Genomic DNA, 55,215 nt, shown 5'->3' on the forward strand with positions numbered 1-55,215 from the left:
TCGGGCGGTACTCGCCGGGGAAGCCGGCCGCGCGCTCCGCGAAGTACTCGACGATCAGCTCGTGGGCATCCGGATCGGCGGGGGAGGCGGCGCGGAATTCCATCACGATCCGAGCCTATGCGTCACGGCGCGGCCCCGGACGCGGCGGTATGCGGGCCAATAGGATGGAGCGCATGACGACACGGATCGCCCTCGTCGGCGGCACCGGCAAGCTCGGGAGCATCATCCACGAGGTCATCGGCGAGCTCGACGGCTTCGAGGTCGTCTCGGTGCTCGGCTCGGGCAGCGACCTGGCCGAGCTCGACGGTGCGGACCTCGTGGTCGACGCGTCCACTCCGGCGGTCAGCATCGACGTCGTCCGCGCCGCGATCGAGCGCGGCCTGAACGTGCTGGTCGGCACGAGCGGCTGGTCGGCCGAGCGCATCGCGCTCGTGCGCCCCCTCGTGGACGCCGCCGGCACGGGCGCGGTGTTCATCCCGAACTTCTCGCTGGGCTCCGTGATCGGCAGCGCGATCGCCGCGGCCTCGGCGCGGTTCTTCCCGTTCGCCGAGATCGTCGAGGCGCACCGCGACACCAAGGTCGATTCGCCGAGCGGGACGGCCGTGCGCACGGCCGAGCTGATCACGGCTGCCCGCCGCGCCCCCGTCGAGGCCCCGCACGCCGACCAGCGCGCCCGCGGCCAGCAGGTCGCCAGCGTGCCCGTGCACTCGCTCCGCCGCCCCGGCGTGATCGCGCGGCAGGAGACGATCCTGTCCGGCCCGGGCGAGGCCCTGTCGATCGTGCACGACACGACGGATCCCGCCGCCGCGTACGCGCCGGGCATCCGGATCGCGCTCGAGCACGCGGTCGACGTGCGCGGCGTCGTGATCGGCCTCGAGAGCTTCATCGACATCGGCTTCGGCGCGCCCCGCACGCTCGACGGCAAGCCCGTCGACGCCGGCACGGCGCCCGGTCAGGTCGCGCAGGCGACCAGCGCGTGAGCGTCCGCATCGGCGTGGCCGTGATGGCCGCGCTTCTGGCGCTCTACATCGTGCTCATCGGATGGCGAGCCGTGCAGCTCGTGCAGACCGGGGAGCCCGTGGGCATCGCGATGGGCGTCGCGCTCATCGCCCTGCCGCTGATCGCGATCTGGGCCCTGGGGCGCGAGCTCTGGTTCGGCGTGCGCGCTGAGCAGCTGGCCCGTCGCCTGGAGGCCGAGGGCGGACTTCCCGACGACGTGGTCGCCACGACCCCGAGCGGCCGCATCTCGCGCGCGGACGGCGACGCGCTGTTCCCGCGCTACCGCGCCGAGGTCGAGGCGGCGCCCGACGACTGGCGCGCGTGGTTCCGCCTCAGCCTGGCCTACGATGCCGCGGGCGACCGTCGCCGGGCGCGCGGCGCCGCGCGCGAGGCCATCCGGCGCGAGGCGGCGACGCGCTGAGCCGCTAGCCCGGGATCGCCGCGGCGATCGCGTCCTCGACGGTCGGATGCCGGAACGCGAACCCGGATGTCCGCAGCGCGTCGGGGACGACGTGCGCGTCGGCCAGGAGCAGACCCTCGGCGGCATCCGCCCCGAGCGCCGCGCGCAGGGCGAGCGCGGGAGCGGGCACGACGAACGGCCGGTTCATCCGGACCGCCAGCGCGAAGCCCAGGTCGTTCGCCGTCGCGCGTGTCGGGCCGGCGAGATTCACCGGCCCGGTGAGCCCGGCGTCGATCACGTGCCGGATGGCCGCGATCTCGTCGTCGAGCGAGATCCACGGCCAGGCCTGCGTGCCGGGGCCGATCGGGCCGGACACGCCCGCGCGCGTGAGCGCGATCAGCGGCTTCAGCACGCCCTCGGCGTGCACCACGGGGGCGGTGCGCAGCAGCGCGACCCGGTCGCCGGCGATGCGCGCGGCGTTCTCCCACTCGACGCAGAGGGCGGCGAGGAACGTGTCGCCGGCGGGCGCCTCCTCCGTGAGCACCCGTCCCGGCGCGGAGCCGTAGTACCCGACGCCGCTGGCCGACACGAGCAGCGGGCGCTCACGGGCGGGCAGCGCCTCGATCGCCCGGGCGAGCGCGCGCGTCGGCGTGAGCCGCGACCACACCAGTTCGCTGCGGTAGCGGCGCGTCCACGGCAGCCGGCCGATGCTCGCGCCGTTGAGCCCCACGACCGCGTCGGCGCCGGCGAGGACCGCGGGGTCGAGCGGATGGCCGTCCAGCCAGCGCACCTCGTCCGGGCCCGCGGGATCCCGGCGCACGAGCCGCGTGACTCGCGCACCGTCGTGCTCCAGAGACGAGACGAGGGCGCGCCCGATCAGACCGGACGCGCCCCCGACGACGACGTGCATCAGGCCAGCGTCTGCATTTCGACTCGTCGCTGCGCTCCTCGCTCAACGACCGGAAGCGGCTTGCTACGCAAGCGTCGCCTCCAGGGTGATGTCGACGCCCGCGAGCGCCTGCGAGACCGGGCAGCCCGACTTGGCGCCCTCCGCGATCTCCTGGAACTTGGCGGCGTCGAGGCCGGGGACGACCGCGTTGACGTTGAGGTGGCTGCCGGTGATGCCGGTGCCCGGCTTGAACGTGACCGAGGCGGTCGTGTCCAGCTTCTCGGGCGGGGTGCCGTTCTGCGCCAGAGCGTGCGACAGCGCCATGCTGAAGCAGGAGGCGTGCGCGGCGGCGATGAGCTCCTCGGGCGTGGTGGTCGAGTCCGAGCCCTCGGAACGCGCCTTCCAGTTCACGGGGAACGATCCGATCCCGGATCCGAACGAGACGGTTCCGGATCCCTCCATCAGGCTTCCGGTCCAGGCGGTGGTGGCTTCGCTCGTGACGGTCATGACGTCCTCCGAATCGGTGCGGTTGCGGTCGCGGCCAGCCTATCGACGCCCCGCGCCGACGTCACGGGTCATGCGGCCCGGGAGCGTCCGATCAGGCCCGCCCGCTGCAGGAGCAGGTAGATCTGGCAGCCGAGGCAGAAGCCGAACGCCGCGTTCAGGAACGCGGCGATCAGCGCCGCCGCGGCCGCGATCACGAGCGCCCACGGCACGCCGGCCGCGTGCAGGATGAGTCCTGCGCCCGTGACGAACAGGCCGACGCCCTGCGCGAACCGCGGCGGGCGGGGGTCCTCGAGCTCGGCGGGCGGCGCCAGGCGCGGCCGCACGAGGTGGCGGAACACGACGCCCCACGGCGCGGTGCGGGGCGAGACCACGGCCCACAGGAACAGGGCGGCGATGACGACCAGCAGGATGAACGCGGGGTCGGCGAGGTGCCGCCACGGCGCGAGACCGGGGTGGAACGTCGCGTCGGCGAGCGGCTGGTACGCGAACCAGCCGAAGCTGACGGGTTCGCCGAGCCGCGGCGACGTGCCCACCAGCGCGAGGTACGTCGCGACCGCGAGGAGCACGGTCGTGATGGCGGCCGCGAAGCGCGGTCCGCGCGGGTCGATTCCGGCGGGTGACTCAGACACGGGCGTCCTCCTCGAGGCGGTCGAGCTCGGCGATCACGTCGTCGCGGCGCGGCGCGCCGCCGATGCGGCCGCGGACCGCGCCGCGTCCGTCGACGATCAGGGTGGTGGGGGTCTGCAGCACGCCGTAGTGGCGGGCGACGTGCGGGCGCTGCGTGAGGTCGACGTCCACGTGCGTCACGCCGGGGCGCTCGTCCGCGACGGCGCCCAGCAGCCGGCGCGCGGCCGGGCAGCGCGTGCAGTACTCGGTGCTGAACTGCAGCAGCGTCGCGGTCTCGCCGAACGCGACGTCGGCCGGATCCAGCCCCAGGGAGTGCGCGGACACGTGCGCGATGTCGTGCGCGCGGTGCCGCACGCGTCCCTCGCGGCGGCGGAGCAGCACGCCGATCGCCGTCGCGACTGCCAGCACGGCCGCGAGCACGGCGAAGGCGGTGATCGGGTCCACGCGGGAAGGCTAACGCGGACCGGCACGGGCGCGTCCCGCCGGCGACGCACGCGGTAACAGGACGGGGCCGGATCGCCCTCCGGCGATCCGGCCCCTTGGGCAGGGTGCGTCAGCCCGCGACGGTCGTGGCGGCGATGTCGGGGTTGTCGCTGAACAGGCCGTCGATGCCGGCGTCGAGGAACGCCCGGATCTCGCCGGCCAGGTCACCGGCCGCGTTCGGGTCGCTGCTCGAGCGGAAGTCCGCCGCGAGGAAGCGGTTCTCGACGCGGAACGTCCACGCGTGGACGTCGAGGCCCGCCGCGTGGGCGTCGTCGACGACCGGGCTCGGCGCCGACAGCGTGCCGTCGGCGTTGCGCGGGATGATCACGTTCTTCTCCGCGCCGATCCCGTCGGCGTACGTCGCGATCTCGGCCAGACCCTCGGGCGTCACGAGGTCGGCGTAGGTGCGCGGGTCGCCCGCGGCGGCCAGGTCGTACGGCGCGCCCGAGCTGCTGATGAGCTGCGCGAGCGTGACGTCGGTCTGCTCGTTCAGGTCCCGCAGGTTGCCGGTCTCGAAGCTCTGCAGGATGACCGGGGCCTCGGCGTCATCCAGCTCGTTGCGCTGCAGCTGGGCCACGAGCGGCTCCTCGAGCGACAGGCCGATCGAGTCGAAGTACGTCGGGTGCTTCGTCTCGGGGTAGACGCCGACCGGGCGGCCGTCGCAGGTCAGCGAGTGGCGCGCCAGGTCCATGACCTCGTCCAGGGTCGGGATGAGGTACAGGCCGTCGAACGCGGCGCTCTGCGGGCGCACGTCGGGCAGGCGCTCCTCGGCGCGGAGCGTGCGCAGCTCGGCGAGCGTGAAGTCCTCCGTGAACCAGCCCGTCACCGCGACGCCGTCGATCGTCTTCGTGGTGCGTCGGTCGGCGAACTCGGGTCGGCTGGCGACATCCGTCGTCCCGCCGATCTCGTTCTCGTGGCGGGCGACGAGCACGCCGTCCTTCGTCGCGACGACGTCCGGCTCGATGAATTCGGCGCACTGCGTGATGGCCGTCTCGTACGCCGCGAGCGTGTGCTCGGGGCGGTAGCCGCTGGCGCCGCGGTGGGCCACGACGGTCACGGCGTCGGCCTTCGAGACGGTGCGCTCGAGGTCGACGATCGCGAACTCCGTGTCATCCGGCGTGCCCGTGTTGCGCGCGTCGTTGCCGGGATAGTTGTTGTCGTTGCCGATCAGCAGCGTTCCGTCCCGGAGCTGCAGCACGGTCTCGAACGACTGCACGGGCAGCGAGTAGGTGTCGCCGAGGCCGTAGCCCTCGCCCGCGTCGATGCCGTGCGGGTTGTCGATCCGGAGCGCGTCGAGCACGAGGGTCTTGCGGAGGTTGCCCTCGGCGTCCGTGCGCTTCAGGTCGACGCGGTAGACGCGCTTGATGACCGACTGCGCGCCCTCGAAGTCGTCGCGCTCGATGAGCAGCAGCTCGCCGTTCGGGGTCGCGAAGGCGTCGCCGATCACGTCCGTGGCCTGGTCGGCCTGGTACGACCACGTGCGGCCGGTGTACGCGCCGGTGCGGGTGTCGAACTGGTGGATCACGCGGCGGCGCTGGTCCTCGTCGGCGAGGTAGGCGCCCTCGAGCACGGGGTAGAGGTAGCGGCCGTCCTGCGAGCCGGCCATGGCTTCGAAGCCGCGGCTCGCGGCGACCGTGGGCTGCTCGCCCGGCGCGAGATAGGGGCTCTGCGGCGACGCGGCGCCCTCGAGCGGGAACGGCTTCTCGAGCAGCGTGCCGTCGGCGTCGAAGTGCAGCAGGAACGGGCCGAACTCCTCGCCGACCCAGAACGTGCCGTCCTTGGCCCGCACGACCGACTCGATGTCGAAGTCGGCGCCGGTCAGCAGGCGCTCGTCGGTGTCCTCGTTCACGATCGGGAAGTCGAGCACGTCGTTGCGGTCGTTGTACTCGATGAACGACTCGATCTCGATCTCGCCCGCGCCGCCCTCGGCCGTCTGCCAGGCCGGGCGCACCAGGTAGTTGCGCAGCAGGAAGTCGGCCGAGTTGCCCTTCGAGCCGAATCCGTTGTCGGGCTGCGCCCAGAACGTCCCGTCGCCGTTGTCCACCATGGCCGAGAAGCCCGGGATGACCTGGCCGTCGAACGGGCCGCTGCGCCCGTTGTTCGGCGTCACCGCGGCACCCGAGTCGGGGCCCGGGGCGAGGAAGTCGGCCGACAGGGTCGCGCGGGCGACCAGCGTCGGGACGGTCGTCGCAGCGGCGTGCGCCGGCGGGGTGCCGCCCGATGCGGCGGGCGCGGTCTGCGCGACGGCGGGCGCCGGCACGAGGGCCGCGATGAGGGCGGTGGCTGTCAGTGCGGTGAGCGCGGCGGGCGTTGCGAGCCGGCGACGCGAGGGGAGGGATGTCACGTCGCCCAGCGTGGTCACGCCGGGCGACGCGCCGTCGACCGGCGGGTGAACGAGGGGAGAACTCCACGCCCGCGCGCGCCGTCGCGGATCGCCGTGCGGCTGATCCGGATGTCCCTCGCCCGGGCTACCCTGATCACGTGAGCCAGGCGATCCCGACCCCCTATGAGGACCTGCTGCGCGACGTGCTCGAGCACGGCACGCACAAGGACGACCGGACGGGCACGGGGACGACCAGCGTGTTCGGCCGCCAGCTGCGCTACGACCTCTCGCAGAGCTTCCCCCTGATCACCACGAAGCGCGTGCACTTCAAGTCGGTCGCGCTGGAGCTGCTGTGGTTCCTGCGCGGCGACTCCAACGTGCGGTGGCTGCAGGAGCGCGGCGTCACGATCTGGGACGAATGGGCCGACGCCGAGGGTGAACTCGGGCCCGTGTACGGCGTGCAGTGGCGGTCCTGGCCGACGCCGAGCGGCGAGCAGATCGACCAGATCCAGCAGGCGGTCGACCAGATCCGGACGAACCCCGACTCGCGGCGCATCCTGGTGTCGGCGTGGAACCCGGCGGACATCCCCGACATGGCGCTCGCGCCGTGCCATGCGATGTTCCAGTTCTACGTCGCCGACGGGAAGCTGTCGTGCCAGCTCTACCAGCGCAGCGCCGACATGTTCCTCGGCGTGCCGTTCAACATCGCGTCGTACGCGCTCCTGACGCTCATGATGGCGCAGCAGACCGGTCTCGAGCCCGGCGAGTTCGTGTGGACCGGCGGCGACTGCCACATCTACGACAACCACCGCGAGCAGGTCGCCGAGCAGCTCTCGCGCGAGCCCTACCCGTACCCGACGCTCGAGATCACGCGGAAGCCCGCCTCGATCTTCGAGTACGAGTTCGAGGACTTCGCGCTGCACGACTACCAGCACCACCCGCCGATCCGCGGCGCGGTCGCGGTCTGATGCCCATCCGGGCGATCTGGGCTCAGGCGTCCACGGGCGCGATCGGCGCCCAGGGCGGCATGCCGTGGGATCTGCCGGAGGACCTGGCGTTCTTCAAGCGCGCCACGAGCGGATGCCCCGTGCTGATGGGCCGCCGCACCTGGCAGTCGTTCCCCGAGCGCTTCCGCCCGCTGCCGGACCGCCCCAACATCGTCATCACGCGCGACGAGGGCTTCGAGGCCCCCGGCGCCCAGGTCGTCCACTCGCTCGACGACGCCCTGGAGGAGGCCGCGAAGCTCGACGACGAGGTGTGGGTCATCGGGGGAGCGGAGATCTACCGCCAGGCCATGCCGCTGCTCGACGAGCTCTGGGTCACGCGCATCGATCTCGACGTCGACGGCGACGCCTACGCGCCCGAGATCGACGACTCGTGGCACCTCGTCCGCTCCGACCCGGCAGACGGCGGCTGGCACACCAGCCGCACCGGCACCCGCTATCGCTTCGAGGTCCTCCGCCGCTCCTGACCCGGCGTGCGGTCGTCGGGGCCGCCGCGCAGTCGTCGGATGAGTGGTGCGGCTGATGCGGATGAGGTCGCTGACGTCACTCAAGCATCACTGCTCCGACGACCGAGCAGCGCATCCGACGAGTGGGCTGGGGCGACCGGATCGCCATGGCTCGCTCACAACCACCCGACTCGTGCGGACCCTCCCCAAACGGACGCCGGAGCCGCCTGCGGCCACGGGCGAGGCGCCATCGTCGGGGCATGTTCATCGACGAGATCGCGGCCAGGATGGCGCGGACGGACGGAGTCGCCAGAGCCGCGGACCTGCTGGCGGCGGGTGCCCGTCGCTCGGACCTGCGGCGGTGCTGTGCGGCAGGTCAGCTCCACCGCCTCCGCGAAGGCGTGTACGCACTGCCGACCGCCCTCGAGGATGTCCGCACGGCCGCCGTGCACGGCGGGGCGCTCGCCTGCGTCTCCGCCCTTCGTCGGCACGGCGTCTGGGTCCTCGACGCCGATGGCGTGCACGTGTGGCTCGGCGGCAAGGGGCGGCGGCACGCCCACCCGCAGTGCGCGTGCGTCGGGCATTGGGACGCCGGCGCGGCGCGGCCCGGGGTGGTCTCCGTCGCGCGCGCCCTCGTGCAGCTCGCCGGATGCCAGGGCGCCGAGGCATTCTTCGTCGCCTACGAGTCCGCTTGGCGCCTGGGCAAGCTGACCGGGCGGGCTCGTGCCTGGATCCGCGATCATCTGGACGCGGGGATGCGGTACCTCGTGGACATCGCTCGGCCGGATGCCGACAGCGGTCTCGAATCGCTCGTGCGGCTGCGGCTCGGTCGGCTCGGAATCTCCTTGCGGGCGCAGGTGCCGATCGAAGGCGTCGGAACCGTCGACTTCATCCTGGACGGACGGATCATCCTGGAGGTCGACGGCCGCGAGAACCACGATGGCGAGTCGAAGCGGCACAGGGATCTCGGTCGCGACGCCCGCGCACTGGCGCTCGGGTACATCCCGCTCCGATTCGACTACGCGCAGGTGCTGTACGAGTGGTCGATCGTCGAGGCGGCGATCCTGGGCGCACGCGAGACGCTCGGTCGTCGGAGCCTCCGCCCAGTCGTCGGAGCGACGCGACGCGTGTGACTCCTGGCGCCTGGTCCGTCACGAGCGCCCCACAACTCCGACGACTGCGCGCGCGATCCGACGACTGCGCGCACCGCGCGCACCCGCGCGGCAACGCGCGCGCGTGAGTCACCCAGCCCGCGCGCGATAGCCTTGAGCCATGACGCACTCGGGCAACCCCTTCGGACAGGTGCTCGTCGCGCTCGTCACTCCGATGACGGCCGACGGCGAGGTCGACTGGCCCGCCGTCGAGAAGCACATCGACGACGTGATCGTGTCGGGCGCCGACGGGATCGTCGTCACCGGCACGACGGGCGAGACCTCGACGCTCACGGACCCCGAGAAGATCCGCCTCGTGGAGGTCGGCAAGGACGTCGCCGCGGGCCGCGCCAAGATCATCACGGGCGGCGGCTCGAACGAGACCGCGCACGCGATCGAGCTCTACCAGAAGAGCGAGAAGGCCGGCGCCGACGGCATCATGATCGTCACGCCGTACTACAACAAGCCCACCCAGGCGGGCATCCTGACGCACTTCCGGCTGGTCGCGGATGCGACGGATCTGCCGGTCATCCTGTACGACATCCCGGGCCGCACCGGCGTGCCGATCAAGTACGAGACCATGCTGCGCCTCGCGAAGCACCCGAACATCCTCGCGGTGAAGGACGCCAAGGGCGACTTCAGCGAGGTCAGCCGCGTGCTCAACCAGACCGACCTGATGTACTTCTCGGGCGACGACGCCAACGTGCTGCCGCACCTCGCGATCGGCGCCACGGGCCTGATCGGCGTGACGGCCAACATCGCCGCCGCGCCGTACCGCGTGATCGTCGACGCGGTGAACCGCGGCGACCTGGCCGCGGCCACCGAGCAGCACAAGAAGCTCGAGCCGCTCGTCCGCGCCGTCATGACGCACGTCCCGGGCACGGTCTCGACGAAGTACATCCTGCACGGCCTCGGCCGCATCTCCAGCCCGCGCGTGCGCCTGCCGCTCGTGGGTCCGGAGGAGTGGGAGGCCGCCATCATCGAGGACGAGCTCGCCCTCGTGAAGGACGTCGACGGCGTCGACTTCTCCAACTTCCGCCCCGACCGCAACGCGGCCGCCGGCGGCGCCCTGCCCAAGGTGCCGGGCACCACGCGCTGACGCGCCCACGGATCTCCCGCGGCCGAGAAGGCCGCACAGCACAACACAACAACGAATCCGGATGCCCCGCGGGCGTCCGGAAGGGCCCGCGCGAGCGGCGCCCGCGAAAGGCGGACCCATGTCCACTCCGGTCTACGATCCCCCCGCTGTCGCGCCCGGCACGCTGCGCGTGACCCCGCTCGGCGGCCTCGGCGAGGTCGGCCGCAACATGACCACGTACGAGTTCGACGGCAAGATCCTGATCATCGACTGCGGCGTGCTGTTCCCCGAGGAGCATCAGCCCGGCGTCGACCTGATCCTGCCCGACTTCGAGCCCATCAAGGGGCGCCTCGACGACATCGTCGGCGTGGTCCTCACGCACGGCCACGAGGACCACATCGGCGCCGTCCCGTACCTGCTCAAGCTGCGTCAGGACATCCCGCTGATCGGCTCGGCCCTCACGCTCGCGCTCGTCGAGGCCAAGCTCAAGGAGCACCGGATCAAGCCGCTCCTGACGGTGGTCAAGGAGGACGAGAGCTGGGACATCGGCCCGTTCGACCTGGAGTTCGTGGCGGTCAACCACTCGATCCCCGACGCGCTCGCGGTCGCGGTCCGCACGCCGGCCGGCCTCGTGCTCCACACGGGCGACTTCAAGATGGATCAGCTGCCGCTGGACGGCCGGATCACCGACCTGCGCGCGTTCGCACGGCTCGGCGAGGAGGGCGTGGACCTGTTCCTGCCCGATTCGACCAACGCCGACGTGCCCGGCTTCACGCCCACCGAGCGCGCGATCGGCCCGGTCATCGACCAGGTGATCTCCAAGACCCCCGGCCGGGTGATCGTGGCGAGCTTCTCGAGCCACGTGCACCGCGTGCAGCAGGTGCTGGACGCCGCAGCCGCCAACGGCCGCCGCGTCGCCCTGCTGGGGCGCAGCATGGTGCGCAACATGACGATCGCCGCCGAGCTCGGCTACCTCAAGGTGCCGGACGGCGTGCTGGTCGACTACAAGAAGGCCAAGGACATCCCGGACGACCAGATCGTCTACATGTCGACCGGGTCGCAGGGCGAGCCGATGGCCGTGCTGAGCCGCATGGCCAACCTCGACCACGCGATCGAGCCGGGCGAGGGCGACACCGTGATCCTCGCCTCGAGCCAGATCCCGGGGAACGAGACGTCGATCTACCGCGTGATCGACGGGCTCACCAAGCTCGGCGCGAACGTCGTCCACAAGTCCAACGCGAAGGTCCACGTCTCGGGTCACGCGGCGGCGGGCGAGCTGCTCTACTGCTACAACATCCTCAAGCCCAAGAACGTGCTCCCGGTGCACGGCGAGTACCGGCACCTGATGGCGAACGCCAAGCTCGCGCAGGACACGGGCATCCCGGAGGAGCGCACCATCATCGGCGAGAACGGCACGGTGGTCGACCTGAAGGACGGCGTCGCGCGCGTCGCCGGGCAGCTCGACCTCGGCTTCGTCTACGTCGACGGATCGACCGTGGGGGAGATCACGGACGCGGACCTCAAGGACCGCCGCACGCTCGGCGAGGAGGGCTTCGTCTCGGTCATCGTCGTGGTCGACGCCGCGACCGGCCGGATCATCACGGGCCCCGAGATCCACGCGCGGGGCATCGCCGAGGACGACGCGGTGTTCGAGGCCGTCAAGCCGAAGATCGCCAAGGCGCTCGAGGAGGCAGCGGCGTCGGGCGTGCGCGACAACCACGCCCTGTCGCAGACCGTGCGCCGCACGATCGGCCGCTGGGTGAACCAGTCGCTGCGCCGCCGGCCGATGATCGTCCCCCTCGTCATCGAGGCCTGAGCCGCGCAGGATGACCGCTCGGTCGCTCGCGGAGGTCGCCCCCGGCGTGTTCGTCGCCGAGTCGGAGATCTGGGCGTCGAACACCGTGGTGGTGGTCGACCGCTCCGGATCGGCCCTGATCGTCGACCCCGGGATCACGACGGCCGAGCTCGACGGGCTCGTCGCGGCGGTCCGCGCGCGCGGCTGGCGGGTCGCGGCGGGCGCGGCGACGCACCCGCACTGGGACCACGTGCTGTGGCACCCGGACCTGGGCGAGGTGCCCCGGTTCGCGACCGCGCGCGCCGTCGCGGTGATGGCGGGCGACCGCGGGCGCTCGTGGGCCGAGGCCGCCCAGGCCGCGCCCGGGCTCGAGGAGGAGCTGTTCGGCGTGCTCGCGGCGCTGCCGGACGAGGCGGACGAGCTTCCGCCGCCTGCGCCGTCGGGGATCGCGGTGCTGCGGCACGACGCCCACGTCCCCGGCCACCTCGCCCTCGCGGTGGGGGAGGCCCTGCTGGTCGGCGACATGCTCTCGCAGCGCGAGGTCCCGCTGCTCGACGTCGGCCATGCCGGCGAGGACCGCGAGCCGCCGTCCGATCCGGTCGGCGACTACCGCGCGGCGCTCGACCTGCTCGAATCCGCGGCCGCGCGGCGCGGCACGCGGGTGATCGTCCCCGGCCACGGGCCGGTCACGCGGGGCTCCGAGGCGATCGCCGTGCTGTTCGCCCGGGATCGCGCCTATCTCGACGCGCTCGAGCGCGAGGCGGCGGGCGGCGAGCCCACCACCGACGCGCGGCTGGCGGACGAGTGGGTCGCGCAGCAGCACGCCGCCCACGTGGCGCGCCTGCGGGCACTGGCCGGCTGACCCGCCGAGCCGCGCGGATCCGGGGGATCCGCGGCGTCGCTCCCGCGGGATGTCGGCCCCCGCGCGTACCGTGGAGGCATGCCACGCACGCCCGCCGCGTCCAAGACCTCCGGCACCAGGAGCCGGGCGGCCTCGAAGAACGAGGCCGCGAACGGCTCGCGCGCGCGCAAGAAGCGGGATCCGGCCCCCAAGCCCTACTTCGAGGCCTCCGACCGGCCTCCGGTCGCCGTGCGCGCCTGGAACGGCCTCGGCCACGCGGTCGGCGGCCTGTTCCGCGCGTTCGGCCTCGAGGCGCTCGAGAAGGACCAGCGCCGCGACGGATTCCCGCTGCTGCTCGTGCTCCTCGCCGTGGCCGGTGCCGTCACCGAGTGGTTCTTCATCGGCCACGAGGTCGCGGCGAACATCAGCGCCTACACCTTCGGCGGGCTGATCGGCCGCACGGCGTTCGTCTTCCCGGTCGCGCTGCTGCTGCTGGCCGGCTGGCTGTTCCGCCATCCGTCGTCCGTGCACGACAACGGCCGGATCGGCATCGGCTTCGCGCTCCTCACGCTCACGGTCGCCGGCTTCTGCCACGTCGCGGGCGAGCGCCCGCAGCCCTCGCTCGGGATGCCCGCCCTCAGCCAGGCGGGCGGCCTGTTCGGGTGGATGGTCGGGGAGCCGCTGGCTCTGCTGCTCACCGACATCGGCGCGTACGTCGCGCTGTCGCTGCTCGCCGCGCTCAGCGTCCTGATCATCACCAAGACGCCGCCGAACCGCATCGGCCAGCGCCTGGGCGACCTGTACGCGTGGATGTTCGGCGCCGAGCGTCCCGAGCCCGGCGACAAGGTCGACCCGGCGGCCACCGCCGCGACCGAGGTGCTGCCGCAGGATGAGTCCGAGGCCTCGCTGCCGTGGTGGCGCCGCAACAAGTCCGGTCGCGAGGAGGACCCGGATGTCGTCGACTCGCCCCAGGATCTGACGGAGCTGCTGACGGAGCAGCGCGACGGCGGCTACGACAAGGCGATCGTCGTTGCGGACCCCGAACCCGAGCCGGAGCCCGACTCGGCCACCGCCGTGCTCAGCTCGCTCAGCGGCCTGACCGGCGGTCTCGCCGAGCGCGGCTCGACCGGGCTCGTGGGCGACGGCGACGACTCCGACACGGGCGAGCTGCCGGGCCTGATCGGCTTCGGAACGGACGGCCCGGGCGCGCGCGGCCCGCAGCCGCCGGCCGCGCCGTACGTGCTGCCCTCGCCCGCGTCGCTGTCGGCGGGCCCGCCGTCCGTGGCGCGCAGCGAGGCCAACGACCGCGTCGTCGAGCAGCTCACGCGCGTGCTCGCCGAGTTCAAGGTCGAGGCGAAGGTCACGGGCTTCTCGCGCGGCCCGACCGTCACGCAGTACGAGATCGAGCTCGCGCCCGGCGTGCGCGTCGAGCGGATCACGCAGCTTCAGAGCAACATCTCGTACGCTGTCGCGTCGAACGACGTGCGCATCCTCGCGCCGATCCCCGGCAAGAGCGCGATCGGCATCGAGATCCCCAACACGGACCGCGAGACGGTCGCACTGGGCGACGTGCTGCGCTCGGCCGCCGCGCAGAAGTCGAGCCACCCGCTCACGGTCGGTGTGGGCAAGGACGTGGGCGGCGGCTTCGTCGTCGCGAACCTCGCCAAGATGCCGCACCTGCTCGTGGCCGGCTCGACCGGCTCCGGGAAGTCGAGCTTCATCAACTCGATGATCACCAGCATCCTCATGCGGGCGAAGCCCAGCGAGGTGCGCATGGTGCTCGTCGACCCCAAGCGCGTGGAGCTCACGAACTACGCGGGCGTTCCGCACCTCATCACGCCCATCATCACGAACCCCAAGAAGGCGGCCGAGGCGCTGCAGTGGGTCGTGAAGGAGATGGACATGCGGTACGACGACCTCGCGTCGTTCGGCTTCCGCCACGTCGACGACTTCAACGCGGCCCTCGCCCGCGGCGAGGTGGAGGTGCCGGCGGGCAGCGAGCGCGTGCTCAAGCCGTACCCCTACTTGCTGGTCGTGGTCGACGAGCTCGCCGACCTGATGATGGTGGCGCCGCGCGACGTCGAGGACTCGATCGTCCGCATCACCCAGCTCGCGCGCGCGGCCGGCATCCACCTCGTGCTCGCCACGCAGCGCCCGTCGGTGAACGTCGTGACGGGCCTGATCAAGGCCAATGTGCCGTCGCGCCTGGCGTTCGCCGTGACGAGCGTGACCGACAGCCGCGTCATCCTCGACGAGGGCGGCGCCGACAAGCTGATCGGCCAGGGTGACGCGCTGTTCTCGCCCATGGGCTCCTCGAAGGCGATCCGCGTGCAGGGCGCGTGGGTCACCGAGGAGGAGATCGACCGCGTCGTCAAGCACGTCACGGGCCAGGCCAGGCCCGAGTACCGCGCGGATGTCGCGGAGGCCATCGAGTCCAAGAAGAAGGAGATCGACGAGGACATCGGCGACGACCTCGAGGTGCTCCTCGCCGCGGCCGAGCTGGTCGTCACGAGCCAGTTCGGGTCGACCTCGATGCTGCAGCGCAAGCTGCGCGTGGGCTTCGCGAAGGCGGGGCGCCTCATGGACCTGCTCGAATCCCGCGAGATCGTCGGGCCCTCCGAGGGCTCCAAGGCGCGTGACGTGCTGGTGACGCCGGAGCAGCTCCCCGAGGTGCTGGCGCGCATCAAGGGCGAGGAGCCGCCCGCGCGGACCGCACCGGCCGCCGCCGGGGCCCCGGATGACGCGGGTGCCGCCGACGACGGCTACGGCGACGACCGCTACGGCGAGGATCCGATCGAGGCGCAGTTCCAGGGATATCCGGTGGAGGACGACGAGGGCGACGAGGACGCCTGGCAGCTGACCGGGCGAGACTGATCCCATGGCGATTCCCCGGCAGCTGCCCAACGCGATCACGATCGCGCGCATCCCGCTCGCGATCCTCTTCGTGATCCTGCTCGTGATGGGCGGGCGGCTCGGCGCCGACGACCTCGCGCTGCGCTGGATCGCCGCCGTGCTCTTCGTGGTCGGCATCTCGACGGACTGGGTGGACGGCTACCTCGCGCGCCGCCACGACATCGTGACGGATCTGGGCAAGCTCCTCGACCCGATCGCGGACAAGCTCCTCACCGGCGCCGGCTTCATCGGGCTCGCGATCCTCGGCGAGGTGCCCTGGTGGATGGTGATCGTGATGCTGATCCGCGAGTGGGGGATCACGATCCACCGCCTGGTCATCGCGAACGAGCACGTGGTCGCGGCCGCGTGGATGGGCAAGGTCAAGACGCTCGTGCAGGCCGTCGCGCTCTCGTGGGCGCTGCTCCCGATCTGGCTGCTGATCGGCGTCGAGCCGTTCACGATCGTCACGCTGGTGCTGATGTGGCTCGCTGTCATCCTGACGATCGCGAGCGGGATCGACTACGTGGTCGCGCAGGTGCGGGGAGCGCGGGCGGCGCGATGACCGTCGAGGCCGGCCTGCTCTCGCTGCTGCGCGAACGCGGCTGGTCGCTCGGGGTGGCCGAGTCGCTGACGGGCGGGCTCGTGGTGGCGTCGCTCGTGTCGGTCCCCGGCGCCTCGCTGACGCTGCGCGGGGGAGTGGTCGCGTACGACAGCGCGATCAAGACCTCGCTGCTCGGCGTCGACGCCGGTCTTCTCCGCGCGCACGGCGCGGTGGATCCCGAGGTCGCGCGGCAGATGGCGGACGGCGTGCGGCACGCGCTCGCGGTGGGCGGCCGCGACGCCGACATGGGGATCTCGACGACCGGGATCGCGGGGCCGGACTCGCCCGACGGGCAGCCCGTGGGCACGGTCCACATCGGCGTCTCGCTCCCGTCGGGCACGTTCGTGACGTCACACGTCTTCGAGGGCGATCGCGCCGCCATCCGGGAGGCCGCGCGAGTGCGGGCGCTCGAGGACGCCTTCGATGCACTCTCGTGATGCTTTCGTGTGTTTCGATGACGTGAATCTTGGGGATTTCCCATCCCGCATCCAGTGCCCGGGATTAGATTGGCGGCGACGGTGTTGTACTGTTATGCACCCGTCGGGAGAGCAGTGAGGAGGGGGCCGCGATGATTCTGGTTCGTCAAGAGATCGGCGACGTGCTGCGAGACATGCGTCAGCAGAAGGGCCAGACCCTCCGTCAGGTCGCCAGCAGGGCGAGCGTCGCGCTCGGCTACCTCAGTGAGGTGGAGCGCGGGCAGAAGGAGGCGTCGAGCGAGATCCTCGCGTCGGTGGCTGAGGCCCTCGACGTTCCGATCTCGTCGATCATGCGCGAGGTGGGCGACCGCATCGCCGTGCTCGAGGGCGTGCAGCCGTTCCCGGATGTCGTTCCGGACGACCTCGTCGCCGAGGTCGGCACCGAGCTGTCGCTGCGCTGAGCGCTCGATGAGGCGCAGCGAGTTCCTGCGCGCGGTCGACGAGGAGTTCGGCGCGCGCGGCGCGTCGCTGCTCAGCGATCTCGTGCTGCCCGGCATCGGCCGGACGGCCGAGCAGGCCCTGGAGGACGGCGTGCCGCCGCGCGAGATCTGGCTCGCGCTGTGCGCCGAGACCGACGTGCCCGCCAGCCGCCGCTACGGCGCGGGCCGGCTCGAGCCGCGTCGCTGAGAGCGTTCGAAGAGCGGATGCGCCCCTTCGGCGTGTCCTCGAAGATCCGTTCGAGATCGGCGTAGTGTCGTCCCCAGGTGGCACATGCCGCTCATCTGCTCCCCGGGACGGGGGCGCCGGACTCGATGTCGGTGGCCCTGCCTAGCGTGGCAGGTGGCACTTGAGCCACGCGCCTTGTCGCAGACCCCGCCCGCCCGCCCGGGCGGGGCGCGACAGCCTACAGGCGACGGACACACGAGCACGAAGGAGCAGGTCATGGCATCAGCAGCCGATCGCGAGAAGGCCCTCGACGCGGCCCTCGCCCAGATCGACAAGCAGTTCGGGAAGGGCTCGGTCATGCGGCTGGGCAGCGACGAGCGCGCGCCCGTCGAGGTGATCCCCACCGGATCGATCGCCCTCGACGTCGCCCTCGGCGTGGGCGGCCTGCCCCGCGGCCGCATCATCGAGATCTACGGCCCGGAGTCGTCGGGTAAGACGACCCTCACGCTCCACGCGATCGCCAACGTGCAGCGCGCGGGCGGCATCGCCGCGTTCGTCGACGCGGAGCACGCGCTCGACCCCGAGTACGCCAAGAAGCTCGGCGTCGACATCGACCAGCTGCTCGTGTCCCAGCCCGACACCGGTGAGCAGGCGCTCGAGATCGCCGACATGCTGATCCGCTCCGGCGCCATCGACCTCGTCGTGATCGACTCGGTCGCGGCCCTCGTGCCGCGCGCCGAGATCGAGGGCGAGATGGGTGACTCGCACGTGGGTCTGCAGGCGCGACTCATGTCGCAGGCGCTGCGAAAGCTCACGGGTGGCCTGAACCAGACCAAGACCACCGCGATCTTCATCAACCAGCTGCGCGAGAAGATCGGCGTGTTCTTCGGCTCTCCCGAGACCACCGCGGGCGGCAAGGCGCTCAAGTTCTACGCCTCCGTGCGTCTCGACATCCGCCGCATCGAGACCCTGAAGGACGGCGCCGAAGCGGTCGGAAACCGCACGCGCGTCAAGGTCGTCAAGAACAAGATGGCCCCGCCGTTCAAGCAGGCCGAGTTCGACATCCTGTACGGCACGGGCATCTCGCGCGAGGGCAGCCTGATCGACTTCGGCGTCGAGCACGGGATCGTCAAGAAGTCCGGGTCCTGGTACACGTACGACGGCGACCAGCTCGGCCAGGGCAAGGAGAACGCCCGCAACTTCCTGATCGAGAACGTCGACGTGGCCCTCGAGATCGAGAACCGGATCAAGGAGAAGCTCGGCGTCGGCCAGCCCAAGACCGCCGCGGTCGACGCGCCCGCGCCCGAGGTGGCGGCCCGCCGCACGGCGTGATGTCCGGTACAGGAGGCCACGTGGGCGAGGAGGAGCGCCTCGCCCCCGTCATCCCCCTCTTCGGGGGAGGCGCGGCGGCGGCAGATCCGGCGGCTCCGGCCGGGGGCGGCGAGGCCGCCGCGGACGATCCGACGGGCGAGGGATGGCACACGACGTGGCGCGACCTCGGCTCGCGGCCCGGCGACCGAAGGCCTGCGCCCGTGAAGCCGCTCGAGGTCAAGAAATCGGGCGGCGTGCGCTTCGTGGAGCTCCCGGAGGACGAGGAACCCGCCGAGCCGGATGCCGGCGCGCTGCGCGAGCAGGCCGAGGACCGGCTGATCAAGGCGCTGCGGCGCCGGTCGCTGTCGATCTCGGAGGCTCGCGCGAAGCTCCGCGAGAGCGAGCTCGACGCCGAAGCGATCGACGAGATCGTCGACCGGCTCGTCCGGCTCGGTGCGCTCGACGACGCGGCCCTCGCGGATCAGCTGGTGTACGCAGGGGTGGAGCGCAAGAACCAGGGGCGCCGCGCGATCGCCCAGAGCCTCGCCGCGCGGGGCATCGATCGCGCCGTGATCGACCAGGCGCTGGCCGAGCTGCCCGACGACGACTTCGAGCGCGCCCTCGAGTACGCGCGCGGCAAGGCCCCCCAGCTGCTGCGCTACGACGACGACACGGCGCTGCGGCGCCTGGCCGGGCAGCTCGCCCGCCGCGGTTACGGCGGCCTGGCGATGTCGGCGGCGCGCGCCGCGCTGGATGAGGCCAGGCGTCCGCGCTCGTCGGTGCGGTTCGACTGAGCACCGCCGCGGGCCCGTGCGCTCCCGGGCCCCACCGGGGCAGCGAAACGTAGAATGAGCAGGCCATGACTACCCCTTCCAGCGCCCCCACTCTGATCGAGCCCTCGCCCGCCGCCGTCACCGCCGACGGCCGGCCGCGCTCGTACGAGGTGCGCACCTTCGGCTGCCAGATGAACGTGCACGACTCGGAGCGGCTCGCCGGCTCGCTCGAGAGCGCGGGCTACGTGCGGGCGGCCGACGGCGAGGACGCCGACGTCGTGATCATCAACACGTGCGCGGTGCGCGACAACGCGGCCGGCAAGCTCTACGGCACCCTCGGCCACCTCAAGTCCCGCAAAGACAAGCACGGCGGCATGCAGATCGCCGTCGGCGGCTGCCTCGCGCAGATGGACAAGGAGACCGTGCAGCGCAAGGCGCCGTGGGTCGACGTCGTGTTCGGCACCCACAACATGGGGTCGCTGCCCAGCCTGCTCGAGCGGGCCCGCCACAACGGCGAGGCCGAGCTGGAGATCCTCGAGTCGCTCGAGACCTTCCCCTCGACGCTCCCCACCAAGCGCGACTCGGTCTACAGCGGCTGGGTCTCGATCTCCGTCGGCTGCAACAACACCTGCACGTTCTGCATCGTGCCGAGCCTCCGGGGCAGGGAGAAGGACCGCCGGCCCGGCGACATCCTGAACGAGATCCGCCTGCTCGTCGAGGACGGCGCGATCGAGGTCACGCTGCTCGGCCAGAACGTCAACTCGTACGGCGTCGAGTTCGGTGACCGCCAGGCGTTCGGCAAGCTGCTGCGCGCCGCGGGTGAGATCGAGGGCCTCGAGCGCATCCGCTTCACGAGCCCGCACCCCGCCGCGTTCACGGACGACGTGATCGAAGCGATGGCCGAGACCCCGGCCGTCATGCCGCAGCTCCACATGCCGCTGCAGTCGGGCAGCGACACGATCCTGCGCGCCATGCGGAGGTCGTACCGCAGCGCCAAGTTCCTCGGCATCCTCGACCGCGTGCGCGAGCGCATCCCGCACGCCGCGATCACGACCGACATCATCGTGGGCTTCCCCGGCGAGACCGACGAGGACTTCGAGGACACGCTCCGGGTGGTCGAGCAGGCGCGCTTCGCCAGCGCGTTCACGTTCCAGTACTCGATCCGCGAGGGCACGCCCGCCGCGACCATGCCCGACCAGGTGCCGAAGCACGTCGTGCAGGAGCGCTACGACCGGCTGATCGCGCTGCAGCAGCGCATCACGCTCGAGGAGAACCAGAAGCAGCTCGGGCGCTCGCTCGAGGTGCTGGTGTCGACGGGTGAGGGCAAGAAGGACGCCGAGACGCACCGGCTCACGGGCCGTGCCGAGGACAACCGCCTCGTGCACTTCGAGGTCCCCGCCGGCTCGCCGCTGCCGCGGCCGGGCGACGTCGTCACGGTCGAGGTCACCCACGCGGCCCCGTCGCACCTGCTCGCGGACTCGAAGGACGGCGCCCCGCTGCGCATCCGCCGCACCCGAGCGGGTGACGCCTGGGATCGCTCGCAGGCCGAGTCGTGCGGCGTCCCCGCGCCCGGCTCGACCACGGCGGCCGGCGCCGTGAAGCTCGGCCTGCCCACCCTCCGCGTGGGCGTGTGACCCCGAGGCTCTTCGCCATCGTCGGGGCCACGGGCACCGGCAAGAGCGACCTGTCGCTGGATCTCGCCGAGGCCCTGGCCGCCCGCGGCCCGGGGGCCGAGGTGGTCAACGCCGACGCGATGCAGCTCTATCGCGGCATGGACATCGGGACGGCGAAGGTGCCGGCTTCCGAGCGGCGGGGCATCCCGCATCATCTGTTCGACGTGCTCGACGTGACCGAGGACGCCGCGGTCGCCCGCTACCAGGACGACGCGCGGGCCGCGATCGACGACATCCTCGCGCGCGGCCGTCACGCGATCCTCGTGGGCGGATCGGGGCTGTACGTGTCGAGCGTGCTGTTCGACTTCCGCTTCCCGCCGCGCGACGAGGCGCTGCGTGCGGCGCTCGAGGCCGAGCTCGAGCGCGACGGCGCCGGTGCGCTGTACGCGAGGCTTCGGGCGCAGGACCCGGCGACCGCGGCGCGGGTGGACCCCCGCAACGGGCGGCGGGTCGTCCGGGCGCTCGAGATCCTCGCACTGGGGGAAGCCACCCATGGGGCCGCGCTGCCGGAGGAGCCCGTGCCCTGGCGACCCGCGAGCGTGGTGGGCCTGCGGATGGAGCGGGCCGCGCTGATCGAGCGCCTCGACCGCCGGGTCGAGCGGATGTGGGCGGACGGGATGCTGGACGAGACCGCGCGGCTGCGTGAGCAGGGCCTCGAGCGGGGGCGGACCGCGTCCCGGGCGATCGGCTACGCGCAGGCGCTGGCGCAGCTGCGGGGCGAGCTCACCGAGGCCGAGGCGATCGCCGAGACCCAGGCGCTCACGCGGCGGTACGCGCGGCGTCAGGTGTCGTGGTTCAAGCGCTACGCGCCGGCCGCCGGCCTGGACGTCGCATGGTTCGATGCCGGCACGGCCAGCGCCGAGGCGCTCGCAGCCCGGGCCTGATCCGGCGCGGATGTCCGACGTCCGTGCCAGGGTCGGCGCATGGAGATCCTGCTGCGCGACGTGGTCGAGGACGATCTCGAGACCTTCCTGGCGTACGAGCACGATCCCGAGGCGGTCGCCCGCTCGCGCTTCGTCCCCCGGGAGCGCGACGCGTTCCTGAGGCACTGGCGCACGCGCGTGCTCGCCGGGCCAGACTCGTTCGTCCAGACCATCGTGGTCGACGGCGCCGTGGCCGGCAGCATCGTGGCGTGGGACGCGGACGACGGCCGCCGCTTCACCGGGTACTGGCTCGGTCGCGGCTTCTGGGGGAGGGGCGTCGGCTCCGCCGCCATGCGCGCGTTCCTCGAGCGCGAGCGGGGCCGCCCGCTGTACGCCGATCCGCACGAGGGCAACACGGCATCGTGCCGCCTCCTCGAGCGCTGCGGGTTCGTGCGCGAGGGCACCGACGGCGAGTACGCGGTGTACGTGCTGCACTGAGCCGGCGCGCGCCTGGCAGACTCGATCGGTGACCGTCCTCATCAGGCCCTGCGCACCCGACGACGACGCCCAGGTCGTCGCGCTCTGGAGCGAGGCGGGTCTCACCCGCCCGTGGAACGACCCGCACAAGGACCTCGCGCGCGCCCGCGCCGTCTGGCCGGATCTGCTTCTGGTCGCGGCCGACGGCGACCGGGTCGTGGGATCGGTCATGGCCGGGTACGACGGGCACCGCGGGTGGCTGTACTACCTCGCAACCGCGGCGGACCGACGGGGTGAGGGGATCGGCCGGCGGCTGATCGCAGAAGCGGAGACACGGCTCGAAGCCCTCGGCTGCCCCAAGGCGATGCTGATGGTGCGCGCCGACAACGAAGCCGTGCTCGCGTACTACGACGCCATCGGCTACCAGGCCGAGACGGTGCGGGTCGCGGGTCACCGGCTGATCCCGGACGACTGAGCCGCTCGGTCGTCGGATCGGCCGCTCGGTTGCCGGATCGGAGGGGCTGGTGCCCACTCGAGCGCGCGCATCAGCCACTCCCGCATCAGGGATCCGACGACTGAGCATCGGACTCGACGGCCGAGCCGCGGAGGGAGCCGCGCCGCCGGCCATCGCCCGCGAATAGACTGGTGCGATGACCGAGATCGCCTTCACCAAGGGCCACGGCACGGGCAACGACTTCGTGATCGTCGCCGACCCCGAGGGCGAGCTGGACCTCACGGACGAGCAGGTCGCCGCGCTGTGCGACCGCCGCTTCGGGATCGGCGGCGACGGCCTGCTGCGCGTCGTGCGCTCGTCGCGCATCCCCGAGGGCGCCGCGGCGCTCGCGGAGGAGCCCGAGGCCGAGTGGTTCATGGACTACCGCAACGCGGACGGCTCCAAGGCCGAGATGTGCGGCAACGGCGTGCGCGTGTTCGCGCACTACCTGCTCGAGGCCGGCCTGGCCGAGCTCCCCGCCGGCTCGACCCTGCCCGTCGGCACCCGCGCCGGCGTCCGCGACGTGATGCGCAGCGAGACCGGCTACCAGGTCGACCTCGGCCGCTGGCGCGCCGAGCCGGGCGACCCTCTCGTCCGCGCGAAGGGCCTGGGCGTCGCGCGTCCCGGCCTCGGCATCGACGTCGGCAACCCGCACGTGGTGGTCGCCCTCGCGTCCGACGAGGAGCTCGAGGGCCTGGACCTCACCGATCGCCCCGCGATCGAGCCGGAGCCGCCGCACGGGGCGAACGTCGAGTTCGTCGTGCCGCGGGAGCCGCTCGTGAAGGACGGCGTCGGCTGGGTGCGCATGCGCGTCTTCGAGCGCGGCGTGGGCGAGACGCTCAGCTGCGGCACGGGCGTCGCCGCCACGGCGCTGGCCGTGCGCGACTGGGCGGGCGCGAACGCGCCCGACCACTGGCGAGTCGAGGTGCCCGGCGGCACGCTCGGCGTCCGGATGTTCCCCGCCGAGGACGGCGAGCACGTGTCGCTGTCCGGCCCCGCCGTGCTCGTGTACACCGGCACCGTCTCGCTCGCCTGACCGGACCGCGGATGGAGGCGCCGGCGCTGCGAGGGATCGTCCTCGCGGGCGGCCGCTCGTCACGGCTCGGCGGCCGCCACAAGCCCGCCATCGAGGTGGGCGGCGAGCCGATCGTGGCGCGCGTGGTGCGCGCGCTGCGGGCGATCGACGCCGAGCCCGTCGTGGTGGGCGACCCGGCCGGGGTGCCCGCCGGCGTCGCCGTCGTGCGCGAGGAGCCGCCGTTCGCGGGCCCTCTCGCCGCGATCGCCGCGGGGCTGGGGGCCCTGCCGCCCGCCGACGGGGTCGTGCTGGTGCTCGGCGGCGACATGCCGTTCGTGACCCCGGACGCGCTGCGGCGGCTGGCTTCGGCGGCGCCCGGCGCGGTGGCCCTCGCGGTCGATCCGTCGGGCCGGGACCAGCCGCTGTGCGCCGCGTGGGACGAGCGCGTCCTGCGCGCCCGGGTCGCCGTTCTCGGCGATCCGCGTGACCGGCCCCTGCGCGCGCTCCTCGAGACCGTGGGCGACGCCATCCGCATCCCGTTGCCGGCCGCCGAGCTGGCCGACGTCGACACGCCGGAGGACCTGCGGCGCCTCGGCGTCGCCGATCAGACCCCGGGCAGCTGAAGCGGCTCGGTGCGCGGCGTGCCGTGGCGGCGCACCTTCAGCACGCGGTATCCCTTGCCGGTCGCGGTGCGGTAGACGCTGTAGCCGTCGTCGAACGTCGAGGCCAGCCAGCGCTGCAGCGAGTCGGATCCCAGATCGCGCTTGACGACCAGGTACGCGTCGCTGCGCTCGGCGAGCCGCGGGATCCACGTCTCCATGAGCTCGTGCAGCACCGACTTGCCGACCCGGATGGGCGGATTGGAGCGGATCGTGCGGAACGAGACCTCCGCGGGAACATCCTCCGGCAGCACGGCGTTGACGTTCTCGAGCCCCAGGGAGGCCGCGTTGCGGCGGACGAGGTCCAGGGCGCGCTCGTTCACGTCCACCGCCCAGATCCGGGCGTGCGGCGAGGAGAGGGCCATGCTGAGGGCGATCGGTCCCCAGCCGCATCCGAGGTCGAGGAAGTCGCCGCCGGAGGGAGGCTCCGGGGCGTTCGCGAGCAGCACCGCCGTCCCGGCATCGAGTCGTTCGGGACTGAACACACCGGCTGCTGTGGTCAGCTCCACGGTGCGTCCCGCGAGGGGCACGCGGATGCGTCGGAGGTTCTCGGCACTGGTGGGACTCGCAGAGAAGTAGTGGTCCACCATAGGGGGCCAGCGTACCGGAGGAGCGGGCGGCCCGGGAGTGCCCGGACGTGCCCGGACGTGCTCGTCCGGTGCCGAGGGGCCCATGGCCGCGCGGGGCGCGGGAGAATAGGCTGGAGAGCTCGATACGCGGCAGGCGCCGCGCATCGGCTCGCGACGAAAGGCATGGATGACTGACACCACCACACCAGATCCCGACACCGACGGCGTCGTCGGTCAGGCAGAGCCGGATCTGGTGGATCGCGTGCTCTCGCGCGCCGAGGCGCGCACCGGGGCACGGGTCTTCGGAGCCGCGCAGGCGCTGCAGGATGCGACCACGACCGGCGAGGGCACGGCGGACGGCGAGCAGTGGGATCGCGAGGAGCGCGCGGCGCTGCGTCGCGTCGGCGGCCTCTCGACCGAGCTCGAGGACGTCACCGAGGTCGAGTACCGGCAGCTCCGGCTCGAGAACGTCGTGCTCGTGGGCGTGTACTCGCAGGGCTCGCTGACCGACGCGGAGAACTCGCTGCGCGAGCTCGCGGCGCTCGCCGAGACCGCTGGCGCCGTGGTGCTGGACGGCGTGCTCCAGCGGCGCCCGCACCCGGACCCCGCGACGTACATCGGTCGCGGCAAGGCCGACGAGCTCAAGGACATCGTCGCGGCCGTGGGAGCCGACACCGTGATCGCCGACACGGAACTCGCACCCAGCCAGCGGCGCGCGCTCGAGGACGTCGTCAAGGTCAAGGTGATCGACCGCACCACGGTGATCCTCGACATCTTCAGCCAGCACGCCAAGAGCCGCGAGGGCAAGGCTCAGGTCGAGCTCGCGCAGCTCGAGTACCTGCTGCCGCGCCTGCGCGGCTGGGGTGACTCGATGAGCCGCCAGGCGGGTGGCCAGGTCGGCGCCGGCGGCGCGGGCATGGGCTCGCGCGGTCCCGGTGAGACGAAGATCGAGCTCGACCGCCGTCGCATCCGCACGCGCATGGCGCAGCTGCGCCGGCAGATCCGCGACTTCGCGCCCGCGCGCGAGGCGAAGCGGGGCGAGCGCAAGCGCAACACGATCCCCTCGGTCGCGATCGCCGGCTACACCAACGCCGGCAAGTCGAGCCTGCTGAACCGGCTCACCAGCGCCGGGGTCCTGGTCGAGAACGCGCTGTTCGCGACCCTCGACGCCACGGTGCGGCGGTCCGAGACCTCGGACGGCCGCGTCTACACGATCGCCGACACGGTCGGCTTCGTGCGCAACCTGCCGCACCAGCTCGTGGAGGCGTTCCGTTCGACCCTCGAGGAGGTGGCCGACGCCGACGTCATCCTGCACGTCGTCGACGCGCATCACCCCGACCCGGCCGGGCAGCTGCAGACCGTCCGCGACGTGATGGGCGACGTGGGCGCGCGCGACATCCACGAGATCGTCGTCTTCAACAAGGCCGATCTCGTGGACGACGACACGCGCCTCGTCCTGCGGGGCCTCGAGCCGAACGCGGTCTTCGTGTCCTCGCGCAGCGGCGAGGGCATCGACGAGCTGCGCGCGGCCATCGAGGCGGCGCTGCCAATGCCCGAGGTCGAGATCCGCGCGCTCGTCCCGTACGACCGCGGCGAGCTGATCTCGGCCATCCACGAGCAGGGGCACCTTCTCGAGCGCTCGCACGAGGAGGGCGGCACGCTGGTGCACGCCCACGTGTCCGAGCGCCTCGCCGCGGCGCTCGAGCCCTTCCGCGTGGCCTGAGCATGCGGATCCGGCCGTACGCAGCCGCCGACCGCGACGCCGTCGCGGAGATCTGCCTGCGCACGGCCGACTACGGCGGGGACGCCACGGGCGTGCTCGAGGACGACGGGCTGTGGGCGGACGTGTGGGCGCTGCCGTACGTGTCCCGCCACCCGGACCTGGCCTTCGTGCTCGAGGACGAGGGCCGCGTGATCGGGTACGTGGTCGGCACGGACGACACCGACGCCTTCGAGGAGTGGTTCCGGGTCGACTGGTGGCCGTCGCGCACCGAGGGACGCGCGCGACCCGAGCGGGAGCGAACGCGCCAGGAGGGCATCCTGCTCTACGCCTACGGACGCCGGCCGGGCGCGGAGCCGTACGCCGCGGCGGGCTACCCGGCGCACCTGCACATCGACCTGCTGCCCGAGGCCCAGGGGCGGGGGTGGGGGCGCCGGCTCATCGAGGCGCTGGTCGCCGAGCTGCGCCGCCGCGGCGTGCCGGGGCTGCACCTGACCGCCGCGACCCGGAACGCCGGCGCCCTGGCGTTCTACGACCGCGTCGGGTTCTCGCGCCTGCCCTCGCACGAGGGGGTCCAGGCGTTCGGGATGCGACTGGGCTGACCCGGAGTCAGTCCAGGTCGATCGGCGGCACCCCGGGGGTCTCGAACCCGAGGATCGCGCCCAGGAAGGCCAGCTCGGCCTCGAACGCGCGCACGAGCGTCTCCGCCTGCCGGAAGCCATGCGACTCGCCCTCGAACAGCAGGTACTTGTGCGGCACGCCGTTGGCCGCCAGCGCGTCGCGCAGCGCCTCGGACTGCGACGGCGGCACCACCGGGTCGTCGGCGCCCTGCAGGATGAGCAGCGGCGTCTGCAGCGTCTCGGGCCGCGACAGGGGCGAGCGGCTGACGTACAGCGGCTCGGCCTGGGGGAGCGGGCCGACGAGGCCGTCGAGGTACCGCGCCTCGAAGTCGTGCGTGTCGTCGGCCAGCCGCCGCAGGTCCGCGACGCCGTAGCGGCTGATGCCGGCGGCGAACACGTCCGTGTCGGCGACCGCGCACAGCACGGTCCAGCCGCCGGCCGAGCCGCCCTTGATCGCGATCCGGGCGGGATCCGCCAGACCCGCCGCCGCGAGCCCCCGCGCGGCGGCGGCCGTGTCGGCGACGTCGACGATGCCCCAGCGGCCGCGCAGCCGCTCGCGGTACGCGCGGCCGTAGCCGGTCGATCCGCCGTAGTTCACGTCGAGCACGCCGATGCCGCGGCTCGTGAAGTACGCGACCGCGAGCGAGAGCTCGCCCGACGCGTGCGCGGTCGGCCCGCCGTGCACGAGCACGAGGTACGGAGGCAGCTCGCCCTCGGGAGCGGTCGCATCCGGGTTGGTCGGAGGGTATGCGAACGCGTGGACGTCGCCGTCCGGACCCTCGAAGGTCACGGCGCGGGAGGTCGGCATCCATGCGGGGGCGAGCGCCGAGACCCCGCCGCGCAGCGCGGTGAGCGTGCGCGCGTCGACGTCCAGGAGCCAGAGGCCTCCGGGGACGCGGGTGCCGGCGCCCGTGAGCAGGACGCGGGAGCCCTGTGCGTCCCGCACGAGCACCCCGCCGGTGAGCGAGGTCTCCAGGCCGTCCACCGCGCCGCACGTCGGATCGATCACGATGAGCTCGTCGGCGCCGTGCGTGCGCACCGCGACGATCCGGCCGTCGTCGAGCGCCGCGAACCAGCGGGTCGCGAGGTTCCACAGCGGTCCGCCCGTGTCGGCGTCGGCGGGGTAGATCGGCTCCGGGCCGGTCGCGCCGAGGCCGTCGAACCGCACCCAGTGGAGGTTCCAGCGGCCCTCGGGGTCGGCGGTGAACATGAGCTCGTCGTCGCCGGTCCACTCGGGCTGCAGCGCCGAGATCCCGCCGTCCTCCGTGCGGCCCCCCGCGACCACCACGTGGTCCGCCACGCGCCCGTCGGGGCCGATCCGGCCCACGCGCAGCTCGGAGGCGTCCCACGGCATGTCCGGGTGGTCCCACGCGATCCAGGCGAGTCGGTCGCCGCGCGGCGCCGGGTACGCGAGGAAGTCCGAACCGGCCACCACGCTGAGGATCGCCTCGGGATCGTCGGCCGCGGAGCCGTCGAGCGGGATCACGACGATATCGCGCACGGGGGAGCGGTCGCCGGCGTGTGTCTCGCGCACGGCCCACAGCCGGCCCCCGCCGTCGGGACCGGCGGCGAACGTGAGGTCGCCGAAGCTCATCCCCAGGCCCGCCGGCGTGAGGGGCTCGGGCGCGCCGCCCACGGTCAACCGGTGCACGCGCTGATCCGAGCCCTCCACGAAAAGCAGCTCGGAGGCCGGCGTGACGGTCCACGCACCGCCGCCGTACTCGTGCACGCGCGAGCGCGCGTTCCAGGGCGCCGGCAGCAGCGCCTCGGGCTCGTCGTCCGTGAGCCGGAAGACCGCGGTGCGCCCCCGCTCCGACGGCACGCTCTCGCTCCACCAGATCTCGTCGCCCACGAAGCGCGCGCCGTCCAGGCGAGGCGAGCCTCCGGCGATGTCGGCTGCCGCGATCGGCGAGGGCCAGGATCCGTATGGGAGCGTCTGTGCCATGCCCCCACGCTATCGGGGAGCCCGCGGAGGTCAGACCGCGCGCATCACCGCGACGACCTTGCCCAGCACGACCGCCTCGTCGCCGAGGATCGGCTCGAACGCGGAGTTGCGCGGCAGGAGCCACGTGTGGCCGTCGCGCTGCCGGAAGACCTTGACCGTGGCCTCGCCGTCGAGCATGGCCGCGACGATGTCGCCGTTCTCCGCCGTGTTCTGCACGCGCACGACCACCCAGTCGCCGTCGCAGATCGCGGCGTCGATCATGGACTCGCCCGAGACCTTCAGCATGAACAGCTCGCCCTTGCCGACCAGCTGGCGGGGGAGCGGGAAGATCTCCTCGACCTGCTGATCGGCCGTGATCGGCACGCCCGCCGCGATGCGGCCGACGAGCGGCACCATGGCGGCGTCGCCGACCGTGGGCATGCCCGCGTCGAGGTTCTCCGCCGACTGGCCGGGGAGGTCGATCAGCACCTCCATCGCACGCGTCTTGCCGGGGTCGCGGCGCAGGTAGCCGCTCAGCTCGAGCTGCCCCAGCTGATGCGTGACGCTCGAGAGCGACTTGAGGCCGACCGCGTCGCCGATCTCGCGCATCGTGGGCGGGTAGCCCTTGGTCTGGATCGAGCGCTGGATGACCTCGAGGATGGCCAGCTGCTTGTCGCTGAGGCTCTTGCGGCGCCGCGTGCGGGGCTTCTCGTCGGCCGCAGCCGACTGTCCGGCGTCGAGGTTCGACGTGCTGGTGTCGACGGCGCTCATGTCCCGTGCTCCTTCGCTCCGACATCCGATGTCGGTGGCCCGTGGTGGAGTGTCCTTCATCGAAACGGTATCCGAGAACCACGCGGATCCGGAAGATCTGTTCGAGCGTGTCGCGTGACATCTCGGACCGGTTTTCGAAGAAGACGTTGACAGATTCGAATCTTCGAAGATAGATTCGGAACAGAGCTTCGCATCCGGCCCTCCCGGCCGAGCGCCGGATGCGAAGCCTCTCCGATCCTCTCGAGGAAGCTGAAGGAGCCGCAGATGACCACCGTGAGCATCACCGCCTACCAGGCCCCGGTCCGCCCCGCCCGTGCCCTCCGCACCGAGCGCGCCGTCCGCGTGGCGCCGGCGACGCGGCTGCGGGTCACGCGCCGCGGTCGTCGCGTGCTGGCCGCCCTCGCCGCGGCTCCGGTCGCCGCGGGCCTGGCCCTCGCCGTCATCAGCGGCGGAGGCGCCCTCGCGTCGCGCGAGGACGGCGCACCCGCCGGCACGTTCGACACCGTGACGGTCATGGCGGGCGACTCGCTCTGGTCGATCGCGGAGGAGATCGCTCCGGCCGCGGACCCGCGCGACGTGGTGGACGCGATCGTCGCGCTGAACCAGCTGCAGAGCTCGTCGGTCGCCGCCGGAGAGCGGCTCGCGATCCCGGCGGAGTACTCCTCGGCCCGCTGACGGACGAGAGGCCACCCGTCCGAGCGGCCCTAGCATTGAGAGGGTGACGGTCACTCTCGACGAACTGCCGATCCGCGACGACCTGCGCGGGCAGAAGCCCTACGGGGCACCTCAGGCGCCTCTCCCCGTGGCACTCAACGTCAACGAGAACACGCATCCCGTGCCGGCCGAGGTCGCGGACGACATCGCCGACGCGGTGGCCCAGGCTCTGCGCAACGTCAACCGCTACCCGGATCGCGAGTTCACCGAGCTCCGGCAGGGCTTCGCGCAGTACCTCGGCCACGGCCTCGACGAGAGCCGGATCTGGGCCGGCAACGGCTCGAACGAGGTGCTGCAGCACGTGCTGCAGGCGTTCGCGGGTCCCGGGCGCTCGGCGTTCGGCTTCGAGCCCACCTACTCCATGTACCGGCTCCTCACACGGGGCGTCGGGTCCGAGTGGATCGGCGGCACGCGCGGCCACGACTACACGATCGACCCGGAGGACGCGGCCCGCCAGGTGGCGGAGGCGCGGCCCGATGTCGTGTTTCTGTGCGCCCCCAACAACCCCACTGGCACGCCGCTGTCGCTCGACGTGGTCGAGGCCGTGTACGACGCGACAGACGGCATCGTGGTGGTGGACGAGGCGTACCAGGAGTTCGCGCCGCACGAGTCGCCCTCGGCGCTGACGCTGCTGGGCGGGCGCCCCCGCCTCGCGGTCTCGCGCACCATGAGCAAGGCGTTCGCCTTCGCCGGCGCCCGCGTGGGCTATCTCGCGGCCGATCCGGTGCTGATCGACGCGCTGCGCCTGGTCCGTCTCCCGTACCACCTCAGCGCGCTGACGCAGGCGGCCGCGACCGCGGCTCTGCGGCACTCCGACACCATGCTGCGGATGGTCGACGAGATCGTCGTGCAGCGGGACCGGATGTCGGCGACGCTCGAGGCGCTCGGCTACCGCGCGTACGAGTCGTGGACGAACTTCGTGCTGTTCGGCGGCGTCTCCGACCCCGCCGCGACGTGGCAGGCGCTGTACGACCGAGGCGTGCTCATCCGCGACATCGGCATCCCCGGCCACCTGCGGGTCACGGCCGGCACCGAGGAGGAGACCACGGCGTTCCTGGAGGCCCTGGCCGAGCTGGGCCGTCGCTGAGCGGAGGCCGTGCGCGGTCGCCGCGCGGTCCGGCGGCGACCGCGCCCCGACTAGACTCGCGGGCATGACGACTGCCCGAATCGCACGCCGCACCCGCTCCACCAGCGAGTCGAGCGTCGAGCTGGAGCTGAACCTCGACGGCACCGGCCGCAGCACCATCTCGACCGGCGTGCCGTTCTTCGACCACATGCTGACGGCGTTCGCGAAGCACTCGCTGACCGATCTCACGGTGACCGCGACGGGCGACACCCACATCGACGCCCACCACTCGGTCGAGGACATCTCGATCGTGCTGGGCCAGGCGATCCGCGAGGCCCTCGGCGACAAGTCGGGCATCTCGCGCTACGGCGACGCCCTCGTGCCGTTGGACGAGGCGCTCGCGCAGGCCGTCGTCGACATCTCCGGCCGGCCGTTCCTCGTGCACGAGGGCGAGCCCGCCGGCTTCGAGCTCCACCTGATCGGCGGTCACTTCACCGGGTCGCTCGTGCGCCACACGTTCGAGGCGCTCGCATTCAACGCGGGCCTCACGATGCACGTGCGCGTCATCTCGGGCCGCGATCCGCACCACATCGCCGAGGCCGAGTACAAGGCGCTCGCGCGCGCGTTCCGCCAGGCGAAGGCGCTCGATCCGCTGGTCGAGGGCATCCCGTCGACCAAGGGAGCCCTGTGAGCGAGGCGAACACCCCCGACGACGCCGTGCGCGAGGGCGACAAGCCCGTCGTCGCGGTCCTGGACTACGGCTCCGGGAACATCCACTCCGCCGTCAAGGCCCTGCAGTCGGCGGGAGCGGACGTGCGGCTCACGCGCGACCGCGGCCTGATCCTCGACGCGGACGGCCTGCTCGTCCCCGGCGTCGGCGCCTTCCGGGCCGTCATGGAGCAGCTGCGGTCCGTGCGGGGTCCCGAGCTCATCGAGCGCCGCCTGGCGGGCGGACGGCCCGTGCTGGGCATCTGCGTCGGCATGCAGGTGCTGTTCGAGCACGGCATCGAGCGGGGCGTCGACACGGAGGGCCTCGGCGAGTGGCCCGGCGTGGTCGAGGAGCTCAAGGCGCCCGTCGTGCCGCACATGGGCTGGAACACGGTGGAGGCGGGGGAGGGCTCGCGCCTGTTCCGCGGGCTCGAGGACGAGCGCTTCTACTTCGTGCACTCGTTCGCCGCGCAGGAGTGGACGCTCGACGTCCAGCCGCCCTTCCCGCAGCCGGTCCTGACCTGGGCGGAGCACGGCGGCCGCTTCCTCGCGGCCGTCGAGAACGGGCCCCTCTCGGCCACCCAGTTCCACCCCGAGAAGTCGGGGGAGGCGGGCATCCGCCTGCTGCGGAATTGGATCGACGGCCTCCGCGGGGCTAACCTCTGAGATCGTGCCCCGCGACGGGAGATTCCCGGCGCTCGCGGATCCGAAGCACATTGGGAGCTATGAACGACTTCGCGTCCACCCCCGGACTGATCCTGCTGCCCGCTGTCGACGTCGCCGACGGCAAGGCCGTCCGCCTGACCCAGGGCGCCGCCGGCACCGAGACCGACTACGGCGACCCCATCGAGGCGGCCGAGAACTGGGCCAAGCAGGGTGCCGAGTGGATCCACCTGGTCGACCTGGACGCGGCGTTCGGCCGCGGCAGCAACGCGGGCGTCCTGCGCAAGGTGATCAAGCACCTGCGCGGCGTGAACGTCGAGCTGTCGGGCGGCATCCGCGACGACGCCTCGCTCGAGGCGGCCCTCGAGAGCGGCGCGCAGCGCATCAACCTCGGCACCGCGGCGCTCGAGAACCCCGAGTGGACCGCGTCGGTCATCGGCCGCTACGGCGACGCGATCGCCGTCGGCCTGGACGTGCGCGGCACGACGCTCGCGGCGCGCGGCTGGACGCAGGAGGGCGGCGACCTCTGGGACGTGCTGGAGCGCCTCGAGGAGGCCGGCTGCAGCCGCTACGTCGTGACCGACGTCACGAAGGACGGCACGCTGCGCGGGCCGAACCTCGACCTCCTGCGCGAGATCACGGCGCGCACCCCGAAGCCCATCGTGGCGTCTGGCGGCGTCTCGAGCCTCGACGACATCGCGGCGCTGCGTCGCCTGGTGCCGAACGGCGTCGAGGGCGCGATCGTGGGCAAGGCCCTTTACGCGGGCGCGTTCACGCTCGCCGAGGCGCTGGATGTCGCGGCCGACTGACCGCGCAGACTCCGCCGGCGTCCCGTGGGAGGGACGTCACTTCGAGGCGAACCCCCACGCGTCCGACGACGGCTCCGCCGACCCCGCGCTGCTCGCGGCGCTGACCGCCTTCCGCGCGGGTGACGGGGATCAGGTCGCGGTCGTCGACGCGCTGCGTCGCGCGCGCGTGCTGATTCCGCTGGTGGCAGAGAAGGGCGACGAGGGCGTCGGCGCGCACGGGCTTGTGGTGGACAAGACGCAGGAGCTCTCGATCGTCACGGTCGCCGCGCCGGACGGCCGCAGCGTGCTGCCGGTGTTCAGCTCCGTCGAGGCGCTGGGTCGCTGGGACGCGAAGGCCCGTCCGATCCCCGTCGAGGCGGTGCGCGCGGCGCTGGCCGCGTCGGCAGAGCACACGGACCTGATGGTGCTGGACCCCACGTCCGACACGGAGTTCGTCGTCCGCCGCCCGGCCGTCTGGGCGATCGCGCAGGGCGAGCCGTGGACCCCCAGCTTCGCCGACCCCGACGTCTTCCTCGGCCTGCAGGAGAGCATCGCGGGCGAGCTCGCCGTGCTCGACCTCGAGGTGGAGCCGGGAGACCCGACCGCGCGGCTGCAGGGGCCCGAGCTCGTGGTGCGGCTCACGCTCATGTCCGGGCTGGACCGGACCGAGCTCGACGCCGTGCTGGCCCGGCTGGCGCGCCGCTGGTCGACCGACGACCGCGTGGCGACCCTCGTCGACTCGCTCGCGATCAAGCTCGCGAGCACTGAGTAGCCGCCGCGGGGCGGGTGCCGGTCAGACGACCGGGCCCGTCCACTTCTCGCCGGGGCCCTTGCCCAGCTCGTCCGGGATGGTCGAGATCTCGCGGAAGCGCAGCTGCAGGGACCGCAGGCCGTCGCGGATGGGGCGCGCGTGCATGTCGCTGATCTCGGGGGCTGCGGCGGTCACGAGGCCGGCGAGCGCGTTGATGAGCTTGCGCGCCTCGTCGAGGTCGATGTCGGCGTCGGCGTCGGGGGAGTCCGCGAGGCCGAGCTTGACGGCGGCCGCGCTCATGAGGTGGACGCAGGCCGAGCCGATGACCTCGACGGCCGCGACGTCCGCGATGTCCCGCACGGCCGAGGTGTCGGCCGCGGCGCGGTCCTGCTCCTCCCAGCGCGCCTCGCGCTGGGCGTCGAAGGAGTGGGTGTGGCCGGGGTTGGTGCTCATGTGCCGCTCTCTGCTAGACTTTCCCGGGCTCCGGACCTTCTCGCATGAGAAGCCGGACGAAAGAGGATTCACTTCCCACCCGCGCTTGCCGTCATAAGGCTACCGGGTCATGCACTCCCTCGCGTTCGCGCGAGTGTTCCAGGCCGCCGCGGCATGCCTGATCGGGTGAGGCCGACGTGTGACGTCTGCCGGGTGGATGCTGAGTCTCTCTCCCGCCCGTGGCACGAAAACGTCGTCACGGTGGCCTCAGTCACCCACCCAAGGAGTTCCGCATCAGCGATCCCCGTACCAACGAGCGCATCCGCGTGCCCGAGGTCCGACTCGTCGGCCCGAACGGCGAGCAGATCGGCGTCGTCCGCATCGAGGCCGCCCTCCGCCTGGCGCAGGAGGCCGATCTCGACCTCGTCGAGGTGGCCCCCAACTCGAAGCCTCCCGTCGTCAAGATCATGGACTACGGGAAGTTCAAGTACGAGGCCGCGCAGAAGGCCAAGGAGGCCCGTCGCAATCAGGCCAACACGGTCCTCAAGGAGGTCCGGTTCCGCCTGAAGATCGACGAACACGACTACGAGACCAAGCGCAAGCGCGCGGAGGGCTTCCTGAAGTCGGGTGACAAGGTGAAGGCCATGATCCTGTTCCGCGGTCGCGAGCAGTCGCGCCCCGAGCAGGGCGTGCGCCTGCTGAAGAAGTTCGCGGACGACGTCGCCGAGTTCGGCACCGTCGAGTCCAACCCCAAGGTGGACGGCCGGAACATGGTGATGGTCATCGCGCCGCACAAGAACAAGTCCGAGGTCAAGACCGAGCAGAACGCGCAGCGCGCGGCCACCAAGGCCGCGGCGCGCGAGGCGAAGGCGCAGGCCCCGGCCGCGGAGTGATCCGCCCCACAGACTCCCGCTCCGGCGGGTGCACACAACGTCGCCCCGAGGGGCGCATCACGAAGGAAGAGAAGATGCCGAAGCAGAAGACCCACTCGGGCAGCAAGAAGCGCTTCAAGATCACCGGCAGCGGCAAGATCAAGAAGCAGCAGGCGGGCATGCGCCACAACCTCGAGTCCAAGTCGAGCCGTCGCACGCGCCGTCTCAACCAGGACCAGGTCATCTCGGGCAACGACCTCAAGCAGGTCAAGAAGCTCCTCGGTCGCTGACGCGAACATCCCGTTAGGAAGAATGAAGAATGGCTAGAGTCAAGCGGGCAGTCAACGCCCAGAAGAAGCGTCGCGTCATCCTCGAGCGCGCCTCGGGTTACCGTGGCCAGCGTTCGCGCCTGTACCGCAAGGCGAAGGAGCAGGTCACCCACTCGCTCGTCTACGCGTACCGCGACCGTCGCAAGCGCAAGGGCGACTTCCGTCGCCTGTGGATCCAGCGCATCAACGCCGCCGCGCGTCAGAACGGCATCACCTACAACCGCTTCATCCAGGGCCTCGGCCTCGCGGGCGTGCAGGTGGACCGTCGCATCCTGGCCGAGCTCGCCGTGAACGAGCCCGCCACGTTCGCCTCGCTCGTCGCGACCGCCAAGGCCGCGCTGCCCAGCGACGTGAACGCGCCGAAGTCGGCCGCGTAAGCATCTCGCTTCCAAGAGGGCGTCCCTTCGGGGGCGCCCTCTTGTCTTCTTATCAAAAGCGGGTCGCACGCGTGCGGGCGCCCCTTCGGGGGCCCTTCGCGAGCGAGAACGTCGCTGACGCTCCGTTCGGCAGCGCTTCGCGCTGCGGTTTGGCCGCTCCGCGGCACGCTCGCTTCGCTCGCACGACGGTAGATGCAGGGTTTATTGCCGGCTCACCCCGGTCGTTGGGCGGAGCGACGAAGGAGCGGAGTCGAAACGCGGGTCATCCAGGCCCCTGCGGGTCGCTGCGTGTTCCCCGAGGTGACGTGCGCGCGGCGCGCGCGTCACCTGCGCTTCATGTCGGTATGCCTGCGCGGCCATAGACTGTCGACGTGCTGGAGAATCCGCGGTCGCCGCGCGTGAGGGCCGTCGCCAAGCTGGCCAAGCGCAACGCGCGCAAGGAGACCGGGCTGTTCCTCCTGGAGGGGCCGCAGGCGGTGCGCGAGGCGCTCGCCTTCCGGCCCGAGACCCTCGTCGAGCTGTTCGCCACGCCCACCGCGCTCGAGCGGCACCAGGACGTCCGCACGCTGCTGACCGACGAGGGCCTGCACGCGCAGTTCGTCTCGGAGGCCGTGCTCGAGGCCATGGCCGACACCGTGACGCCGCAGGGCTTCGTCGCGGTCGCACGGCAGAACCCCACGGCCGTGAAGGACATCTTCGCCGAGGGGCCGCGCCTCATCGCGATCTGCGAGGAGGTGCGCGACCCCGGGAACCTCGGCACGATCATCCGCGCCGCCGACGCGGCCGGCGCCGACGCGGTCGTGCTGACGGGCCGCACGGTCGATCCGTACAACCCCAAGGTCGTGCGCTCGACGACCGGATCCCTGTTCCACCTGCCGGTCGCCGTCGGGGGAGAGCTCGAGGACATCGTCGCGCGCGCGCATGCGGCCGGCCTCGCGGTGCTGGCCGCCGACGTCAAGGGCGACGACCTTCTCGCGGCGCGCGCGGAGGGGCTGCTGGCGCGCCCGACGGCCTGGCTGTTCGGCAACGAGGCGCACGGCCTCGAGGACGGCGCGCTCGCGCTCGCCGACCGCGCGCTGAAGCTGCCGATCTTCGGCCGGGCCGAGTCGCTCAATCTCGCGACCGCCGCGAGCGTGTGCCTCTACGAGAGCGCGTTCGCGCAGCGCGCCTGACCCGGGCCGCGCGCACGCGACACGCCCGGACTGTCCCCTGATCGGGACATTCCCGATCGCGCATGCCGCCTGTTACAAGTCGGTAAAGCGCGGGTCCGCCTGCTGGTCCGCCCCTCGGCGACGGCCTAGGGTGAGTCGCATGACTGAGCCCCTCGTCGTCGTCAAGGACGTGCAGAAGCACTATGGCGACTTCCACGCGCTGAAGGACATCGACCTCACGGTCGGCAAGGGCGAGGTCGTCGTGGTGATCGGCCCCTCCGGGTCCGGCAAGTCGACGCTGTGCCGCACGATCAACCGTCTCGAGACGATCACGAGCGGCACGATCGCGATCGACGGCAAGGAGCTGCCGAAGGAGGGCAAGGGCCTCGCCGAGCTGCGCGCGGATGTGGGCATGGTCTTCCAGTCGTTCAATCTGTTCGCGCACCTGACGATCCTCGAGAACGTGACGCTCGGGCCGATCAAGGTCCGCGGCCTGAGCAAGGCCGAGGCCGAGAAGCAGGCGAAGGCCCTGCTCGACCGAGTCGGCGTCGGGCATCAGGCGGCCAAGCTCCCGGCCCAGCTCTCCGGCGGCCAGCAGCAGCGCGTCGCGATCGCGCGCGCCCTGGCGATGAAGCCCAAGGTGATGCTCTTCGATGAGCCGACCAGCGCGCTCGACCCCGAGATGATCAATGAGGTCCTCGACGTCATGATCTCCCTCGCGAAGGAGGGCATGACGATGATCGTCGTCACGCACGAGATGGGCTTCGCGCGGAAGGCCGCGAACCGCGTCGTGTTCATGGCCGACGGGCAGATCGTCGAGGAGGCGACGCCCGAGGAGTTCTTCACCAACCCGAAGAGCGATCGCGCGAAGGACTTCCTCTCGAAGCTCATCACGCACTGACCCGCCGTCGCGCGAAGCCGCGCGACGATGAGGAACCACCCCACCAAGGAGGAATCACATGCGCAAGTCCCGGATCTTCACGGGCGCCGGCATCGGCCTGACGGCCCTGCTCGCGCTCACCGCGTGCAACAGCGGATCGCCCACCGACCCCGGCGCAGGCGAGGGGGACGGCGGCGACGCCCTCTGGGAGGTCGCGACCGACGTCCAGCTCGAGGGGAGCCCGACGTTCGACCGCATGTCGGAGGCCGGCGAGGTCGTCATCGGCGTCAAGGCGGACCAGCCGGGCCTCGGCTACGAGGACCCCGTGACCGGCGAGCGCACCGGCTTCGACGTGGACATCGCGCGCTGGATCGCGGCGTCGCTGGGCTTCGGCGAGGACCAGATCCAGTTCGAGACCATCCCGTCGGCCAACCGCGAGCAGGAGCTCATCAACGGGAACATCGACTACTACGTCGGCACCTACTCGATGACGCCGGCGCGCGACGAGGTCATCGACTTCGCCGGGCCGTACTTCATCACGGGCCAGGGCCTCCTGGTCGCGGCCGACGACGACTCGATCAACGGCCCCGAGGACCTCGAGGGCAAGGTCACCTGCTCCGTCACGGGCTCCACCCCGCTGCAGCGCATCCGCGAGGAGTACAGCGGCGAGGTCACCGAGCGCCAGACCTACTCGGAGTGCGTCGAGCAGCTCAAGGCCGGCCAGGTGGACGCGATCACGACCGACGAGGCGATCCTCGCCGGCTACGTCGCGCTCGAGCCGGAGGAGCTCAAGCTCACGGGCGAGATCTTCAGCGAGGAGCGCTACGGCGTCGGCATCGCCGACGGCGACACGGCGCTCAAGGACCACATCAACTCCCTCTTCACGGAGGGCGGCGACGTCTGGAACGCGCTGTTCGAGAAGCACCTCGCGCCCGCCGGCGTCGAGGCGACTCAGCCCGCCGTCGACTGACGGCACCCGCCCGGGACGGCCGCGCGACGGCCGTCCCGGGCCCTGATCCTTCCCATCCGACGCGCGCGAAAGGAGCGGCATGGGCGTCATCACCGACAACCTCGACCTGTGGGGCGAGGCGCTGCTCGGCACGCTGCAGCTGTTCTTCGGCGGCGGTCTCGTCGCGCTGATCCTGGGCACCATCGTGGGCGCGATGCGCGTCTCGCCGGTGCCGATCGCGCGCGCCGTCGGCACGTTCTACGTCAACACCATCCGGAACACGCCGCTCACGCTCGTGTTCTTCGGCTTCGCGTTCGCGCTCCCGCCGCTGATCGAGGTTCGTGCGAGCGGCCCCGCGGCGATGGGCTTCGCGATCGCGGCGCTGGGCGTGTACACCGCGACGTACGTGGCGGAGACGATCCGCTCCGGCATCAACACCGTGCCCGTGGGGCAGGCCGAGGCGGCACGCGCGATCGGGCTGACCTTCGGTCAGGTCATGAGCCTGGTCGTGCTGCCGCAGGCGTTCCGCTCGGTCATCCCGCCCATGATGAGCGTGTTCATCGCGCTGCTGAAGAACACGACCGTCGCGGCGGGCTTCTCGGTCCTGAACCTCGGATCGATGCGCGACTGGCTGAGCGAGCGCGGCGAGAACCAGCTGCTCGTGATCGTGTGGGTGATGGTGATCTTCGTGGCCCTGGTGATGCTGCTCTCGTGGGCGCAGCGCAACCTCGAGAAGCGTTGGACGGTGGCACGATGAGCGGCAGCGTTCTGTACGACGTCCCGGGCCCCCGGGCGATCATCCGCAACCGGATCATCGGCATCCTGACGATCGTCGTCGTCCTCGGGATCGTCGCCTTCTTCGTGTGGCGCCTGTTCGCCACGGGCCAGTTCGCCGCCTCGAAGTGGGAGGCGTTCAGCTACACGCGCATCTGGGAGCAGATCGCGATCGGCCTGTGGAACACGGTCAGCGCCTTCGCGCTCGCGGCCGTCGGCGCCCTGGCCGTCGGGTTCGTGCTCGCGATCGGCCGCCTGTCCGATCACGCCTGGGTGCGCTGGCCCGTCACGGCCGTGGTCGAGTTCCTCCGCGCCGTGCCCGTCCTGGTCATGATGTTCCTGCTGTACTACGGCCTGCCCGTGATCGGCATCCGGATGCCGAGCTACTGGGTCGTCGTGATCGCGCTCGTCGCGTACAACGGCTCGGTGCTGGCCGAGGTCATCCGCGCCGGCGTCGAGGCGCTGCCGCGCGGTCAGCGCGAGGCCGGCTACGCGATCGGTCTGCGCAAGTCGGGCGTGATGCGCCTGATCCTGCTTCCCCAGGCGGTGCGGGCGATGATGCCCGTCATCCTGTCGCAGCTCGTCGTGACGCTCAAGGACACCGCGCTCGGCTTCATCATCACGTACGAGGAGCTGCTGTTCTTCGCCAAGCGCCTCGGCGCCGCCGCGACGCTCGACTCGCCGATCATCCAGTCCACGATCGTCGTGGGCGCGATCTACATCGGGCTCTGCCTGCTGCTGTCGGGCGCCGCGCGCCTGGTGGAGAAGCGGATGCAGAAGTCGCCGCGCGTGCGCGCCGCGCAGGAGGCCATCGCGCCGCGCCTGCACGAGGGCACCGACACCGAGGTGATCGCGGCGCAGGAGCTGCACGACCTCGAGCGCGGGCCCGGCGGCCGCTGATCCGGCCCGTGCCGCGCCCCAGGGGCGCGGCACGGGCGGCATCCGGCCGCGGATAGACTCGGTTCTCGTGCCTGACGTTCCCGAGATCACCCCTGAGGCGGTGGAGGCTGCGGTCGCGGACGCGCTGGCGGCGATCGCCGCGGCCCCCGACACCGCGGCCCTGAAGGCCGCCCGATCGGCGCACGCGGGGGAGGGATCCCCGCTGGCCGCGCTCAACGCGCAGATGCGCCACGTCCCCAACGACCGCAAGGCGGAGTTCGGCAAGCTGGTCGGCGGCGCGCGCGGACGCGTCAACCAGGCGCTCGCGGCCCGCGAGGCGGAGCTCGCCGAGGCCGAGACCGCCGCGCGGCTCGAGGCGGAGCGCATCGACATCACGGCGGTCGCCTCGCGCACCCGCGTGGGCGCGCGCCACCCCATCAGCGTCCTGCAGGAGCAGATCAGCGACGTGTTCGTCGGCATGGGCTGGGAGATCGCGGAGGGTCCCGAGCTCGAGCACGAGTGGTTCAACTTCGACGCGCTCAACTTCGACGAGGACCACCCGGCGCGTCAGATGCAGGACACGTTCTTCGTGGATCCCGTCGCACGCCACCTCGTGATGCGCACGCACACCAGCCCCGTGCAGGTGCGGTCGATGCTCGAGCGCGACCTGCCGATCTACGTGCTGTGCCCCGGTCGCGTGTACCGGACCGACGAGTTCGACGCCACGCACCTGCCGGTGTTCACGCAGGCCGAGGGCCTCGTGGTCGACAAGGGCATCACGATGGCGCACCTGAAGGGCACGCTCGACCACATCGCCAAGGCGCTGTTCGGCGAGGAGGCCAAGACGCGCCTGCGCACCAACTACTTCCCGTTCACGGAGCCGTCGGCCGAGTTCGACCTGTGGCACCCGACCTTCAAGGGCGGCGCGCGCTGGATCGAGTGGGGCGGCTGCGGCATGGTCAACCCCAACGTGCTGCGCGCGGCGGGCATCGACCCCGAGGTGTACTCGGGCTTCGCCTTCGGGATCGGTATCGAGCGGGCCCTGATGTTCCGCTCGGACGTGCAGGACATGCGCGACATGGCCGAGGGCGATGTCCGCTTCAGCGAGCAGTTCGGGATGGTGGTGTGATGCGCGTCCCGCTTTCGTGGCTGCGTGAGTACGTGGACGTCCCCGCGGGGGCGAGCCCCGAGGACGTCCTCGCGGCGCTCGTGTCGGTCGGCTTCGAGGAGGAGGAGGTCATCCGCTTCGAGCTGACCGGCCCCGTCGTCGTCGGCCGCGTGGTCTCCTTCGAGGAGGAGCCGCAGAAGAACGGCAAGACCATCCGCTGGTGCCAGGTCGACGTCGGCGAGCCGGAGCCGCGCGGCATCGTGTGCGGTGCGTCGAACTTCTTCGAGGGCGACAAGGTCGTGGTGTCGCTGCCCGGCGCCGTGCTCCCCGGCCCGTTCGCGATCTCGGCGCGCAAGACGTACGGGCACGTCTCCGACGGCATGATCGCGTCGGCGCGCGAGCTGGGCCTCGGCGACGAGCACAACGGCATCCTGCGACTCGCCGAGCTCGGACTCGACCCCGAGCCCGGCACGGACGCGATCGCGCTCCTGGGCCTCGACGACGTCGCGGTCGACGTGAACGTCACGCCCGACCGCGGCTACGCCATGTCGATCCGCGGCATCGCGCGGGAGTACGCCCACGCGACCGGAGCGGACTTCCGCGACCCCGCGCAGCTGGCGTCGATCGGATCCGGCACCGGGTTCCCGGTCGTCGTCGACGACCGGGCGCCGATCCGCGGCCGCAACGGCGTCACGGAGTTCGTGACGCGCGCCGTGCGCGGCGTCGACCCGTCGCGGCCGACCCCGCCGTGGATGGTCGCCCGCCTGACGCTCGCAGGCATCCGCTCGATCTCGCTGCTGGTCGACATCACGAACTACGTGATGCTCGAGCTCGGCGGCCCGATCCACGGCTACGACCTGAACAGGCTCACGGGCGGGATCACCGTGCGTCGCGCGACCGAGGGCGAGACCCTCGAGACGCTCGACGGCCAGGTGCGCAAGCTCTCCACCGAGGACCTCCTGATCACCGACGACTCGGGCCCCATCGGCCTGGCCGGCGTGATGGGCGGCGCCCACACCGAGATCGGCGACGACACGACCGACGTGCTGATCGAGGCGGCGGTGTTCGACACCGTGTCGATCGCGCGCACGGCGCGCCGCCACAAGCTGCCCAGCGAGGCGTCGCGCCGGTTCGAGCGCGGCGTCGACCCGCTGCTGCCGGCCGCGTCGGCGCAGCGCGTGGTCGACCTCATGGTCGAGCTGGGCGGCGGAACGGCCGACGAGCTCGGCAGCGCCCTCGGCGCGACGTACGCGCCCGAGGCGATCGCACTGCCCGCCGGTTTCGTCCAGCGCCTCGTGGGCGTGGACTACACCGCGGCCCGCATCGCCGAGGCGCTGACGATGATCGGCTGCGAGGTCGTGGAGACCGCCGACGGATGGAGCGTCACTGCGCCGTCGTGGCGACCGGACCTCACCGACAAGTGGACGCTCGCCGAGGAGGTGGCGCGCATCGACGGGGTCGACAAGATCCCGTCCGTCCTGCCGACCCCGCCGTCCGGCCGCGGCCTCACGCCGGCGCAGCAGGGGCGTCGCCGCGTGGCGAACGCGCTCGCCGCCGCGGGCTTCGTCGAGACCCCGTCGTTCCCCTTCACGACCGAGGAGCACAACGACCTGCACGGCTCGGCGTCGGGCGAGCACCTGCCCAGCGTGCGCCTCGCGAACCCGCTGGACGGCCAGGCGCCGTTCCTGCGTCGCTCGCTGATCCCGGGCCTGCTGCAGACCGCGCACCGCAACGTGGCGCGCGGGCTCACCGACCTGGCGCTGTACGAGATCGGGGCGGTGTTCCTGCCGAAGCCGGGCGTGGAGTACGGCACGCCCAGTGTGCCGCCGCTCGCGGTGCGCCCCGACGCCGAGACGCTCGCGCGCCTGGACGCCTCCATCCCGCCGCAGCCGCGCCACGTGGCGCTGCTGCTGGCCGGCGCGGTCGCGCCCAAGCAGCCGGGTCGCGAGGCCGAGGCCGCGGGCCTCGAGGTGGCGCTCGACGCGGTCCGCGTCATCGCGGCCGCCGCGGGCGTCGAGATCGAGGTCGCGCAGGGCCGTCGCGCGGCGCTGCACCCGGGCCGCACCGGCGTGCTCACGGTCGGCGGCGCCGAGGTCGGCTACGTCGGCGAGCTGCTGCCGCAGGTGGCCGAGGACGCCGACCTGCACGGCCGCGTCACGGTGGCCGAGCTCGACCTCGACGCGCTGCTGACGCTCGCGGGCGAGCGCGTGACGGTCGCCTCGCTGTCGACCTTCCCCGCCGCCACGCAGGACGTGTCGCTCGTGGTCGACGCCGCGCTGCCGGCCGGCGAGCTGCGCCGCACGCTCGTGGAGGGCGCGGGCGAGCTGCTCGAGGGCGTGCGCCTGGTCGACGACTACCGAGGCCAGGGCATCCCGGAGGGCCGCAAGAGCCTGACCTTCGCGCTGCGCTTCCGCGCGCCCGACCGCACCCTCACGGCCGCGGAGGCCACCGAGGCCAAGCTCGCGGGCGTCGCCCTCGCGGCCGAGCGCCACGGCGCCACGCTCCGCGAGTAGGCCCGGCGCCGCGCCGCGCCATCCGCGAGACGGCAACTCCGCGCCGAGACTGCAGTGGATCGCTGCAGTCTCGGCGCGGAGCTGCTTGGTCAGCGCGGAGTTGCGGTCCGGCCGCGGGGAGGATCGATTGCCGCAGGCAGCGTCAGCAACGGTGCCGCCACACGGGGCCGCTCCGGTCGCAAGCCGCTCGCCCGAAGCGCCGCGTCGAGCGCGTCCGGATCGCGAGCCTCGCCCCATCCCCACCGGGCGACGCCGTCGCAGCCGCGACGCAGGATGTCCTCGCGTCGCTTCTCCTCCCGCAGGCGTGCGCGTCCGCTCTCGCCGTCGTACTTGAGATCGCCGTCGGCCTCGCCGATCCGGCGCTGAGCACGCCAGTACATGTCGACGCGGAACACGTCGCCGGCGGAGGTTCGGAACACCACCTGAAGCTCCGGTGCGGGGTACCCGAGCCATTCGACGCCCGCGCGGCTGATCGACTCGAGACTGCTCTCGGCGAGCGGCGTGGCGCGGGTGAGCGGCCATCGCGCGGCGGCGCGTCCGCGCGCGCTCGTCCTCAGCTCGTTGAGCTCGAGCAGGTGACCCGCATCCAGTGCGGGCGTGAGTCGCAGCAGCGCGTCGGCCGTCATCAGGCCGAGCGCGGGATGTCGGTGGCGCGCGATGTCGACCGCCGTGTCGGCGGGCGCGACGAACGCGATCCCGTCCATCCGGACGATCTCGCGCTGGTCGGTCGATACGTGGGTCCGCACCTGGCCGACCAGCCGGGAGGTGCCGTCGGCGCTCAGCACGTGGATCTCCGTCGGCTCGCCGACGATCGGCAGGCCCGTGAGCACGGCCGCCGATTCGAGCGCGAACACGGCACCGGGGCGCAGCAGCGCATGCGCGTGAACCCGGGCCAGGTATCGGTCCCACGGCGGGAGCAGGTCCCAGAGCGCCTTGGGAGCGTAGACGCCCAGCGCCACGCGATGCAGCTCGCCCCGGCGCTCAGCGACGTCGAGGCGGAAGGCGGCGTCTCCAGGCCGCATCAGCGGCACCGGACACGGTCGGATGGTGACAATCTCGGGCAGCGCGATCGACATGACGGCACGCTCCCGCATCCTGCCGTCGCGTGTCGGACGTCAGGATCCGATCGGAGCGGATCCCGACGGATCCGGATCTGTGGACGAACGACCGAGGCGCGCCGGCGACAATGCAACCCCGCGCCGAAACATCAACGCCGCGCCGAGACCGCAGCGCACCACAGCGCTTTCAGCGCGGCGTTGCTGTCTCGCAGCGGCGACCCGCTCAGCGCAGGCCGTGCTCGCCGCGGAGGGGGACGAAGCGGACGGCGCCGAGGTCGTCGAGGTCGTACTCGTCGCCGCGGCGGATGAGGCGGATCAGCTGCTGCCACCCGAGGCCGCGCTCTAGCGGCATCACGATGCGGCCGCCGTCCGCGAGCTGGTCGAGCCATGGGGCGGGGATCTCGGGGCCCGCGGCCGCGGCGAGGATCGCGTCGAACGGCGCGGCGTCCGCCAGCCCCAGCGTCCCGTCGCCGGAGGCGACCCGCACGCGCTCGAATCCCGCCGCGTCGAGCGCGCGCCGCCCGGTCGCGGCCAGCTCCGCCACGTACTCGATCGACCACACCTCGGCGCCCATCGCGGCGTAGACGGCGGCCGCGTACCCCGAGCCGGTGCCGACGTCGAGCACGCGGTCGCCGGGGGAGATCCGCCCGGCCTCGGCCGTCAGCGCGACGATGTACGGCTGCGAGATCGTCTGGCCGTGCTCGATCGGCAGCGGCGAGTCGGAGTACGCGTCGCGCGCGAGGTGCTCCGGCACGAACCGCTCCCGCGGCACGCGGTCCATGGCATCGAGCACCCGGCGGTCGCGGATGCCCCGCGCCTCCAGATGCCACTCGATCATCTCCCGGCGCCGCTGGCGGAGCAGGGCGTCGAGACCGGATCCGGCTGCCTCGCCCATGGCCCCACGGTACGTCGGCCGCGGGCGTTCTGCTACGCTCGCGGCATGTCCGCCGGCGCCCTCGTCCCGATGCTCGCTCCGAGCATCGACGTGCGCCGACGTCCGCGTGGCCGCCGAATCTCGGCGACGCCGCGAAGCTCCCGCGCCTGACGGCCCGGTCGAGCGGCCTGGGATCCAGGTCAGTGGCGTCGCCGTCAACGGCCCTCGCTCACGGACAATAAGGTGGAACCCATGACCCTTTCGGTCGCCGTCTCCGGCGCTTCTGGCTATGCGGGCGGCGAGCTGCTCCGTCTGCTCGCCGACCATCCCGACGTCGAGATCCGCACCGTGACCGCGCACTCCAACGCCGGTCAGCCGCTCATCGAGCATCAGCCTCACCTGCGATCCCTCGCGCACCTGACGCTGCAGGACACGACCCCCGAGATCCTCTCCGGGCACGACGTCGTGTTCCTCGCGCTGCCGCACGGTCAGTCCGGGCAGTACACGGATGCGCTCACCGACGTCTCGCTCGTGATCGACTGCGGCGCGGATCACCGCCTCACGGGGAAGGACGACTGGGACGCCTTCTACGGCGGCGACTTCCACGAGCCGTGGACCTACGGCGTGCCCGAGCTGCCGGTCGGAGGAGCGAAGCAGCGCGAGCGCCTCGTGGGCGCCACCCGCATCGCCGCGCCGGGCTGCAACGCCTCGACGGTGGCGCTGAGCCTGGCTCCGGGCGTCGCGGCGGGCGTGATCGCGGCGGACGACATCGTCAGCGTGCTGGCGGTCGGCCCGTCGGGCGCGGGCAAGAGCCTCAAGACCAACCTGCTCGCGAGCGAGATCCTCGGATCCGCGAACCCGTACGCCGTCGGCGGCACGCACCGCCACATCCCCGAGATCGCGCAGTCGCTGCGCGCGGCGGGCGCGATCGGCGACGTCCGGATCTCCTTCACCCCCGTGATCGTGCCGATGGCCCGCGGCATCCTGGCGACCAGCACGGCCCCGATCGCCGAGGGCGTGTCCGCGGCGCAGGTGCGCCAGGCGTGGGAGGCGGCGTACGGCGACGAGACGTTCGTGCAGCTGCTGCCGGAGGGGCGGATGCCGCGCACGGCCGATGTGATCGGCGCCAACACGGCGCTGATGGGCCTCGCGGTCGACGAGGCGGCCGGCCGCGTGGTGGTCGTCACCGCGGTCGACAACCTGACCAAGGGCACGGCGGGCGCCGCAATCCAGTCGATGAACATCGCGCTCGGCCTTCCCGAGGGCCGCGCGCTCAGCGTGAACGGAGTGGCGCCGTGAGTGTGACCGCAGCCAAGGGCTTCGAGGCGGCGGGCGTCGCCGTGGGTCTGAAGTCGACCGGAGCGAAGGACGTCGCCGTGGTCGTGAACCGCGGTCCGCTCAAGACGGGCGCCGCGGTGTTCACCACGAACCGCGCCAAGGCCAACCCGATCCTGTGGTCGCAGCAGGCGATCGCGGACGGCGTGGTCGAGGCCGTGGTGCTGAACTCCGGAGGGGCCAACTGCTTCACGGGCGAGTTCGGCTTCCAGACCACGCACCAGACGGCCGAGAAGGCCGCCGAGCTGCTCGGCGTCAGCGCGGCCGACGTGCTCGTGTGCTCGACCGGCCTGATCGGCTCGGGCGACGACGTCTTCCGCGCCAAGGTGCTCGAGGGCACGACGCAGGGCGTCGCCGCGCTCAGCTCCGCCGGCGGAGATGACGCGGCCGCCGCGATCATGACCACCGACACCGTGCCGAAGACCGCCGTGCGCAGCGCCGACGGCTGGACGATCGGCGGCATGGCCAAGGGCGCGGGCATGCTGGCGCCGGGCCTGGCCACGATGCTCGTGGTCATCACGACCGACGCCGTGCTGGACGCGGCCGCGGCCGACGCGCACCTGCGCGCCGCGACCCGCGTGAGCTTCGACCGCCTCGACTCCGACGGCTGCATGTCGACGAACGACCAGGTCACGCTGCTGGCGAGCGGCGCGAGCGGCGTCGAGCCGGACGAGACCGCGTTCCGGGAGGCGCTGATCGACCTGTGCCGCGAGCTGTCGCAGAAGCTGCAGGACGACGCCGAGGGCGCCAGCCACGCCATCACGATCGAGGTCGTCGGCGCCGCGAGCGAGGACGACGCGGTCGAGGTCGGTCGCTCGGTCGCCCGCAACAACCTGTTCAAGGCGGCGATCTTCGGCAACGACCCGAACTGGGGCCGCGTGCTCGCCGCGATCGGCACCACGCGGGCGGCGTTCGACCCGTACGACGTCGACGTGTCGATGAACGGCGTGCGGGTGTGCACCAAGGGCGGCCCGGATCGCCCGCGCGAGGAGGTCGATCTGACGCCGCGCGCCACCCACGTGCTGATCGACCTGCGAGCCGGGGACGCGGCCGCGACGATCCTCACGAACGACCTGACCCACGACTACGTGCACGAGAACAGCGCCTACTCCTCATGAGCTCCGATCACATCGACATCCAGGACACCAGCCCCGAGGAGGCCGCCGCGAAGGCGGCCACCCTCATCGAGTCGTTGCCGTGGGTGAAGCGCTACCGCGACCAGATCGTCGTCGTGAAGTACGGCGGCAACGCCATGATCAGCGAGGAGCTGCAGGACGCGTTCGCGCAGGACATCGCGTACCTGCGGTACGTGGGCGTGCGTCCCGTCGTCGTCCACGGCGGCGGACCGCAGATCTCGAGCATGCTCGACCGCCTCGCGATCCCGAGCGAGTTCAAGGGCGGCTACCGCGTCACGAGCACGGAGGCGATCAGCGTCGTCCGGATGGTGCTCACGGGCCACATCAACCCGCAGCTCGTCGCGAAGATCAACTCGCATGGGCCGCTGGCCACGGGGCTGAGCGGCGAGGACGCCGGGCTGTTCGGCGGACGCAAGCGCGGCGTGGTCATCGACGGCGTCGAGGAGAGCCTCGGGCGCGTGGGCGACGTGGTGAAGGTCGACCCCTCCGCCGTGCTCGACCACCTCGACGCGGGCCGCATCCCGGTCGTCTCCAGCATCGCGCCGGATCTGGACCACCCCGGCCAGTCGCTCAACGTGAACGCGGATGCCGCGGCCGCGGCGCTCGCGATCGCGCTCAAGGCGCGCAAGCTCGTCGTCCTGACCGACGTCGCCGGCCTGTACGCGGACTGGCCCAACCGCGACTCGCTCGTCTCGCACCTCACCGCGGACGAGCTGCGCGAGATGATGCCGCGCCTGGAGAGCGGCATGATCCCGAAGATGCAGGCGTGCCTCGACGCGGTCGAGGGCGGGGTCGGCGCGGCGGCGATCATCGACGGCCGCGTGCAGCACTCTGTGCTCGTCGAGCTGTTCACGAGCAAGGGGATCGGAACGCAGGTGACCGCATCATGAGCGCACATCAGACCACGGATGCCGCGACCGCGGCCTGGCAGGACGCGGCCGCGCGCGACCTCATGAGCCTGGGCGGTCGTCTCGCCCTCCTCACCCGCGGCGAGGGCTCCCACGTGTGGGACGCCGACGGCACGCGCTACCTCGACTTCCTCGGCGGCATCGCCGTGAACTCGCTCGGGCACGCCCATCCGGTGTTCGTCGAGGCGGTCAGCCGCCAGGCGGCCACGCTGGCGCACGTGTCGAACTACTTCGCGACGCCGCAGCAGCTCGAGCTCGCCGCGCGGCTGAAGGAGCTGGCAGGCACGGGGGAGCGGGGCCGCGTGTTCCTCGCGAACTCGGGCACCGAGGCCAACGAGACCGCGATCAAGCTCGCGCGCCTGCACGCCGCGAAGACCGGCCGCCAGGACGCCGTGATCGCGAGCCTGCACGGAGCGTTCCACGGGCGCTCCACGGGCGCGCTCGCCCTCACCCCCAAGGCCGCGTACCAGGATCCGTTCCGTCCGCTGCTGCCGGGCGTCACCCACATCGAGCCGACGCTCGAGGCGCTCGAGGAGCTGTTCGCGGGCGGCGAGCAGGTCGCGGCCCTCGTGGTGGAGCCCATCCAGGGCGAGGCCGGCGTGCTGCCGCTGCCCGAGGGCTACCTGCGGCGCGCGCGCGAGCTCACGACCGCTCACGGCGCGCTGCTCATCCTCGACGAGGTCCAGACCGGGATGGGGCGCACGGGCCACTGGTTCGCGTTCCAGGCCGAGGGCGTCGCGCCCGACGCCATCACGCTCGCCAAGGGCATCGCGGCGGGCTTCCCGCTCGGCGCCGTCGTGACGTTCGGCGACGCGAGCGACCTGTTCTATCCCGGCACCCACAACTCGACGTTCGGCGGCAACCCGCTCGCCAGCGCGGTCGCGAACGCGGTGATCCAGGAGATCCAGGATCGCGACCTGCTCGCCAACGTGACGGCGCGCGGCGCGCAGCTGCGCGCGGCCGTCGAGGGCATGCCGCTGGTCGCGGGCACGCGCGGCTCCGGCCTGCTCATCGGCATCGCGCTGACCGCGCCCGTCGCCGCCGAGGTGCGCGCGACCGCCCACGCGCGGGGACTGATCGTCAACGCGCCCACCGACGACGCGATCCGCATCGCGCCGGCCTACACGATCGGCGACGCCGAGGTCGCGGAGTTCACGTCGACCTTCGCGGCCGCGCTCGAGGAGGTCGCCTCCCGCCACGCCGCTGCCACGACCGAGGGGAACCCCGCATGACCCGCCACTTCCTGCGCGACGACGACATCACGCCCGCCGAGCAGGCCGAGATCCTGGATCTCGCCGCGACGCTGAAGCAGGACCGCTGGGCCGACAAGAGCCTCGCGGGCCCGCAGACCGTCGCGGTGATCTTCGACAAGTCGTCGACCCGCACGCGCGTGTCGTTCGCGGTCGGGATCGCGGACCTGGGCGGCACGCCGCTGATCATCTCGACCGAAAACAGCCAGCTCGGCGGCAAGGAGACGCCCGCCGACACCGCGCGCGTGCTCGAGCGCCAGGTCGCCGCGATCGTGTGGCGGACGTACGCGCAGGCGGGCCTGGAGGAGATGGCGCAGGGGACGCGCGTCCCGGTCGTGAACGCGCTCAGCGACGACTTCCACCCCTGCCAGCTGCTGGCCGACCTGCTCACCATCCGCGAGCACAAGGGCGACCTCAAGGGCCTCACGCTGTCGTTCTTCGGCGACGGCGCGAGCAACATGGCGCACTCCTACGTGCTCGCGGGCGTCACCGCCGGAATGCACGTGCGCGTCGCCTCGCCCGAGTCCTACGCGCCCCGTGAGGACGTCGTGGCCGACGCCGACCGCATCGCGCTCGAGACCGGGGGCTCGGTGACGCTCTACACCGACCCGCTCGAGGCCGCCGCGGGCGCCGACGTGGTCGTCACCGACACCTGGGTCTCCATGGGCAAGGAGGAGGAGAAGCTCGCGCGCCTGCGCGACCTCGGCGCCTACAAGGTCACGCAGGAGACCATGTCCGTCGCGGATCCGGGCGCGATCTTCATCCACTGCCTTCCCGCCGACCGCGGCTACGAGGTCGACGCCGAGGTGATCGACGGTCCCCAGAGCGTGATCTGGGACGAGGCGGAGAACCGCCTGCACGCGCAGAAGGCGCTGCTGGTGTGGCTGCTGCGGCAGGCCTGACCCGCACCACCCACGGCGGCCTGCGAGGCCGCTTCGACCGAGGCCGCGCGCGGCTGGACGGTCCCGGGCGCGAGCCCGGGATCGACCTCGCGCGCGGCCTCGCCATCGTCGGCATGTTCGCCGCGCACCTGCTCGACACCACGGCGTTCGAATGGACGCATCCGGCGACGTGGACCGACGTCGTCAACGGGCGCTCGTCCATCCTGTTCGCGACGCTGGCAGGGGTGTCGCTCGCGCTGGTGACGGGCGGGGAGCGCCCGTTCGACGGCGCCCGGATGGCGAGCGCCCGCTGCTCGCTCGCCCTCCGCGCCGCCTGCATCTGGCTGCTGGGCGTCCTGCTCGTGATGCTGCAGACCCCCGTGCTCGTGATCCTGCCCGCGTACGGCATCCTGTTCCTCCTGGCGCTCCCGTTCCTGCGGCTGCCGGTCGGGTGGCTGTTCGCGGCGTCCGCCGGCGTGGCCGTGGCCGCGCCGTTCGCCGTCTTCGCGATCGACCAGCTGCCGCTGTGGGACGGCGAGGCGGGGCAGACCGTCGCCCACACGATCGGATGGCACTACCCGTTCGCGCTGTGGCTGGCCTTCGTCCTCGCGGGCATCGGCACGGGCCGGATGGCCTTCGCGCGTCCCGCGACCGCGACGCTCCTGCTCGCGGTCGGCGCGGTGCTGGCGGCCGTGGGCTACGGCATCGTGGGCCGCTGGGCGGAGCTCGCGCCCGCGGACTCGATCTGGGGCGTGGTGCTGTCGAGCACCGCGCACTCGAGCGGCATGGGGGAGGCCGTCGGATCGGGCGGGTTCGCGCTCGGAGCGATCGCGCTGTGCACGCTCCTGTGCGCGACGCCCGCGCGGGCCGTGCTCCTGCCCCTGCGCGCGGTCGGTTCGATGCCGCTCACGGCGTACACGGCGCAACTCCTGACATGGGCGGTGCTGCAGCCGCCGGCGGGCGAGGCGGGATCGGAGCTCGCGGCGTTCCGCGCGCTGGATCCGTTCTGGCCGCTGACCATCGCGACGCTCGCCGGGTGCACCGCGTGGGCGCTGCTGCTCGGGCGGGGCCCGCTCGAGCGCCTGGTCGGCTGGGTGGCCCGGGTCGGTCCCCGCGAGGCGCCGGCCGGCGCGGCGTAGAGCGCGCTCCGGGGATCTCCGGCGCCCCGGAGGGAGCGACCTCGGGCGGGGAGGGCGGCGCGCGCTCGATAGGCTGGGACGCATGAGCAGCGAGCAGCCGAGCGGCCAGCACGGGACCAACGAGGGCGCCCTCTGGGGCGCGCGTTTCGCGACCGGGCCGTCCCCTGAGCTGCAGGCGCTCAGCCGCTCCACCCACTTCGACTGGCAGCTGGCGCTGTACGACATCGCCGGCTCGCACGCGCACGCCAAGGCGCTCGCGGCGGCGGGATACCTGGAGCCCGACGAGGAGCGCCGCATGCACGAGGGCCTCGACACCCTCGCGAAGGCCGTCCAGGACGGCTCGCTGCAGGCCCGCCCCGGCGACGAGGACGTGCACGGCGCGCTCGAGGCCGCGCTGATCGAGGTCGTCGGTCCCGAGCTGGGCGGCCGCCTGCGCGCCGGCCGCAGCCGCAACGACCAGATCGCGACGCTCGTGCGCATGTACCTGCTGGACCACACCCGCGTGATCGCCAAGGAGCTGCTGGCGCTGATCGACGCGCTCGTGGCGCAGGCCGACGCGCACCCCGACGTCATCCTGCCCGGCCGCACCCACCTGCAGCACGCTCAGCCGGTGCTGCTGGCGCACCACCTCCAGGCCCACGCCTGGCCGCTCGTGCGCGACCTCGAGCGCCTCCGCGACTGGCGCGCCCGCGCCGCCGTGTCGCCGTACGGCGGCGGCGCGCTCGCCGGGTCGACGCTGGGCCTGGACCCGCAGCTGGTCGCGAGCGAGCTGGGCCTCGACCGGCCCGCAGAGAACTCGCTCGACGGCACGTCGTCGCGCGACGTCGTGGCGGAGTTCGCGTTCATCGCGGCGCAGATCGGCGTCGACCTGTCGCGCTTCGCCGAGGAGATCATCCTCTGGAACACGCGCGAGTTCGGCTTCGTCACGCTGGACGACGGGTACTCCACGGGCTCGAGCATCATGCCGCAGAAGAAGAACCCCGACATCGCCGAGCTGGCGCGCGGCAAGGCGGGGCGCCTGGTCGGCAACCTCGCGGGCCTGCTCACCACGCTCAAGGGCCTGCCGCTCGCGTACAACCGCGACCTGCAGGAGGACAAGGAGCCGGTGTTCGACTCGGTCGCGACCCTCGAGGTCGTGCTGCCGGCGTTCACCGGCATGGTCGCGACCATGCGCTTCGACGCCGCCCGCATGGCGGAGCTCGCGCCGCAGGGGTTCTCGCTCGCGACGGATGTCGCCGAGTGGCTCGTGAAGCGGCGGGTCCCGTTCCGCGACGCGCACGAGATCTCGGGCGCGCTGGTCCGGGCGTGCGAGGAGCGCGGGATCGGCCTCGAGGACGCCTCCGACGAGGTGCTCGCGTCGGTCTCGTCCCACCTCACCCCGGAGGTCCGCGCCGTGCTCTCGATCGAGGGCTCGGTCGCGAGCCGCACGGGCGCCGGCGGCACCGCGCCGGAGCGCGTGGCCGAGCAGCGCGCCGAGCTGGTCGCCCGCGCGCAGGCAGCGGTCCACGCCCTCGGTCTGTGAGGTCCCACCCCCGGAAACGCGGCCCGGTGACGCCGGGATGTCGGACGCGGCGGGCATGATGGGGGCATGATCCTCGCCGGCCTGCTGCTGCTCGCGGTCGGCGCCGCCGATCTCGTGCGGACGGTCTTCAAGCGCTCGCCTGCGCCGATCCGCCTGGCGTCGCTCGGCGTCG

General features: G+C 72.4%; 59 protein-coding genes (2 of these 59 cut by a window edge). 47 read left to right on the forward strand and 12 right to left on the reverse strand.

Going from position 1 to position 55,215, the window contains the following annotated elements; genetic code table 11:
- Positions 1-103: the beginning of a GNAT family N-acetyltransferase gene (locus tag ACYVGN_RS08335; protein WP_134745735.1), read on the reverse strand. Its footprint begins 362 nt before the window's first position; the window shows 103 of its 465 coding nt (coding positions 1-103); its start codon is at positions 101-103; its stop codon lies off the left edge, out of view.
- A gap of 70 nt (positions 104-173) precedes the next feature.
- Here ACYVGN_RS08335 and ACYVGN_RS08340 point away from each other — a divergent pair, with 70 nt between their 5' ends.
- On the forward strand, positions 174-980 hold the full coding sequence (locus ACYVGN_RS08340) for a 4-hydroxy-tetrahydrodipicolinate reductase (protein ID WP_460790070.1): 807 nt from the start codon (positions 174-176) through the stop codon (positions 978-980).
- Positions 977-1,420, forward strand: coding sequence for a hypothetical protein (locus ACYVGN_RS08345; RefSeq protein ID WP_460790072.1), 444 nt, complete (start codon positions 977-979; stop codon positions 1,418-1,420). Before ACYVGN_RS08340 ends, ACYVGN_RS08345 begins: the two co-directional genes overlap by 4 nt.
- Positions 1,421-1,424: 4 nt before the next feature.
- Here the strand turns inward: ACYVGN_RS08345 and ACYVGN_RS08350 are convergent, their stop codons facing one another.
- The 5 genes from ACYVGN_RS08350 to ACYVGN_RS08370 all read right to left on the reverse strand — a co-directional run bounded on the left by ACYVGN_RS08350 (position 1,425) and on the right by ACYVGN_RS08370 (position 6,249).
- On the reverse strand, positions 1,425-2,309 hold the full coding sequence (locus ACYVGN_RS08350; protein WP_460790074.1) for a TIGR01777 family oxidoreductase: 885 nt from the start codon (positions 2,307-2,309) through the stop codon (positions 1,425-1,427).
- 63 nt (positions 2,310-2,372) lie between these two features.
- Positions 2,373-2,795: an OsmC family protein gene (locus ACYVGN_RS08355; protein ID WP_055993275.1), complete on the reverse strand. Its 423-nt coding sequence runs from the start codon at positions 2,793-2,795 to the stop codon at positions 2,373-2,375.
- Between the two features lie 68 nt (positions 2,796-2,863).
- Complete coding sequence (locus ACYVGN_RS08360) at positions 2,864-3,424, reverse strand: DUF4395 domain-containing protein (RefSeq protein ID WP_460790075.1); 561 nt, start codon at positions 3,422-3,424, stop codon at positions 2,864-2,866.
- Complete coding sequence (locus ACYVGN_RS08365) at positions 3,417-3,866, reverse strand: TlpA family protein disulfide reductase (RefSeq protein ID WP_134745703.1); 450 nt, start codon at positions 3,864-3,866, stop codon at positions 3,417-3,419. The genes ACYVGN_RS08360 and ACYVGN_RS08365 overlap by 8 nt, the downstream gene beginning before the upstream one ends.
- Positions 3,867-3,975: 109 nt before the next feature.
- Entirely contained in the window at positions 3,976-6,249 is a 2,274-nt protein-coding gene (locus tag ACYVGN_RS08370) for an esterase-like activity of phytase family protein (protein ID WP_460790077.1), read from the reverse strand.
- 137 nt (positions 6,250-6,386) lie between these two features.
- Here ACYVGN_RS08370 and ACYVGN_RS08375 point away from each other — a divergent pair, with 137 nt between their 5' ends.
- The 19 genes from ACYVGN_RS08375 (at position 6,387) to mobA (ending at position 24,346) form a co-directional block, all read left to right on the forward strand.
- Positions 6,387-7,196 carry a thymidylate synthase gene (locus ACYVGN_RS08375; RefSeq protein ID WP_460790079.1) on the forward strand — a complete coding sequence of 270 codons (810 nt, stop codon included), beginning with the start codon at positions 6,387-6,389 and terminating at the stop codon, positions 7,194-7,196.
- On the forward strand, positions 7,196-7,699 hold the full coding sequence (locus ACYVGN_RS08380) for a dihydrofolate reductase (protein WP_460790081.1): 504 nt from the start codon (positions 7,196-7,198) through the stop codon (positions 7,697-7,699). Before ACYVGN_RS08375 ends, ACYVGN_RS08380 begins: the two co-directional genes overlap by 1 nt.
- Positions 7,700-8,079: 380 nt before the next feature.
- Complete coding sequence (locus ACYVGN_RS08385) at positions 8,080-8,811, forward strand: endonuclease domain-containing protein (RefSeq protein ID WP_235563051.1); 732 nt, start codon at positions 8,080-8,082, stop codon at positions 8,809-8,811.
- 139 nt (positions 8,812-8,950) lie between these two features.
- The gene (gene dapA / locus ACYVGN_RS08390) at positions 8,951-9,928 is read left to right on the forward strand and encodes a 4-hydroxy-tetrahydrodipicolinate synthase (RefSeq protein WP_055993285.1); all 978 of its coding nucleotides are present in this window, start codon (positions 8,951-8,953) and stop codon (positions 9,926-9,928) included.
- A gap of 118 nt (positions 9,929-10,046) precedes the next feature.
- A complete protein-coding gene (locus tag ACYVGN_RS08395; protein WP_055993287.1) occupies positions 10,047-11,723 on the forward strand; it encodes a ribonuclease J in 1,677 nt (558 codons plus the stop codon).
- A 10-nt stretch (positions 11,724-11,733) separates the two neighbouring features.
- Positions 11,734-12,564, forward strand: coding sequence for an MBL fold metallo-hydrolase (locus ACYVGN_RS08400; protein WP_460790083.1), 831 nt, complete (start codon positions 11,734-11,736; stop codon positions 12,562-12,564).
- 78 nt (positions 12,565-12,642) lie between these two features.
- The gene (locus ACYVGN_RS08405) at positions 12,643-15,417 is read left to right on the forward strand and encodes an FtsK/SpoIIIE family DNA translocase (RefSeq protein ID WP_460790085.1); all 2,775 of its coding nucleotides are present in this window, start codon (positions 12,643-12,645) and stop codon (positions 15,415-15,417) included.
- Between the two features lie 4 nt (positions 15,418-15,421).
- The gene (pgsA, locus tag ACYVGN_RS08410; protein WP_460790086.1) at positions 15,422-15,997 is read left to right on the forward strand and encodes a CDP-diacylglycerol--glycerol-3-phosphate 3-phosphatidyltransferase; all 576 of its coding nucleotides are present in this window, start codon (positions 15,422-15,424) and stop codon (positions 15,995-15,997) included.
- Complete coding sequence (locus tag ACYVGN_RS08415) at positions 15,994-16,473, forward strand: CinA family protein (protein ID WP_460790087.1); 480 nt, start codon at positions 15,994-15,996, stop codon at positions 16,471-16,473. Before pgsA ends, ACYVGN_RS08415 begins: the two co-directional genes overlap by 4 nt.
- Before the next feature lie 131 nt (positions 16,474-16,604).
- Positions 16,605-16,913, forward strand: coding sequence for a helix-turn-helix domain-containing protein (locus ACYVGN_RS08420; RefSeq protein ID WP_055993297.1), 309 nt, complete (start codon positions 16,605-16,607; stop codon positions 16,911-16,913).
- Positions 16,914-16,920: 7 nt separating this feature from the next.
- Complete coding sequence (locus ACYVGN_RS08425; RefSeq protein WP_460790089.1) at positions 16,921-17,139, forward strand: DUF3046 domain-containing protein; 219 nt, start codon at positions 16,921-16,923, stop codon at positions 17,137-17,139.
- A 255-nt stretch (positions 17,140-17,394) separates the two neighbouring features.
- Entirely contained in the window at positions 17,395-18,450 is a 1,056-nt protein-coding gene (gene recA, locus ACYVGN_RS08430; RefSeq protein WP_055993302.1) for a recombinase RecA, read from the forward strand.
- A gap of 20 nt (positions 18,451-18,470) precedes the next feature.
- Positions 18,471-19,223 carry a regulatory protein RecX gene (locus ACYVGN_RS08435; RefSeq protein ID WP_460790091.1) on the forward strand — a complete coding sequence of 251 codons (753 nt, stop codon included), beginning with the start codon at positions 18,471-18,473 and terminating at the stop codon, positions 19,221-19,223.
- Positions 19,224-19,288: 65 nt separating this feature from the next.
- Positions 19,289-20,836, forward strand: a complete 1,548-nt coding sequence (gene miaB / locus ACYVGN_RS08440) for a tRNA (N6-isopentenyl adenosine(37)-C2)-methylthiotransferase MiaB (RefSeq protein WP_460790093.1) — start codon at positions 19,289-19,291, stop codon at positions 20,834-20,836.
- Complete coding sequence (miaA, locus tag ACYVGN_RS08445) at positions 20,833-21,759, forward strand: tRNA (adenosine(37)-N6)-dimethylallyltransferase MiaA (protein WP_460790094.1); 927 nt, start codon at positions 20,833-20,835, stop codon at positions 21,757-21,759. The genes miaB and miaA overlap by 4 nt, the downstream gene beginning before the upstream one ends.
- A gap of 39 nt (positions 21,760-21,798) precedes the next feature.
- Entirely contained in the window at positions 21,799-22,236 is a 438-nt protein-coding gene (locus ACYVGN_RS08450) for a GNAT family N-acetyltransferase (protein ID WP_460790096.1), read from the forward strand.
- 28 nt (positions 22,237-22,264) lie between these two features.
- A complete protein-coding gene (locus ACYVGN_RS08455; protein WP_460790098.1) occupies positions 22,265-22,690 on the forward strand; it encodes a GNAT family acetyltransferase in 426 nt (141 codons plus the stop codon).
- 175 nt (positions 22,691-22,865) lie between these two features.
- Positions 22,866-23,744 carry a diaminopimelate epimerase gene (gene dapF, locus ACYVGN_RS08460; RefSeq protein WP_460790100.1) on the forward strand — a complete coding sequence of 293 codons (879 nt, stop codon included), beginning with the start codon at positions 22,866-22,868 and terminating at the stop codon, positions 23,742-23,744.
- An 11-nt stretch (positions 23,745-23,755) separates the two neighbouring features.
- Positions 23,756-24,346: a molybdenum cofactor guanylyltransferase gene (gene mobA, locus ACYVGN_RS08465; RefSeq protein ID WP_460790101.1), complete on the forward strand. Its 591-nt coding sequence runs from the start codon at positions 23,756-23,758 to the stop codon at positions 24,344-24,346.
- Here mobA and ACYVGN_RS08470 read toward each other — a convergent pair.
- Positions 24,328-24,972: a class I SAM-dependent methyltransferase gene (locus ACYVGN_RS08470; RefSeq protein WP_134745785.1), complete on the reverse strand. Its 645-nt coding sequence runs from the start codon at positions 24,970-24,972 to the stop codon at positions 24,328-24,330. The genes mobA and ACYVGN_RS08470 overlap by 19 nt on opposite strands.
- A gap of 166 nt (positions 24,973-25,138) precedes the next feature.
- On the opposite strand from ACYVGN_RS08470, the gene hflX reads away from it, so the two are divergent.
- Complete coding sequence (gene hflX / locus ACYVGN_RS08475) at positions 25,139-26,674, forward strand: GTPase HflX (RefSeq protein ID WP_055993317.1); 1,536 nt, start codon at positions 25,139-25,141, stop codon at positions 26,672-26,674.
- A gap of 2 nt (positions 26,675-26,676) precedes the next feature.
- Complete coding sequence (locus tag ACYVGN_RS08480) at positions 26,677-27,273, forward strand: GNAT family N-acetyltransferase (RefSeq protein WP_055993319.1); 597 nt, start codon at positions 26,677-26,679, stop codon at positions 27,271-27,273.
- Positions 27,274-27,280: 7 nt separating this feature from the next.
- On the opposite strand, the gene ACYVGN_RS08485 is transcribed toward ACYVGN_RS08480, so the two are convergent.
- Together ACYVGN_RS08485 and lexA are read right to left on the reverse strand one after the other, a co-directional pair.
- Positions 27,281-29,236 carry a S9 family peptidase gene (locus tag ACYVGN_RS08485; RefSeq protein WP_460790104.1) on the reverse strand — a complete coding sequence of 652 codons (1,956 nt, stop codon included), beginning with the start codon at positions 29,234-29,236 and terminating at the stop codon, positions 27,281-27,283.
- Between the two features lie 30 nt (positions 29,237-29,266).
- Positions 29,267-29,986 (reverse strand): transcriptional repressor LexA, encoded by a 720-nt coding sequence (gene lexA, locus ACYVGN_RS08490; RefSeq protein ID WP_460790106.1) that lies wholly within the window; start codon positions 29,984-29,986, stop codon positions 29,267-29,269.
- A gap of 264 nt (positions 29,987-30,250) precedes the next feature.
- Between lexA and ACYVGN_RS08495 the strand changes: the two genes are divergently transcribed.
- The 6 genes from ACYVGN_RS08495 (at position 30,251) to ACYVGN_RS08520 (ending at position 34,697) form a co-directional block, all read left to right on the forward strand.
- Positions 30,251-30,661 (forward strand): LysM peptidoglycan-binding domain-containing protein, encoded by a 411-nt coding sequence (locus tag ACYVGN_RS08495; protein ID WP_460790107.1) that lies wholly within the window; start codon positions 30,251-30,253, stop codon positions 30,659-30,661.
- Positions 30,662-30,695: 34 nt separating this feature from the next.
- On the forward strand, positions 30,696-31,787 hold the full coding sequence (locus ACYVGN_RS08500) for a histidinol-phosphate transaminase (RefSeq protein WP_374198154.1): 1,092 nt from the start codon (positions 30,696-30,698) through the stop codon (positions 31,785-31,787).
- Positions 31,788-31,851: 64 nt separating this feature from the next.
- The gene (gene hisB / locus ACYVGN_RS08505; protein ID WP_055993327.1) at positions 31,852-32,457 is read left to right on the forward strand and encodes an imidazoleglycerol-phosphate dehydratase HisB; all 606 of its coding nucleotides are present in this window, start codon (positions 31,852-31,854) and stop codon (positions 32,455-32,457) included.
- A complete protein-coding gene (hisH, locus tag ACYVGN_RS08510; RefSeq protein WP_055993329.1) occupies positions 32,454-33,140 on the forward strand; it encodes an imidazole glycerol phosphate synthase subunit HisH in 687 nt (228 codons plus the stop codon). Before hisB ends, hisH begins: the two co-directional genes overlap by 4 nt.
- Before the next feature lie 59 nt (positions 33,141-33,199).
- Positions 33,200-33,946: a bifunctional 1-(5-phosphoribosyl)-5-((5-phosphoribosylamino)methylideneamino)imidazole-4-carboxamide isomerase/phosphoribosylanthranilate isomerase PriA gene (priA, locus tag ACYVGN_RS08515; RefSeq protein ID WP_055993331.1), complete on the forward strand. Its 747-nt coding sequence runs from the start codon at positions 33,200-33,202 to the stop codon at positions 33,944-33,946.
- On the forward strand, positions 33,930-34,697 hold the full coding sequence (locus tag ACYVGN_RS08520) for an SseB family protein (RefSeq protein ID WP_460790109.1): 768 nt from the start codon (positions 33,930-33,932) through the stop codon (positions 34,695-34,697). Before priA ends, ACYVGN_RS08520 begins: the two co-directional genes overlap by 17 nt.
- 21 nt (positions 34,698-34,718) lie before the next feature.
- Here ACYVGN_RS08520 and ACYVGN_RS08525 read toward each other — a convergent pair whose 3' ends face one another.
- Positions 34,719-35,129 carry a DUF1844 domain-containing protein gene (locus ACYVGN_RS08525; RefSeq protein ID WP_055993336.1) on the reverse strand — a complete coding sequence of 137 codons (411 nt, stop codon included), beginning with the start codon at positions 35,127-35,129 and terminating at the stop codon, positions 34,719-34,721.
- Between the two features lie 305 nt (positions 35,130-35,434).
- On the opposite strand from ACYVGN_RS08525, the gene infC reads away from it, so the two are divergent.
- The 10 genes from infC to pheT all read left to right on the forward strand — a co-directional run bounded on the left by infC (position 35,435) and on the right by pheT (position 44,940).
- Positions 35,435-36,001, forward strand: coding sequence for a translation initiation factor IF-3 (infC, locus tag ACYVGN_RS08530; RefSeq protein WP_230667697.1), 567 nt, complete (start codon positions 35,435-35,437; stop codon positions 35,999-36,001).
- 74 nt (positions 36,002-36,075) lie between these two features.
- Entirely contained in the window at positions 36,076-36,270 is a 195-nt protein-coding gene (rpmI, locus tag ACYVGN_RS08535) for a 50S ribosomal protein L35 (RefSeq protein ID WP_055993338.1), read from the forward strand.
- Positions 36,271-36,299: 29 nt separating this feature from the next.
- Positions 36,300-36,686 carry a 50S ribosomal protein L20 gene (gene rplT / locus ACYVGN_RS08540; RefSeq protein ID WP_055993340.1) on the forward strand — a complete coding sequence of 129 codons (387 nt, stop codon included), beginning with the start codon at positions 36,300-36,302 and terminating at the stop codon, positions 36,684-36,686.
- A 371-nt stretch (positions 36,687-37,057) separates the two neighbouring features.
- Complete coding sequence (locus tag ACYVGN_RS08545; protein ID WP_460790112.1) at positions 37,058-37,858, forward strand: TrmH family RNA methyltransferase; 801 nt, start codon at positions 37,058-37,060, stop codon at positions 37,856-37,858.
- A gap of 139 nt (positions 37,859-37,997) precedes the next feature.
- On the forward strand, positions 37,998-38,738 hold the full coding sequence (locus tag ACYVGN_RS08550) for an amino acid ABC transporter ATP-binding protein (RefSeq protein WP_460790114.1): 741 nt from the start codon (positions 37,998-38,000) through the stop codon (positions 38,736-38,738).
- A gap of 58 nt (positions 38,739-38,796) precedes the next feature.
- Positions 38,797-39,687 carry a glutamate ABC transporter substrate-binding protein gene (locus tag ACYVGN_RS08555; protein WP_460790116.1) on the forward strand — a complete coding sequence of 297 codons (891 nt, stop codon included), beginning with the start codon at positions 38,797-38,799 and terminating at the stop codon, positions 39,685-39,687.
- A 79-nt stretch (positions 39,688-39,766) separates the two neighbouring features.
- A complete protein-coding gene (locus tag ACYVGN_RS08560; RefSeq protein ID WP_055993349.1) occupies positions 39,767-40,423 on the forward strand; it encodes an amino acid ABC transporter permease in 657 nt (218 codons plus the stop codon).
- Positions 40,420-41,340, forward strand: a complete 921-nt coding sequence (locus ACYVGN_RS08565) for an amino acid ABC transporter permease (RefSeq protein WP_134745790.1) — start codon at positions 40,420-40,422, stop codon at positions 41,338-41,340. The genes ACYVGN_RS08560 and ACYVGN_RS08565 overlap by 4 nt, the downstream gene beginning before the upstream one ends.
- 67 nt (positions 41,341-41,407) lie before the next feature.
- Positions 41,408-42,448, forward strand: coding sequence for a phenylalanine--tRNA ligase subunit alpha (gene pheS, locus ACYVGN_RS08570; RefSeq protein ID WP_460790118.1), 1,041 nt, complete (start codon positions 41,408-41,410; stop codon positions 42,446-42,448).
- Entirely contained in the window at positions 42,448-44,940 is a 2,493-nt protein-coding gene (pheT, locus tag ACYVGN_RS08575; protein WP_460790120.1) for a phenylalanine--tRNA ligase subunit beta, read from the forward strand. Before pheS ends, pheT begins: the two co-directional genes overlap by 1 nt.
- An 89-nt stretch (positions 44,941-45,029) precedes the next feature.
- On the opposite strand, the gene ACYVGN_RS08580 is transcribed toward pheT, so the two are convergent.
- On the reverse strand, positions 45,030-45,962 hold the full coding sequence (locus ACYVGN_RS08580) for a hypothetical protein (RefSeq protein WP_460790122.1): 933 nt from the start codon (positions 45,960-45,962) through the stop codon (positions 45,030-45,032).
- Between the two features lie 259 nt (positions 45,963-46,221).
- Positions 46,222-46,893 carry a protein-L-isoaspartate(D-aspartate) O-methyltransferase gene (locus ACYVGN_RS08585; protein WP_460790123.1) on the reverse strand — a complete coding sequence of 224 codons (672 nt, stop codon included), beginning with the start codon at positions 46,891-46,893 and terminating at the stop codon, positions 46,222-46,224.
- 231 nt (positions 46,894-47,124) lie between these two features.
- Between ACYVGN_RS08585 and argC the strand changes: the two genes are divergently transcribed.
- From argC to ACYVGN_RS08625, 8 genes are all read left to right on the forward strand, one after another.
- Positions 47,125-48,171 (forward strand): N-acetyl-gamma-glutamyl-phosphate reductase, encoded by a 1,047-nt coding sequence (gene argC / locus ACYVGN_RS08590; RefSeq protein WP_460790125.1) that lies wholly within the window; start codon positions 47,125-47,127, stop codon positions 48,169-48,171.
- Entirely contained in the window at positions 48,168-49,325 is a 1,158-nt protein-coding gene (argJ, locus tag ACYVGN_RS08595; RefSeq protein WP_460790127.1) for a bifunctional glutamate N-acetyltransferase/amino-acid acetyltransferase ArgJ, read from the forward strand. Before argC ends, argJ begins: the two co-directional genes overlap by 4 nt.
- The gene (argB, locus tag ACYVGN_RS08600; RefSeq protein ID WP_134745796.1) at positions 49,322-50,233 is read left to right on the forward strand and encodes an acetylglutamate kinase; all 912 of its coding nucleotides are present in this window, start codon (positions 49,322-49,324) and stop codon (positions 50,231-50,233) included. Before argJ ends, argB begins: the two co-directional genes overlap by 4 nt.
- Positions 50,230-51,483 carry an acetylornithine transaminase gene (locus ACYVGN_RS08605; RefSeq protein ID WP_460790128.1) on the forward strand — a complete coding sequence of 418 codons (1,254 nt, stop codon included), beginning with the start codon at positions 50,230-50,232 and terminating at the stop codon, positions 51,481-51,483. The genes argB and ACYVGN_RS08605 overlap by 4 nt, the downstream gene beginning before the upstream one ends.
- Positions 51,480-52,403 carry an ornithine carbamoyltransferase gene (argF, locus tag ACYVGN_RS08610; RefSeq protein WP_460790130.1) on the forward strand — a complete coding sequence of 308 codons (924 nt, stop codon included), beginning with the start codon at positions 51,480-51,482 and terminating at the stop codon, positions 52,401-52,403. The genes ACYVGN_RS08605 and argF overlap by 4 nt, the downstream gene beginning before the upstream one ends.
- Positions 52,382-53,521 (forward strand): heparan-alpha-glucosaminide N-acetyltransferase domain-containing protein, encoded by a 1,140-nt coding sequence (locus tag ACYVGN_RS08615; RefSeq protein WP_460790131.1) that lies wholly within the window; start codon positions 52,382-52,384, stop codon positions 53,519-53,521. Before argF ends, ACYVGN_RS08615 begins: the two co-directional genes overlap by 22 nt.
- An 82-nt stretch (positions 53,522-53,603) precedes the next feature.
- Positions 53,604-55,043 carry an argininosuccinate lyase gene (argH, locus tag ACYVGN_RS08620; protein WP_460790133.1) on the forward strand — a complete coding sequence of 480 codons (1,440 nt, stop codon included), beginning with the start codon at positions 53,604-53,606 and terminating at the stop codon, positions 55,041-55,043.
- Positions 55,044-55,109: 66 nt separating this feature from the next.
- Positions 55,110-55,215, forward strand: partial view of a hypothetical protein gene (locus ACYVGN_RS08625; RefSeq protein WP_460790135.1) — the 5' end (the start) only. Its footprint extends 656 nt past the window's final position; only the first 106 of its 762 coding nucleotides appear in the window; the start codon lies at positions 55,110-55,112; its stop codon lies off the right edge, out of view.

The sequence above is a fragment of the Microbacterium lacusdiani genome (genome assembly GCF_054779895.1).

Excerpts from the sequence above, each read along its gene's own strand:
- ACYVGN_RS08480 (WP_055993319.1), top strand. The coding sequence starts at position 26,677 with ATGCGGATCCGGCCGTACGCAGCCGCCGACCGCGACGCCGTCGCGGAG.
- ACYVGN_RS08580 (WP_460790122.1), bottom strand. The coding sequence starts at position 45,962 with ATGCGGCCTGGAGACGCCGCCTTCCGCCTCGACGTCGCTGAGCGCCGG.
- ACYVGN_RS08405 (WP_460790085.1), top strand. The coding sequence starts at position 12,643 with ATGCCACGCACGCCCGCCGCGTCCAAGACCTCCGGCACCAGGAGCCGG.
- ACYVGN_RS08485 (WP_460790104.1), bottom strand. The coding sequence starts at position 29,236 with ATGGCACAGACGCTCCCATACGGATCCTGGCCCTCGCCGATCGCGGCA.
- ACYVGN_RS08585 (WP_460790123.1), bottom strand. The coding sequence starts at position 46,893 with ATGGGCGAGGCAGCCGGATCCGGTCTCGACGCCCTGCTCCGCCAGCGG.
- rplT (WP_055993340.1), top strand. The coding sequence starts at position 36,300 with ATGGCTAGAGTCAAGCGGGCAGTCAACGCCCAGAAGAAGCGTCGCGTC.
- ACYVGN_RS08470 (WP_134745785.1), bottom strand. The coding sequence starts at position 24,972 with ATGGTGGACCACTACTTCTCTGCGAGTCCCACCAGTGCCGAGAACCTC.
- ACYVGN_RS08560 (WP_055993349.1), top strand. The coding sequence starts at position 39,767 with ATGGGCGTCATCACCGACAACCTCGACCTGTGGGGCGAGGCGCTGCTC.
- lexA (WP_460790106.1), bottom strand. The coding sequence starts at position 29,986 with ATGAGCGCCGTCGACACCAGCACGTCGAACCTCGACGCCGGACAGTCG.
- hflX (WP_055993317.1), top strand. The coding sequence starts at position 25,139 with ATGACTGACACCACCACACCAGATCCCGACACCGACGGCGTCGTCGGT.
- ACYVGN_RS08555 (WP_460790116.1), top strand. The coding sequence starts at position 38,797 with ATGCGCAAGTCCCGGATCTTCACGGGCGCCGGCATCGGCCTGACGGCC.
- dapA (WP_055993285.1), top strand. The coding sequence starts at position 8,951 with ATGACGCACTCGGGCAACCCCTTCGGACAGGTGCTCGTCGCGCTCGTC.
- ACYVGN_RS08550 (WP_460790114.1), top strand. The coding sequence starts at position 37,998 with ATGACTGAGCCCCTCGTCGTCGTCAAGGACGTGCAGAAGCACTATGGC.
- ACYVGN_RS08425 (WP_460790089.1), top strand. The coding sequence starts at position 16,921 with ATGAGGCGCAGCGAGTTCCTGCGCGCGGTCGACGAGGAGTTCGGCGCG.
- ACYVGN_RS08525 (WP_055993336.1), bottom strand. The coding sequence starts at position 35,129 with ATGAGCACCAACCCCGGCCACACCCACTCCTTCGACGCCCAGCGCGAG.
- ACYVGN_RS08400 (WP_460790083.1), top strand. The coding sequence starts at position 11,734 with ATGACCGCTCGGTCGCTCGCGGAGGTCGCCCCCGGCGTGTTCGTCGCC.
- argF (WP_460790130.1), top strand. The coding sequence starts at position 51,480 with ATGACCCGCCACTTCCTGCGCGACGACGACATCACGCCCGCCGAGCAG.
- ACYVGN_RS08395 (WP_055993287.1), top strand. The coding sequence starts at position 10,047 with ATGTCCACTCCGGTCTACGATCCCCCCGCTGTCGCGCCCGGCACGCTG.
- argH (WP_460790133.1), top strand. The coding sequence starts at position 53,604 with ATGAGCAGCGAGCAGCCGAGCGGCCAGCACGGGACCAACGAGGGCGCC.
- mobA (WP_460790101.1), top strand. The coding sequence starts at position 23,756 with ATGGAGGCGCCGGCGCTGCGAGGGATCGTCCTCGCGGGCGGCCGCTCG.
- ACYVGN_RS08355 (WP_055993275.1), bottom strand. The coding sequence starts at position 2,795 with ATGACCGTCACGAGCGAAGCCACCACCGCCTGGACCGGAAGCCTGATG.
- rpmI (WP_055993338.1), top strand. The coding sequence starts at position 36,076 with ATGCCGAAGCAGAAGACCCACTCGGGCAGCAAGAAGCGCTTCAAGATC.
- ACYVGN_RS08605 (WP_460790128.1), top strand. The coding sequence starts at position 50,230 with ATGAGCGCACATCAGACCACGGATGCCGCGACCGCGGCCTGGCAGGAC.
- hisB (WP_055993327.1), top strand. The coding sequence starts at position 31,852 with ATGACGACTGCCCGAATCGCACGCCGCACCCGCTCCACCAGCGAGTCG.
- ACYVGN_RS08450 (WP_460790096.1), top strand. The coding sequence starts at position 21,799 with ATGGAGATCCTGCTGCGCGACGTGGTCGAGGACGATCTCGAGACCTTC.
- ACYVGN_RS08350 (WP_460790074.1), bottom strand. The coding sequence starts at position 2,309 with ATGCACGTCGTCGTCGGGGGCGCGTCCGGTCTGATCGGGCGCGCCCTC.
- pheT (WP_460790120.1), top strand. The coding sequence starts at position 42,448 with ATGCGCGTCCCGCTTTCGTGGCTGCGTGAGTACGTGGACGTCCCCGCG.
- ACYVGN_RS08415 (WP_460790087.1), top strand. The coding sequence starts at position 15,994 with ATGACCGTCGAGGCCGGCCTGCTCTCGCTGCTGCGCGAACGCGGCTGG.
- argB (WP_134745796.1), top strand. The coding sequence starts at position 49,322 with ATGAGCTCCGATCACATCGACATCCAGGACACCAGCCCCGAGGAGGCC.
- ACYVGN_RS08565 (WP_134745790.1), top strand. The coding sequence starts at position 40,420 with ATGAGCGGCAGCGTTCTGTACGACGTCCCGGGCCCCCGGGCGATCATC.
- ACYVGN_RS08340 (WP_460790070.1), top strand. The coding sequence starts at position 174 with ATGACGACACGGATCGCCCTCGTCGGCGGCACCGGCAAGCTCGGGAGC.
- ACYVGN_RS08420 (WP_055993297.1), top strand. The coding sequence starts at position 16,605 with ATGATTCTGGTTCGTCAAGAGATCGGCGACGTGCTGCGAGACATGCGT.
- recA (WP_055993302.1), top strand. The coding sequence starts at position 17,395 with ATGGCATCAGCAGCCGATCGCGAGAAGGCCCTCGACGCGGCCCTCGCC.
- dapF (WP_460790100.1), top strand. The coding sequence starts at position 22,866 with ATGACCGAGATCGCCTTCACCAAGGGCCACGGCACGGGCAACGACTTC.
- priA (WP_055993331.1), top strand. The coding sequence starts at position 33,200 with ATGAACGACTTCGCGTCCACCCCCGGACTGATCCTGCTGCCCGCTGTC.
- miaB (WP_460790093.1), top strand. The coding sequence starts at position 19,289 with ATGACTACCCCTTCCAGCGCCCCCACTCTGATCGAGCCCTCGCCCGCC.
- argC (WP_460790125.1), top strand. The coding sequence starts at position 47,125 with ATGACCCTTTCGGTCGCCGTCTCCGGCGCTTCTGGCTATGCGGGCGGC.
- ACYVGN_RS08520 (WP_460790109.1), top strand. The coding sequence starts at position 33,930 with ATGTCGCGGCCGACTGACCGCGCAGACTCCGCCGGCGTCCCGTGGGAG.
- ACYVGN_RS08380 (WP_460790081.1), top strand. The coding sequence starts at position 7,196 with ATGCCCATCCGGGCGATCTGGGCTCAGGCGTCCACGGGCGCGATCGGC.
- ACYVGN_RS08495 (WP_460790107.1), top strand. The coding sequence starts at position 30,251 with ATGACCACCGTGAGCATCACCGCCTACCAGGCCCCGGTCCGCCCCGCC.
- pgsA (WP_460790086.1), top strand. The coding sequence starts at position 15,422 with ATGGCGATTCCCCGGCAGCTGCCCAACGCGATCACGATCGCGCGCATC.